The organism is Kushneria konosiri (assembly GCF_002155145.1).
Taxonomy (GTDB): Bacteria; Pseudomonadota; Gammaproteobacteria; order Pseudomonadales; family Halomonadaceae; genus Kushneria; species Kushneria konosiri.
Map to the genome: position 1 here is coordinate 3,507,820 of NZ_CP021323.1, position 56,374 is coordinate 3,564,193.

General features: G+C 60.0%; 56 protein-coding genes (2 of these 56 running past the window's edge). 23 read left to right on the forward strand and 33 right to left on the reverse strand.

Annotated elements, in window-relative coordinates:
- Window positions 1-660 carry the 5' portion of a cell division protein ZapE gene (zapE, locus tag B9G99_RS16270; RefSeq protein WP_086623533.1) on the reverse strand. 492 nt of this gene lie to the left of the window's left edge, so the window shows 660 of its 1,152 coding nt (coding positions 1-660); it begins with the start codon at window positions 658-660; the stop codon falls past the left edge of the window.
- Between the two features lie 210 nt (window positions 661-870).
- On the opposite strand from zapE, the gene B9G99_RS16275 reads away from it, so the two are divergent.
- Window positions 871-1,320, forward strand: a complete 450-nt coding sequence (locus B9G99_RS16275) for a Z-ring associated ZapG family protein (RefSeq protein ID WP_158521530.1) — start codon at window positions 871-873, stop codon at window positions 1,318-1,320.
- A 36-nt stretch (window positions 1,321-1,356) separates the two neighbouring features.
- On the opposite strand, the gene B9G99_RS16280 is transcribed toward B9G99_RS16275, so the two are convergent.
- Window positions 1,357-2,112: a Nif3-like dinuclear metal center hexameric protein gene (locus B9G99_RS16280; protein ID WP_086623119.1), complete on the reverse strand. Its 756-nt coding sequence runs from the start codon at window positions 2,110-2,112 to the stop codon at window positions 1,357-1,359.
- Window positions 2,113-2,309: 197 nt separating this feature from the next.
- On the opposite strand from B9G99_RS16280, the gene B9G99_RS16285 reads away from it, so the two are divergent.
- Entirely contained in the window at window positions 2,310-3,548 is a 1,239-nt protein-coding gene (locus tag B9G99_RS16285) for a Do family serine endopeptidase (RefSeq protein WP_086623120.1), read from the forward strand.
- A 26-nt stretch (window positions 3,549-3,574) separates the two neighbouring features.
- Here B9G99_RS16285 and hisD read toward each other — a convergent pair whose 3' ends face one another.
- The 9 genes from hisD to B9G99_RS16330 form a co-directional block, all read right to left on the reverse strand.
- Window positions 3,575-4,891, reverse strand: coding sequence for a histidinol dehydrogenase (gene hisD, locus B9G99_RS16290; RefSeq protein ID WP_086623121.1), 1,317 nt, complete (start codon window positions 4,889-4,891; stop codon window positions 3,575-3,577).
- Between the two features lie 112 nt (window positions 4,892-5,003).
- Window positions 5,004-5,660 carry an ATP phosphoribosyltransferase gene (gene hisG, locus B9G99_RS16295; RefSeq protein WP_086623122.1) on the reverse strand — a complete coding sequence of 219 codons (657 nt, stop codon included), beginning with the start codon at window positions 5,658-5,660 and terminating at the stop codon, window positions 5,004-5,006.
- 54 nt (window positions 5,661-5,714) lie between these two features.
- Window positions 5,715-6,974, reverse strand: coding sequence for a UDP-N-acetylglucosamine 1-carboxyvinyltransferase (gene murA / locus B9G99_RS16300; protein ID WP_086623123.1), 1,260 nt, complete (start codon window positions 6,972-6,974; stop codon window positions 5,715-5,717).
- A 20-nt stretch (window positions 6,975-6,994) separates the two neighbouring features.
- Entirely contained in the window at window positions 6,995-7,252 is a 258-nt protein-coding gene (locus B9G99_RS16305; RefSeq protein ID WP_086623124.1) for a BolA family protein, read from the reverse strand.
- 128 nt (window positions 7,253-7,380) lie between these two features.
- Window positions 7,381-7,734, reverse strand: a complete 354-nt coding sequence (locus tag B9G99_RS16310; RefSeq protein WP_086623125.1) for an STAS domain-containing protein — start codon at window positions 7,732-7,734, stop codon at window positions 7,381-7,383.
- On the reverse strand, window positions 7,734-8,387 hold the full coding sequence (locus B9G99_RS16315) for an MlaC/ttg2D family ABC transporter substrate-binding protein (RefSeq protein WP_086623126.1): 654 nt from the start codon (window positions 8,385-8,387) through the stop codon (window positions 7,734-7,736). Before B9G99_RS16315 ends, B9G99_RS16310 begins: the two co-directional genes overlap by 1 nt.
- 72 nt (window positions 8,388-8,459) lie before the next feature.
- Window positions 8,460-8,921, reverse strand: coding sequence for an outer membrane lipid asymmetry maintenance protein MlaD (gene mlaD / locus B9G99_RS16320; protein ID WP_086623127.1), 462 nt, complete (start codon window positions 8,919-8,921; stop codon window positions 8,460-8,462).
- On the reverse strand, window positions 8,921-9,697 hold the full coding sequence (gene mlaE / locus B9G99_RS16325; RefSeq protein ID WP_086623128.1) for a lipid asymmetry maintenance ABC transporter permease subunit MlaE: 777 nt from the start codon (window positions 9,695-9,697) through the stop codon (window positions 8,921-8,923). The genes mlaD and mlaE overlap by 1 nt, the downstream gene beginning before the upstream one ends.
- Complete coding sequence (locus B9G99_RS16330; RefSeq protein WP_086623129.1) at window positions 9,697-10,509, reverse strand: ABC transporter ATP-binding protein; 813 nt, start codon at window positions 10,507-10,509, stop codon at window positions 9,697-9,699. The genes mlaE and B9G99_RS16330 overlap by 1 nt, the downstream gene beginning before the upstream one ends.
- A 218-nt stretch (window positions 10,510-10,727) precedes the next feature.
- Between B9G99_RS16330 and B9G99_RS16335 the strand changes: the two genes are divergently transcribed.
- From B9G99_RS16335 to mgtE, 11 genes are all read left to right on the forward strand, one after another.
- Window positions 10,728-11,711 carry a KpsF/GutQ family sugar-phosphate isomerase gene (locus B9G99_RS16335; RefSeq protein WP_086623130.1) on the forward strand — a complete coding sequence of 328 codons (984 nt, stop codon included), beginning with the start codon at window positions 10,728-10,730 and terminating at the stop codon, window positions 11,709-11,711.
- Window positions 11,712-11,814: 103 nt separating this feature from the next.
- On the forward strand, window positions 11,815-12,369 hold the full coding sequence (locus tag B9G99_RS16340) for a KdsC family phosphatase (RefSeq protein WP_086623131.1): 555 nt from the start codon (window positions 11,815-11,817) through the stop codon (window positions 12,367-12,369).
- A gap of 32 nt (window positions 12,370-12,401) precedes the next feature.
- Window positions 12,402-12,992, forward strand: a complete 591-nt coding sequence (gene lptC / locus B9G99_RS16345; RefSeq protein ID WP_086623132.1) for an LPS export ABC transporter periplasmic protein LptC — start codon at window positions 12,402-12,404, stop codon at window positions 12,990-12,992.
- A 41-nt stretch (window positions 12,993-13,033) separates the two neighbouring features.
- Entirely contained in the window at window positions 13,034-13,588 is a 555-nt protein-coding gene (gene lptA / locus B9G99_RS16350) for a lipopolysaccharide transport periplasmic protein LptA (RefSeq protein ID WP_086623133.1), read from the forward strand.
- Window positions 13,585-14,310: an LPS export ABC transporter ATP-binding protein gene (gene lptB, locus B9G99_RS16355; protein ID WP_086623134.1), complete on the forward strand. Its 726-nt coding sequence runs from the start codon at window positions 13,585-13,587 to the stop codon at window positions 14,308-14,310. The genes lptA and lptB overlap by 4 nt, the downstream gene beginning before the upstream one ends.
- 119 nt (window positions 14,311-14,429) lie before the next feature.
- A complete protein-coding gene (locus B9G99_RS16360) occupies window positions 14,430-15,851 on the forward strand; it encodes an RNA polymerase factor sigma-54 (RefSeq protein WP_086623135.1) in 1,422 nt (473 codons plus the stop codon).
- Between the two features lie 143 nt (window positions 15,852-15,994).
- Window positions 15,995-16,306 (forward strand): ribosome hibernation-promoting factor, HPF/YfiA family, encoded by a 312-nt coding sequence (gene hpf / locus B9G99_RS16365; RefSeq protein WP_086623136.1) that lies wholly within the window; start codon window positions 15,995-15,997, stop codon window positions 16,304-16,306.
- Window positions 16,307-16,309: 3 nt separating this feature from the next.
- A complete protein-coding gene (gene ptsN / locus B9G99_RS16370) occupies window positions 16,310-16,783 on the forward strand; it encodes a PTS IIA-like nitrogen regulatory protein PtsN (protein WP_086623137.1) in 474 nt (157 codons plus the stop codon).
- A gap of 11 nt (window positions 16,784-16,794) precedes the next feature.
- Window positions 16,795-17,691: an RNase adapter RapZ gene (gene rapZ, locus B9G99_RS16375; protein ID WP_086623534.1), complete on the forward strand. Its 897-nt coding sequence runs from the start codon at window positions 16,795-16,797 to the stop codon at window positions 17,689-17,691.
- Entirely contained in the window at window positions 17,678-17,947 is a 270-nt protein-coding gene (locus B9G99_RS16380; protein WP_086623138.1) for an HPr family phosphocarrier protein, read from the forward strand. The genes rapZ and B9G99_RS16380 overlap by 14 nt, the downstream gene beginning before the upstream one ends.
- 102 nt (window positions 17,948-18,049) lie before the next feature.
- On the forward strand, window positions 18,050-19,402 hold the full coding sequence (gene mgtE, locus B9G99_RS16385) for a magnesium transporter (protein ID WP_086623139.1): 1,353 nt from the start codon (window positions 18,050-18,052) through the stop codon (window positions 19,400-19,402).
- Between the two features lie 50 nt (window positions 19,403-19,452).
- Here the strand turns inward: mgtE and pmbA are convergent, their stop codons facing one another.
- Complete coding sequence (pmbA, locus tag B9G99_RS16390) at window positions 19,453-20,790, reverse strand: metalloprotease PmbA (RefSeq protein ID WP_086623140.1); 1,338 nt, start codon at window positions 20,788-20,790, stop codon at window positions 19,453-19,455.
- 87 nt (window positions 20,791-20,877) lie between these two features.
- Between pmbA and yjgA the strand changes: the two genes are divergently transcribed.
- Window positions 20,878-21,444: a ribosome biogenesis factor YjgA gene (gene yjgA, locus B9G99_RS16395; protein ID WP_086623141.1), complete on the forward strand. Its 567-nt coding sequence runs from the start codon at window positions 20,878-20,880 to the stop codon at window positions 21,442-21,444.
- A gap of 21 nt (window positions 21,445-21,465) precedes the next feature.
- On the opposite strand, the gene tldD is transcribed toward yjgA, so the two are convergent.
- The 7 genes from tldD to B9G99_RS16430 form a co-directional block, all read right to left on the reverse strand.
- Window positions 21,466-22,929, reverse strand: a complete 1,464-nt coding sequence (gene tldD / locus B9G99_RS16400) for a metalloprotease TldD (protein WP_086623142.1) — start codon at window positions 22,927-22,929, stop codon at window positions 21,466-21,468.
- Window positions 22,929-26,810 (reverse strand): YhdP family phospholipid transporter, encoded by a 3,882-nt coding sequence (locus B9G99_RS16405; protein ID WP_086623143.1) that lies wholly within the window; start codon window positions 26,808-26,810, stop codon window positions 22,929-22,931. Before B9G99_RS16405 ends, tldD begins: the two co-directional genes overlap by 1 nt.
- A 2-nt stretch (window positions 26,811-26,812) precedes the next feature.
- Window positions 26,813-28,273: a ribonuclease G gene (gene rng, locus B9G99_RS16410; RefSeq protein WP_086623144.1), complete on the reverse strand. Its 1,461-nt coding sequence runs from the start codon at window positions 28,271-28,273 to the stop codon at window positions 26,813-26,815.
- A complete protein-coding gene (locus B9G99_RS16415) occupies window positions 28,263-28,883 on the reverse strand; it encodes a Maf family protein (RefSeq protein ID WP_086623145.1) in 621 nt (206 codons plus the stop codon). Before B9G99_RS16415 ends, rng begins: the two co-directional genes overlap by 11 nt.
- 84 nt (window positions 28,884-28,967) lie before the next feature.
- On the reverse strand, window positions 28,968-29,444 hold the full coding sequence (gene mreD / locus B9G99_RS16420; protein ID WP_086623146.1) for a rod shape-determining protein MreD: 477 nt from the start codon (window positions 29,442-29,444) through the stop codon (window positions 28,968-28,970).
- Complete coding sequence (gene mreC / locus B9G99_RS16425) at window positions 29,441-30,412, reverse strand: rod shape-determining protein MreC (RefSeq protein WP_086623147.1); 972 nt, start codon at window positions 30,410-30,412, stop codon at window positions 29,441-29,443. Before mreC ends, mreD begins: the two co-directional genes overlap by 4 nt.
- Window positions 30,412-31,449, reverse strand: a complete 1,038-nt coding sequence (locus tag B9G99_RS16430) for a rod shape-determining protein (protein ID WP_086623148.1) — start codon at window positions 31,447-31,449, stop codon at window positions 30,412-30,414. The genes mreC and B9G99_RS16430 overlap by 1 nt, the downstream gene beginning before the upstream one ends.
- 223 nt (window positions 31,450-31,672) lie before the next feature.
- Here B9G99_RS16430 and gatC point away from each other — a divergent pair, with 223 nt between their 5' ends.
- From gatC to gatB, 3 genes are all read left to right on the forward strand, one after another.
- Window positions 31,673-31,960 carry an Asp-tRNA(Asn)/Glu-tRNA(Gln) amidotransferase subunit GatC gene (gatC, locus tag B9G99_RS16435; protein ID WP_086623149.1) on the forward strand — a complete coding sequence of 96 codons (288 nt, stop codon included), beginning with the start codon at window positions 31,673-31,675 and terminating at the stop codon, window positions 31,958-31,960.
- An 84-nt stretch (window positions 31,961-32,044) separates the two neighbouring features.
- A complete protein-coding gene (gene gatA / locus B9G99_RS16440) occupies window positions 32,045-33,496 on the forward strand; it encodes an Asp-tRNA(Asn)/Glu-tRNA(Gln) amidotransferase subunit GatA (RefSeq protein WP_086623150.1) in 1,452 nt (483 codons plus the stop codon).
- A gap of 4 nt (window positions 33,497-33,500) precedes the next feature.
- Entirely contained in the window at window positions 33,501-34,955 is a 1,455-nt protein-coding gene (gene gatB / locus B9G99_RS16445; protein ID WP_086623151.1) for an Asp-tRNA(Asn)/Glu-tRNA(Gln) amidotransferase subunit GatB, read from the forward strand.
- Window positions 34,956-35,092: 137 nt separating this feature from the next.
- On the opposite strand, the gene B9G99_RS16450 is transcribed toward gatB, so the two are convergent.
- Complete coding sequence (locus B9G99_RS16450) at window positions 35,093-35,791, reverse strand: SDR family oxidoreductase (protein ID WP_086623152.1); 699 nt, start codon at window positions 35,789-35,791, stop codon at window positions 35,093-35,095.
- 294 nt (window positions 35,792-36,085) lie between these two features.
- Between B9G99_RS16450 and B9G99_RS16455 the strand changes: the two genes are divergently transcribed.
- The 6 genes from B9G99_RS16455 to B9G99_RS16480 all read left to right on the forward strand — a co-directional run bounded on the left by B9G99_RS16455 (window position 36,086) and on the right by B9G99_RS16480 (window position 42,456).
- Entirely contained in the window at window positions 36,086-37,006 is a 921-nt protein-coding gene (locus B9G99_RS16455; protein ID WP_158521531.1) for a polyprenyl synthetase family protein, read from the forward strand.
- Window positions 37,003-38,472: a phytoene desaturase family protein gene (gene crtI / locus B9G99_RS16460; RefSeq protein ID WP_086623154.1), complete on the forward strand. Its 1,470-nt coding sequence runs from the start codon at window positions 37,003-37,005 to the stop codon at window positions 38,470-38,472. Before B9G99_RS16455 ends, crtI begins: the two co-directional genes overlap by 4 nt.
- Complete coding sequence (locus B9G99_RS16465; protein WP_086623155.1) at window positions 38,469-39,407, forward strand: phytoene/squalene synthase family protein; 939 nt, start codon at window positions 38,469-38,471, stop codon at window positions 39,405-39,407. The genes crtI and B9G99_RS16465 overlap by 4 nt, the downstream gene beginning before the upstream one ends.
- Window positions 39,404-40,540, forward strand: coding sequence for a lycopene cyclase family protein (locus B9G99_RS16470; RefSeq protein ID WP_086623156.1), 1,137 nt, complete (start codon window positions 39,404-39,406; stop codon window positions 40,538-40,540). Before B9G99_RS16465 ends, B9G99_RS16470 begins: the two co-directional genes overlap by 4 nt.
- Before the next feature lie 94 nt (window positions 40,541-40,634).
- The gene (locus B9G99_RS16475) at window positions 40,635-42,020 is read left to right on the forward strand and encodes a glutamine synthetase family protein (protein ID WP_086623157.1); all 1,386 of its coding nucleotides are present in this window, start codon (window positions 40,635-40,637) and stop codon (window positions 42,018-42,020) included.
- Between the two features lie 76 nt (window positions 42,021-42,096).
- Entirely contained in the window at window positions 42,097-42,456 is a 360-nt protein-coding gene (locus B9G99_RS16480) for a hypothetical protein (protein ID WP_086623535.1), read from the forward strand.
- Here B9G99_RS16480 and B9G99_RS16485 read toward each other — a convergent pair.
- The 13 genes from B9G99_RS16485 to hemA form a co-directional block, all read right to left on the reverse strand.
- Complete coding sequence (locus tag B9G99_RS16485) at window positions 42,453-43,295, reverse strand: EamA family transporter (RefSeq protein WP_086623536.1); 843 nt, start codon at window positions 43,293-43,295, stop codon at window positions 42,453-42,455. The two genes, B9G99_RS16480 and B9G99_RS16485, sit on opposite strands and share 4 nt — an antisense overlap.
- A 34-nt stretch (window positions 43,296-43,329) precedes the next feature.
- Window positions 43,330-44,637, reverse strand: a complete 1,308-nt coding sequence (locus B9G99_RS16490; RefSeq protein ID WP_086623158.1) for an NAD(P)/FAD-dependent oxidoreductase — start codon at window positions 44,635-44,637, stop codon at window positions 43,330-43,332.
- A 46-nt stretch (window positions 44,638-44,683) separates the two neighbouring features.
- Window positions 44,684-45,760: an ABC transporter substrate-binding protein gene (locus B9G99_RS16495; RefSeq protein WP_086623159.1), complete on the reverse strand. Its 1,077-nt coding sequence runs from the start codon at window positions 45,758-45,760 to the stop codon at window positions 44,684-44,686.
- A 79-nt stretch (window positions 45,761-45,839) separates the two neighbouring features.
- Complete coding sequence (locus B9G99_RS16500) at window positions 45,840-47,207, reverse strand: glutamine synthetase family protein (RefSeq protein ID WP_086623160.1); 1,368 nt, start codon at window positions 47,205-47,207, stop codon at window positions 45,840-45,842.
- 77 nt (window positions 47,208-47,284) lie between these two features.
- Window positions 47,285-48,355 carry an ABC transporter substrate-binding protein gene (locus tag B9G99_RS16505; RefSeq protein ID WP_086623161.1) on the reverse strand — a complete coding sequence of 357 codons (1,071 nt, stop codon included), beginning with the start codon at window positions 48,353-48,355 and terminating at the stop codon, window positions 47,285-47,287.
- 56 nt (window positions 48,356-48,411) lie between these two features.
- Complete coding sequence (locus tag B9G99_RS16510; RefSeq protein ID WP_086623162.1) at window positions 48,412-49,206, reverse strand: ABC transporter permease; 795 nt, start codon at window positions 49,204-49,206, stop codon at window positions 48,412-48,414.
- Between the two features lie 9 nt (window positions 49,207-49,215).
- Complete coding sequence (locus tag B9G99_RS16515; RefSeq protein ID WP_086623163.1) at window positions 49,216-50,130, reverse strand: ABC transporter permease; 915 nt, start codon at window positions 50,128-50,130, stop codon at window positions 49,216-49,218.
- Window positions 50,127-51,299 (reverse strand): ABC transporter ATP-binding protein, encoded by a 1,173-nt coding sequence (locus B9G99_RS16520; protein WP_086623164.1) that lies wholly within the window; start codon window positions 51,297-51,299, stop codon window positions 50,127-50,129. The genes B9G99_RS16515 and B9G99_RS16520 overlap by 4 nt, the downstream gene beginning before the upstream one ends.
- 68 nt (window positions 51,300-51,367) lie before the next feature.
- Window positions 51,368-52,639, reverse strand: coding sequence for an NAD(P)/FAD-dependent oxidoreductase (locus B9G99_RS16525; protein WP_086623165.1), 1,272 nt, complete (start codon window positions 52,637-52,639; stop codon window positions 51,368-51,370).
- Between the two features lie 145 nt (window positions 52,640-52,784).
- A complete protein-coding gene (locus B9G99_RS16530) occupies window positions 52,785-53,534 on the reverse strand; it encodes a HesA/MoeB/ThiF family protein (protein ID WP_086623166.1) in 750 nt (249 codons plus the stop codon).
- A complete protein-coding gene (gene prmC, locus B9G99_RS16535; protein WP_086623167.1) occupies window positions 53,531-54,418 on the reverse strand; it encodes a peptide chain release factor N(5)-glutamine methyltransferase in 888 nt (295 codons plus the stop codon). Before prmC ends, B9G99_RS16530 begins: the two co-directional genes overlap by 4 nt.
- Before the next feature lie 10 nt (window positions 54,419-54,428).
- Window positions 54,429-55,520 carry a peptide chain release factor 1 gene (gene prfA, locus B9G99_RS16540; protein ID WP_086623168.1) on the reverse strand — a complete coding sequence of 364 codons (1,092 nt, stop codon included), beginning with the start codon at window positions 55,518-55,520 and terminating at the stop codon, window positions 54,429-54,431.
- Window positions 55,517-56,374, reverse strand: partial view of a glutamyl-tRNA reductase gene (gene hemA, locus B9G99_RS16545; protein ID WP_086623169.1) — the 3' portion only. 414 nt of this gene lie beyond the right edge of the window; only the last 858 of its 1,272 coding nucleotides appear in the window; the start codon falls outside the window, past its right edge; it ends in the stop codon at window positions 55,517-55,519. Before hemA ends, prfA begins: the two co-directional genes overlap by 4 nt.

A 56,374-nucleotide genomic window follows, 5' to 3' on the forward strand; every position in this document is an offset into this window, starting at 1 on the left:
GCCCGCATCGACATTGACCACTTCGCAGTGGCGGTTGAGCAGATCAATGGCGGGCAGGAAACGATCCCGCTGCAGACCATTTTTATACAGCTCATCCGGTACAATGTTGGAAGTCGTTACCAGCACCACCCCCTGAGCAAAAAGGGCATCGAGCAGATTGCCCAGGATCATGGCATCGGTAATGTCCTTGACGAAAAACTCATCAAGGCAGATGACTCTGGCCTCGCCGGCCAGTTTTGCCGCCACCTGGGTCAGCGGGTTCTTTTGGCCCTTGTGAACCTCAAGTTCCTTGTGCACACGCTGCATGAAACGATGAAAGTGCGTACGCATCTTGTCATCAAAGGGCAGACTGTCATGAAAGGTGTCCACCAGCCAGGTCTTTCCCCGTCCCACACCGCCCCAGAAATAGAGTCCCTTGACATCAGGCTCGGCAGGCGCCGCCGGGGTAGAAGGAGCACTTTTCCTGCCAAAAAACCCTGACATTTTTGACTTGATCCCGCTATCAGCTGCGACCGTGGCAGGTTTGGGACGTGGCCGACTGGTCAGTGCTTCATAAAGGCGCTGGAGATGTTCAACGGCCTTTTCCTGAGAGCTGTCATGCTGAAAGCCTTCACGCTCAAGATCCTGACGGTACTGTTCTCGCGGGGAAAGTCTGGACATGTTATCTGGTGCCTTGCCAAAGATCGGATGTTCGTGATTGTACAGTGTGATGCGGCCTGAATCGCCCCTGTCGGTGGCGAGATGTCCGCGCTGATGGGAACGATTATGTCGTGAGTGAATTGACCCGGACAACACGACGCCTTCTATAATGGACTATCTCATGGTCACGCCTGTCGTGCGTGCAATCAGCTTTAAAAGAGGGGAATAGCGTTGAACGAAGGCAACATTGATTGGGTAGTCGCCGCTGTGGCACTGCTGGCAGGCATCGTGATCGGCGTACTGATTCGACATTTTTCGGGCAGTCAGAGAGCCACCAGCCAGAAGCTCAAGCAGCGTCTGGCCGAAACCGAACTTGAACTCAAGGGGTTGCGCGAGAACGTGAATACGCATTTTACCGATGTCACGACACTGGCGCGCAACCTTGCCCGCCAGAGCGAAGCGCTCCAGTCACGACTCGACGCCGACGCCAGTGCTCTGGCCAGTGACCCGGCCCTGAAGCGCCGCCCGAAGGTTGATGCAACCGAAGAGAGTGAAGAAGACACAACTTCTCTTCACATTCCTCGTGACTATGCCGACGGCAATGGGACCCTCGATGAAAGTTACGGGCTGCGTCAGAAGCAGGAAAGTCACGGCACCGACCCGCAACCCCCCCGCTACTGATCACAACATCACTGTCGCCGGCCTCCCCGGCGACAGTTACACCGGATTATCGATATCGACAAAGCGATGCTCGATGTCGTGACGCTGCGCCAGCCATTCGCCCAGAGCTCTTATACCATCACGCTCGGTGGCATGATGGCCGGCGGCATAATAGGTAATTCCCATTTCTCGAGCCAGATGTGTGGTGCGTTCCGAGACTTCACCGGAAACGAAGGCATCCATGCCGGCCTCCGCCGCATCAATGATCATGTCCTGTGCGCCGCCCGTGCACCACGCAATCCGCCGGACAGGACGATCATGACCGGAAATCATCAAAGGCTTGTGCGCCAGTTGCCGATGAAGCTGTTCGGCCAGCGCCTGCTGTGAACATTCAGGCATGTCACCGTGGTACAAAAGCCCCTGCCCCACCTCACCGTCAAGGACACCCCGTACCGTCCACCCCATTCGATCAGCCAGCAAAACGTTATTGCCAAGCGTTGCGTGCGCGTCCAATGGTAGATGCCAGGCTACCAGATTGATGCCATGGGCCAGAAGCGTGGCGATGCGCCGCTGCTTCATGCCGGTAATCGCTACAGGTTCGTTTTTCCAGAAGTAGCCATGGTGAACCAGCACCATGTCGGCCTGCCATGCCACCGCCTCATCGAGCAGATCCTGGCTGGCCGTCACACCACTCATGACACGCCCAACCTGCTCCCCACCCCCGACCTGAAGACCGTTGACGGTAAAGTCCTTGAAGCGCTGCGGCGCGAGCAGTGTCTTCATGTCTTCCAGCAGCACCCTGCGCTCGATCATGTTTTGTCTCCCGACCCTCGATTTTTGAAAGTGTCACGCCTGTATCAGGCATTGACGACGCCTGAATGATAAACTCGCCCAATCTCTATATGACATTGCGACCGGCATGAAAGACGGCAGCGCCCTTGCCACGAATGCCGGTTAGAATACTCTGCAAGTCTGCAGCTCCAGGCTGCCTGTTTCAAAAGGATGTTGTCATGCGCCGATTTCTGGTGCCCCTGATCTGGCCTGTTGTCTGTGGTGTATTGCTGGCGCTGGTCATGCTGGATCACATGCCACAGATCATCGACTCTGGCGATCACTCTGCAAGCGATGGCCGACAGGCTCAGGCTGTTGCGCCATCATCCATTACACCGACGATTACACCCCCCGTACAGCGCACGCCGCCCGTCACCCGAAATGCGGCGCCACTGCAGCGTGGCCCGGGCACGGCAAGCTACTCTGACGCCGTACAACATGCAGCTCCCGCCGTGGTCAATGTCTATTCGTCAAGACTGGTGGAGCGTGACCATCATCCGCTGATGTCCGACCCTTTCTTCGAACAGTTTTTTGGCAACAGCCAATCCGGCCGCCGTCGCATGCTGTCGAGTCTTGGCTCTGGCGTCATCGTCAGTGATGAGGGCTACATTCTTACCAACAATCACGTTATCAGCGGCGCTGATGAAGTACAGGTGGCTCTGCAGGATGGTCGGGAAACGCTGGCTACCGTGATCGGCACCGACCCGGAAACGGATCTTGCCGTGCTCAAGATTGATCTGGACAACCTCCCGGTCATCGATCTGGCCGATGCGACCAACACTCGCGTCGGCGACATTGCCCTGGCCATTGGCAACCCCTTTGGCGTAGGTCAGACCGTCACCATGGGCATCATCAGCGCCACCGGTCGAAACCACCTGGGCCTGAATGCCTATGAGGATTTCATCCAGACGGACGCGGCGATCAATCCGGGCAACTCAGGGGGCGCGCTGGTCAATTCCGAAGGCGCGCTGGTGGGCATCAATACAGCCATCTTCTCACGCACCGGTGGGTCACAGGGCATCGGTTTTGCCATTCCTACCAATCTGGCACACGGCATTCTCAACGATCTTGTGACCCGCGGGCGCGTGGTCAGGGGCTGGCTGGGAATCGAGGCGAGAGAAGTCAGCTCAAGCCTGGCCTCGTCGCTGGACATCAACGCCCCGCGCGGCGTTGTGGTCTCGGATGTCGTGGATGGTGGTCCGGCAGCCCAGGCCGGTATCAAGGTAGGGGATCTGATTCTGTCGATAGACGGCAAACCGTTGCTGGATGCTCAGACGGCCATGGTGGATATCGCAGAGATTGAACCCGGCAGGCAGCTACCGATAGAGCTTTATCGTAACGGCAAACGCTTCAAGGTGACGGTCAGTGTGGGAGAGCGCCCAAGCCGACCGGTAACGCCGGTTCAGTCCGAGAACTGACCGGCGTTTGACGACAGAAAATTCAATCAGTCCTTGTGACTGCCGATACGGTTTTCTGCCGAACGGGCGTGTGCCGTCAACGACTCGCCTCTTGCCAGCACGGAGGCCGTCTGCCCCAGCGTTGACGCCCCCTGCGGCGAGCACTGAATCAGCGACGAGCGCTTCTGGAAGTCATAAACCCCCAGAGGCGAGGAAAAACGCGCCGTGCCGGACGTCGGCAGGACATGGTTGGGGCCGGCACAGTAATCACCCAGAGCCTCGGCAGTGTAGCGTCCCATGAAGATGGCACCGGCATGGCGAACGTGTTCGACCAGCCGCTGCGGCTCTTCTACCGAAAGCTCCAGATGCTCAGGGGCGATACGATTGATCAGCGACAGTGCCTGCGCTTCGTCTTCCACCAGAATCAGGGCACCGCGACGCGACAGCGATTCACGCACGATCTCGGCACGCTCAAGGGTCGGCAGCAGACGCTCGATGCTTTCTGCGACCGCCTCCAGGTGCTCGGCATCCCAGCTGATCAAAATGGCCTGGGCATCTTCGTCGTGCTCGGCCTGCGAAAAAAGATCCATCGCCAGCCAATCCGGATCGGTGCCGCCATCGGATACCACCAGGATCTCGGAAGGCCCGGCAATCATGTCGATACCGACCTGCCCGAACACGGCACGCTTGGCCGTTGCAACAAAAATGTTGCCAGGCCCCACGATCTTGTCGACCTTCGGGATCGTTTCGGTGCCATAAGCCAGCGCTGCCACGGCCTGGGCACCGCCAATGGTGAACACCCGTGCCACACCGGCCACGTGAGCCGCAGCCAGCACCAGCTCATTAAGCACGCCATCCGGTGTCGGCACGACCATGACAATGTCTTCCACACCAGCGACATGCGCCGGAATGACATTCATCAGAACAGATGAGGGATAGGCTGCCTTACCGCCGGGAACATAGACCCCCGCCCTGTCGAGCGGCGTTACCTTTTGACCCAGCATGGTGCCATCGGCCTCCTGGTAGGACCAGGGTTCGGGCTTTTGCCGCTCGTGGTAGGCGCGAATGCGATCCCCCGCCACGGCCAGCGCCTGACGCTGCGCTTCCGGCAGCCCCTGCCACGCCTGTTCGAGCCGCTCAGCTGTGAGCGTGAGTGCCGACATGTCCTGAACGTCAAGACGATCGAACTGACGGGTCAGATCGATCACGGCCGCATCGCCGCGACTGCGAACATCAGCAATGATGCGATCAACACTTTGCTGGATCTCGGCGCTTGACACGCTTTCCCAGTCCAGCAACGTATCCAGCCGGGTTTCAAAATCCGGCTGGCGTGTAGAAAGTCGATGTATGCTTTGCTTGTCCATTACGACTGAATCACTCCTTGCCTTCCGGCACGTGCCGGAGAGTATCGTGCTGCATCGATGGCGTGATGCCCTGTCGAAACATGGCTACTGACAGCTGACCGGATTGCGGCCGTCAGGAGGTCACATCGCTCTGGCGACGTTCGGCCACCGCCTGACCCAGACGCTCGATCAGCGGCCCCAGTCGAGCATGCTCCACCGTCATGGATGCCTTGTTGACCACCAGCCGCGTACTGATATCGGCAATCAACTCACGCGGCGCCATGCCGTTGGCCCGCAGGGTATTGCCGGTGTCCACGATATCGACAATCTCATCGGCGAGGTTCATCAGCGGTGCCAGCTCCATCGCTCCATAAAGCTTGATGACCTCGGCCTGAATACCCAGATCCGAGTAATAGCGCCGGGCAATATTGACGAACTTGGTCGCCACGCGACGTCGAGCACGACCGGGCGTAACGCCCTCGATGCCCGCCGTCATCAGACGGCAGCGTGAAATATCCAGATCCAGCGGTTCATAAAGCCCCTGAGCACCATGCTCGAGCAGGACATCCTTGCCGGCCACGCCCACGTCCGCGGCACCCATCTGCACATAGGTCGGCACATCGACGGCACGCAAAATGACCAGCTTGACGTTGTCGAGCGTGGTATCGAACAACAGCTTTCGGCTCTTGTCGAGCGGCTCCAGCGGCTCAATGCCGGCAGCCGCCAGCAGCGGCAGCGTCTCCTTGAGAATCCGCCCCTTGGAGAGCGCCAGTATCAACGGTTTACTCATGTGATCTTCAATGGCTGCAAAAATGAATCGGCATGGCGTGCACCCGACGGCCCCTTAGCGCGGCACGCGGCGAATACGCGCCCCCATCAGCTGAAGCTTTTCCTCGATGCACTCATAGCCACGATCGATGTGATAGATACGATCCACCACGGTCTCGCCTTCGGCCACCAGAGCCGCAATCACAAGACTGGCCGAAGCACGAAGGTCGGTCGCCATGACCGGCGCACCGCTCAGATGCTCGACACCATTGACCAGGGCGGTGTTGCCTTCCAGTGAAATGTCCGCGCCCATGCGATTGATTTCCTGCACATGCATGAACCGGTTTTCAAAAATGGTTTCCACCACGCGACCGCTGCCTTCAGCGACGGCGTTGAGCGCCACGAACTGAGCCTGCATGTCGGTTGGGAAGGCAGGATAGGGTGCCGTGCGAATGTTGACCGCCTTCGGTCTGCGACCATGCATGTCCAGCGAGATCCAGCCATCACCGGTTTCGATCTCGGCGCCGGCTTCCTCAAGCTTGAGCAGCACGGCTTCCATGGTATCGGCACGGGCGTTGCGAACCCGCACCCTGCCGCGCGTCGCAGCAGCGGCCACCAGAAAGGTACCGGTTTCGATGCGATCGGGCATGACGTCATAACGACAGCCATGCAGGCGCTCAACGCCCTCAATGGTGATGGTGCTGCTGCCATGACCGCTGATGTTGGCCCCCATCGCGATCAGGCACTCGGCCAGATCCACGATTTCAGGCTCACGCGCGGCGTTTTCCAGCACGGTACGCCCCTTTGCGAGCGTGGCGGCCATCAGAAGGTTTTCAGTACCCGTCACCGTGACCGTATCCAGCACGATATGCGCGCCTTTCAGTCCACCCGGTGCTCTGGCACGGATATAACCGCCCTCCACCCGGATATCGGCGCCCATTGCCTGCAAGCCCCGAATGTGAAGGTCGACCGGACGCGAACCGATGGCACAGCCACCGGGCAGCGAGACATCGGCGGTACCGAAATGTGCCAGCAACGGCCCGAGCACCAGAATCGAGGCCCGCATCTTTTTGACCAGATCATAGGGCGCGTGACAGTCCCTGACGCGACCATCGAGCTGAATGCTCATCTTCTCGCCCATGATGGGCTCAACCCCCATGCGCCCGAGCAACTCAAGCGTGGTGGTAATGTCCTGCAGATGAGGCAGGTTGCCAATGATGACCGGTTCATCGGCCAGCAAGGTGGCCGCAAGAATAGGCAGGGCCGAATTCTTGGCACCCGAGGTCCAGACTTCGCCGGACAGCGGCCGGCCACCGCTGATAATCAGTTTATCCATTCACCAGACTTCCAAGGCAATCAGGCACGATCTGAATCAGGCGACTTTTCGGCCCGCTGAGCCGGTGTCATGGTCCTGATACTAATGGCATGCAGCGCACCGCTGGCAATCTCTTCGGAAAGCGCGGCGTAAATGAGCTGCTGACGCTTGACGGGTGTCAGGCCTTCAAAGACATCGCCGATAGCGGTGACCTGGAAGTTGCACCCTTCTCCCTGAACCTGAAACTCACACGATTCAACGCGCGCCTCAAGCAGGCGCTTGACCTCATCAGGCTGCATGATGACTCCTTTACTGGTTTGTTGGTCGCCAATGGTAAATGAAAAGCATGACCCCGCGCGAATGGACATAAAAAAAAGCGGCGTCAATGACGCCGCTTTCCGATTCATGAGCCAAAGAACTCAGGGGATCATGCCTCCTCGGCGGAAGCAAACGAGGTTTCGTGCGCCGGAAAAACATCACCAAGTTCGGCCATTTCGATCAACTCACGCATGCTGTCAGACAGCGTGATGCGATCGACCTCCAGCTTTTTGAACTGTGCAGCGCGCAGCCACTCGAGCAGTACCGAGATGGTCGCACTGCTGGTACGGCTGACGCCACAAAGATTGAAGGAGACCTGTGACCCATCAAACCCCTGCAACCACTGGATGCCGGACGTTGCCAGATCCGACGCGTTGTGAAAACCCGGCGCCCCTTTCAGATAAAGAGCACCTTCTCGGGCTTCAAGGCTAACCACGTCATCACTGTAGAGCGCCTTGCTCATCAGCCCTGAGCCTTCTGGTTATCCCCATCACCGTCTTTCAGATCAACATCGGGTGCCCAGCCGTTGATCACGGCATCAAAGTCACGATGGTTGGCGCGCATGGCCTGATCAAACTGATTGCGGAAGGTCAGCCCAAGATTGATGCCGTTGACCACGACGTTGATGACCTTCCAGCTACCATCACGATTACGCAGCGTGTAGGACACCGGATAGCGCTCACCGCTGGAAGCAATCACTTCCATGTCGACGCTGGCCTGATCGTCATAACGCTGGTTATTGTCATCCATTACCCGCACGTCCTTGTAGTCAAACGTCACCAGCCCCTGGGCATAGGTATCGATCAACGTCTGCTTGAAGACGCGCGCAAACTTGCTGCGCTGTTCGGGCGAGGCGGCCTGAAAATATTTGCCCATAACGCTTGCCGAGGCGTAGCGCCAGTCAACAATGGGATCGATATTTTGTTCGACCACGCTTTTCAGCTCGTCAGGATGGTTGCGATAGCGGTCCTGATTGTTGTCGAGCTTTGACATCAGTTGTTCGACGCTTTGACTGACCACTTCGTGCGGAGACTGGCTGGCTGCCTGAGCAGACAGGATGCCCATGCCGAGCACGACGGCGACCAGTACGCCAACATAACGGGAGACCCTTTTCATCTACTGCACCTCCTGAGTATACAAATTGCACAGGTGCCGACGGGTAACACCGGCACCTGTCTTTCATTCGAACTACTTGGACATGTTCGAGACAAACTGCTGAATCAACTCTTCAAGCACCAGCGCAGACTGCGTATCGCGGATGGTGCCACCATCCTTGATCATTTCAGGCGCACCACCGGTCGACAGACCGATGTATTTCTCGCCCAGAAGCCCTGCAGTCAGAATAGACGCCGTGGAGTCTTCCGACAGTTTTTCACCTACATCACTGTCGATTTCCATCGTCACACGCCCTTCAAGCCACTTCGGGTCCAGCTCGATGTTGGTGATGCGCCCGACGGTCACGCCTGCCATGGTGACCCTTGAGCGCTCCTTCAAACCACCAATATTGCTGAAGTTCGCATAGACGGTGAAATTCTGTTCAGCCTGCCCGGGAGCAAAACCACTTACCTGCAGACCCAGAAAGACGAGTCCCAGAAATCCGGCCAGCACAAAGGCACCGACACCGGCTTCAAGCCACTTAGAGCGCTTCATTAGAATTCTCCAAACATCAGCGCGGTCAAAATGAAATCCAGCCCCAGTACGGCCAGCGAGCCAAAGACAACGGTTCGAGTCGTGGCCCGCGAAATCCCCTCGGAGGTGGGTACAAGATCGTAACCCTGAAAGACAGCGATCCACGTCACGACGACACCAAAGACCACGCTTTTCAACATGCCATTCAAGACATCATCCATGAAGATCACGCTGCCCTGCATGTTGCCCCAGAACGAGCCCTGATCAACGCCCAGCCAGTCCACACCGACCAGGTAACCGCCCATGATACCGATCACGCTGAAAAATACGGTCAGTATCGGCATGGACAAAAAGCCGGCCCAAAGCCGCGGCGAAATCACCCGTCGCAACGGGTCGACGCCGATCATCTCCATGCTGGAAAGCTGCTCGGTCGCCTTCATCAGGCCGATTTCAGCCGTCAGGGCCGAGCCGGCACGCCCGGCAAACAAAAGTGCGGTCACGACAGGCGCCAGTTCCCGCAGCAGCGACAGCGCTACCATCTGCCCCAGCGCCTCGTCGGCCCCGAAACCGGACAGCACCAGATAGCCCTGCAGCGCAATGACCATACCGATAAAAAGCCCCGATACGGCAACAATGGGCAGTGACATGACACCAACAAAGTACATCTGCCGAAGCCATAGCTTGGCGCCTTCCAGCCGAGGCAGATGACACAGTGCCTGAGCCAGAAAGATGGCACTGCGCCCGAGCGATTCGAGCGTATTCAGCGTCTTGCGTCCCAGAAAGATCAACGGTGACATCAAGACACCTCCGATGGCGCAAGAATATCCTCGTAGAAGTTCTTCGAAGGATAGTGAAAGGGCACCGGGCCATCGGGCTTGCCCTGAATGAACTGACTGACCCGTGGATCCTGTGCCTCGCGCAGTGAGGCCGGCGATCCGCTGGCCATGACGCGACCATCGGCAATGACATAGACATGGTCGGCAATCGACAGCGTCTCCTTGATATCGTGAGACACCACAATGGCCGTCATGTTGAAGGCGCTGTTGAGCCGGCGGATCAGCGTGACCAGTACCCCCATGGAAATGGGGTCCTGACCGACAAAGGGCTCGTCATACATGATCAGATCCGGGTCCAGCGCAATGGCACGCGCCAGCGCCACACGCCGGGTCATGCCACCGGAAAGCTCGGCGGGCATGAGGTCACGGGCGCCACGAAGGCCAACGGCCTGCAGCTTGATCAATACCAGGTCCCGGATCATGTGCTCCGGCAGGTCGGTGTGAACCCGTATCGGAAAGGCCACGTTTTCAAACACGCTCAGATCCGAGAACAGTGCCCCGCTCTGAAACAGCATGCCCATGCGACGGCGCATGCGAAACAGTGCCTGCCGCGACAGTCGATGCACGTTGTCGTCGCCAACATGCACACTGCCCGAATCAGGCGTGAGCTGTCCGGCAATCAGTTTGAGCAGGGTTGTCTTGCCTGTACCACTGGGTCCCATGATGGCCGTAATGCGCCCTTTTGGAATCTCCAGATCAACGCCCGAAAAGATGGGTCTGCCAGCTCGCGAGAAATGCAGGTTCTCGACGCTGACCAGTGTTGAGTCGGACATATAACTCCTGAATGAACACAAAAGGATATGGAGTTAGCGAACATCGTATCCGAATTATGCCCGCCCCCACCAGCCTCAGTTGGCGCCAACTGCCACAAAGGCATAAAAATCGGCAATTAACGTCATTTTCGATCTGAAAGGCCTGGCATCGATACTCTCGATGATGCCTGCCAGGTTACGCTTGTGCCCTGAACCATCCGACGTCAGAATTCACGGCCATGACCACACCAGACATCGACCACGACTTTTTGGCCAGCGCACGACGCACCCTCTCACTTGAGCAAAACGCCTTGAGAGATCTGTCCGAGCGTCTTGATACCCCCTTCACCCATGCCTGTCAGCATATGCTCGAGTGTCGCGGGCGAGTGGTGGTCACAGGCGTTGGCAAGTCAGGGCACGTGGGCCGCAAGATCGCGGCCACACTTGCCAGCACCGGCACGCCTTCATTTTTCGTGCATGCCGGGGAAGCCAGTCATGGCGATCTGGGCATGCTGGTACGCGATGATCTCGTTCTGGCGCTCTCCAACTCGGGAGAAACGGCCGAACTGACGGCTCTTTTACCCCTGTTCAAGCGTCTGGGAACCACCATGATTGCCATGACCGGCAATGTGTCGTCGAGTCTTGCAAGACACGCTGACGTGCATCTTGATGTCAGTGTCGCTCAGGAGGCCTGCCCGTTGAACCTGGCCCCGACCTCCTCCACGACAGCAACGCTCGCTCTGGGAGATGCGCTGGCAATCGCCCTGCTGGAAGCGCGCCGCTTCAGCCCCGAGGATTTTGCCCTGTCCCACCCGGGCGGCACGCTGGGCAAACGCTTGCTGCTGCGGGTGGAAGATTTGATGCATACCGGTGATGAACTGCCTGTCGTTCGTAACGACGCGCTGCTCAGCGAAGCGCTGATTGAAATGACACGCAAGGGCCACGGGTTTACCTGTGTAACCGACGAACGCGACCGTCTTGTGGGCATCTATACCGATGGCGATCTGCGCCGCACGATCGATCGCCATGGTGACGTCCGACAGCTGACAATCAATGACGTCATGACGCCCGGGGGCCGCACCATCGAGGCAGAAACCCTTGCCGCAGAAGCGGTCAGGGTCATGGAGGATCATCGCATTACGGCGCTGGTCGTGGTCGATACCCTGCTCCGGCCGATCGGGCTACTCAAGATGCACGACCTGCTTAGAAGTGGCATCGTTTAACCCTGGCTCAGGCCACCCCCATTTTCCAGAACAAGCTGGTTTCAGCCGCTCAAAGCGAGTCAAAACCATCGATTGCCACGCCGGAGAGCTGAACCCGAACGCCATGACACACTCCAATGACATCACTGCCGCACTGAACAAGCGCGCCCTCCCGATACGCCTGCTGGCACTCGACGTTGATGGCATTCTGACCGACGGTCGTCTGCGCTATGCCGCTCGGCCGGAACAGGATGGCGACAAGGTATTTCACGTGCGTGACGGCCTCGGCCTGAAGCTGGTCATGCAGGCCGGCATTGATGTGGCCCTGATCACCGGCAGGATCTCTCCTGCCGTCGACCGCCGCGCACAGGAGCTGGGTATTCGCCACGTCATTCAGGGCCGTGATGACAAGCAGGTCGCCCTGAAAACCCTGATGGCAGAACTGGAACTTCAGGCTGACGAGGTCTGTTACTGCGGCGATGACCTGCCTGATCTGGGGGCCATCGTGTATGCAGGTCTGGGGGTAACGGTATCAGATGCCCCGGACTATATTCGTCAGCGAGCCGATCTGGTGACCCAAACGCCGGGAGGACATGGTGCAGTGCGTGAGCTCTGTGAATGGCTCCTTAACGCGCGGGGCGTCTGGCAGGATATCATTGATGCTCATGAGCGGCTCTGAGGCTGCATCGCTTATTCCGACAGGACGTGCATATGGCTTTTAGAGACAGACTTCCTTCCAAACGCACACGGGCACGCCTTGGCATTCTGGTGCTGGTACTGGCACTTGGAGGCGTACTGACACTGATCGACCAGCGAAATACCCTGATGTCTCCCGGCCCGGCACCGGAAAGCGAACAGGGGGTTCCGGATTATTATCTCGAAGGGGTCACCTACACCCGTTTCGATGACCAGGGCCGCATCTCACAGACCATGGAAAGCCCGCGCGTATCCCATACGCCTGCCGACGATGTGACCCGGGCGGTTACTCCGCACTTCACCCTGCTGGGCGATGATGGCCATCGCTGGACAGCGGATGGTGAGCGCGCCACGCTCGGCCCCAATGCCAACACGTTCGAACTGAGCGGAGATGCCGTACTGCGTCAGCCGGCAGACAATTGGCAACTTGAAACGGATGTGCTGCATTATGATGTACCATCTCGGCATGCCTGGAGCGACAGCGGCGCCGTATTCACTCAAAACGAACAGCGTACCCGGGGCGACCGTTTCAATGGCTGGGTCAACGAGGATCGCATGACGCTTGAGGGCAATGTGCAGGGTTTTCACCCCCCCATTCGCCGGTAATCGTCTTCTTTTTTACACATGAATGATGACAAGGATCTCCCATGACGCGCCCTCTGCTGCTGTGTACTTCTGCCCTGCTACTGGCAATGCTCGGCCAGCAGGCCATGGCTCTGGAAAGCGATCGCCAGAAACCCATCAATATCGGCGCTGATGCCCTCAACATCGATAACCGTGCCGGCACGGCCGTCTACACCGGGACAGTCGAAGTCGATCAGGGCACCATGAAGCTGCGCTCCAATCGCGTCGAGCTCAAGCGCGCCCAGAGCGGCGGCCTTTCGAGCCTGACCGCCAAAGGCGGTGATGGTGGGCGTGCCTATATCGAACAGCAGCCGGCACCCAATGATCCATTGGCCAAGGGATGGGGTAACACCATCATCTATCACGCCGGAGAGCGGCGTGTCGAACTGATCGGCAACGCCGAGCTGCATCAAAATGGTGACACCTTTAACGGCGGCTACGTGGAGTATTTCCTCGACTCCCGCCAGGTCAACGCTCGTGGCAACCAGAGCGCGAAGAGCAACAGCTCTGAAGGCAGCTCGGGCGGACGCGTTCGCATGCAACTGACGCCTGAAGACCAACAGGGCAGCAGCCAATGAAAACCCTTCACGCAGCCCATCTGGCCAAAAGCTTCAAGGGGCGCCGTGTCGTTCAGGACATCAGCCTGTCAATTCGGCAGGGAGAGATCGTGGGGCTTTTGGGCCCCAATGGTGCCGGCAAGACCACTTCGTTTTACATGATCGTTGGCCTGATCCAGGCCGACGCCGGTCATGTCGCCATCGATGATCTCGATCTCAGCCGCCAGCCGATGCACAAGCGTGCCCACGCCGGCATCAGCTACCTGCCTCAGGAAGCCTCGATCTTTCGCAAGCTGTCCGTAGCCGACAACATCATGGCCATCCTTGAAACACGCAAGGATCTGGATCGCTCACAGCGGCGCGAACGACTCAACCAGCTGCTTGAAGAATTCAGCATCAGCCATATCAGGGACAACATGGGCATGAGCCTGTCCGGTGGCGAGCGACGGCGTGTCGAGATTGCTCGTGCACTGGCCATCGAACCGGCCTTCATCCTGCTTGATGAGCCCTTTGCCGGCGTTGATCCCATTTCGGTTGGCGAAATCAAGGGCATCATCCGCCAGCTTCGCACCCGTGGCATTGGTGTTCTGATCACCGACCATAACGTTCGTGAAACGCTGGATATCTGTGATAACGCCTACATCGTCGGCAGCGGCCTGATCATTGCCGAAGGCGATGCCAATGCCGTGCTGAACAACCAGCACGTACGCGACGTTTATCTGGGTCACGAGTTTCGTCTTTAACCCCGAAGACTTGCCAATCGGTGGCATGATAATTGCAGCTTTAAACGCCTTGAGCACTTGCAAGGGGGCCGCGGACTGGATAGCGTGACATCACACGTTGGCGACCGGGCTTTACGAACATGATGAAACCCGCCTTACAGCTGCGCACGGGCACTCATCTCACCATGACGCCCCAGCTGCAGCAGGCCATCCATCTGCTGCAGCTCTCTACGCTGGATCTGCAGCAGGAACTCCAGATGGCGCTGGAAAGCAACCCGCTACTGGATATTGAAGAGGACCAGCCCCTCGACCTCGAGTTGCCGGAAACACCGCCCTCTCAGGAGGAATGGTCCAGTGACATTCCGGAAGAGTTGCCCCTGGATGCCCGCTGGGACGATGTCTATACCAACGGCAGCGCTTCCTCGAGCGCTGCAGATGACAGCTGGAGCATCGAACACAACGCCGTAGCCATCGATCTGACCTCGCATCTTCGTGAGCAGATTCTGCTGATGGACATGACCCCGCGGGAACAATTGATCACCGATACCCTGCTGGATGCCCTCGAACCCAGTGGCTATCTCGGTGTAGATCTTGAAGATCTTGGCAAGGGGCTTCGCCAGCAGGGGCTCGGTAATCTAAAACAGTCCGAACTGGAGCACATGCTTGCGCGGCTTCAACAGTGCGAACCGACCGGTGTATTTGCACGAGATCTGCGTGAATGCCTTTTGCTACAACTTGACCAACTCCCGGGCGACACCCCCTGGCTTGCCCAGACCCGACGCATGGTGCGCCAGTTTCTCGAACCGCTGGGACAAAATGATCGTCGTTTGCTCAAGCGCCGCCTGAGTCTTGATGATGACGCACTCGATGAAGTGATTCACACCATCCGGTCACTTAATCCAAGACCGGGTCGCGAGTTTGAATCCGTGGATCAACACCTCGTCATCCCGGATCTGGTGCTGCGCTACCACGCACGTCATGGCTGGCAGGTCGAGCTCAACCAGGAGGCCCTGCCAAAGCTTCGTATTCAGCCCGACTACGCAGCCCTTGTGCGGCGCGCCGACAAAAGTGAAGACAACACCTTTCTCAAACAACATCTTCAGGAAGCACGCTGGCTGCTCAAGAGCCTGTCGAGTCGCAATGAGACCCTCTTGCGGGTAGGACAGGAAATCATGACCCGACAGGCAGGGTTCATCGAACATGGCGATGAAGCCCTGAAACCCATGATTCTCGCTGATATTGCTCAGGCCGTGGACATGCACGAGTCAACCATCTCCAGGGTGACCACTCGCAAATATATCCACACGCCGCGCGGCATCATGGAGCTCAAGTATTTCTTCTCAAGCCATGTCGGTCAGGAAGGCGATGCCCATGCCAGCACGGCCATTCGCGCCCGAATCCGCAAGTTCATAGAAGAAGAGGCACCACGACGCCCGCTGTCTGATGCTCGTCTGGTGCAACTTCTGGCTGATAACGGCATCGTTGTTGCCCGGCGTACTGTCGCAAAATACCGTGAGGCCATGGGCATTCCCTCTTCCAGCGATCGCAAGCGTCTGGCCTGAATGGCATGAAAAGAGACAACAACATCATTCAGGGTTTGCGCTGACGGGAAAAGCGTTACAATCTGAGAGTAGCCGGAAGAGGCTTGCAGGTCCGGCGGTCCATGTGGACAACCGGTTATCCGTTTCGATTCAGGGAGCATGCCATGCAGGTAAACATTACCGGGCACCACGTCGAATTGACCGATGCACTGCGCGAGCACGTCAATCAGAAGCTTGCCAAGCTGGAACGTCACTATGACAACATCACCAATGTTCAGGTGACACTGTCTATTGAAAAGGAGCGCCAGCAGGCCGCGGCCACGTTGCATGCCGCAGGTGCCGAACTTCATGCTCAGGCCGAGCAGGAAGATCTCTATGTTGCCATTGATGCCTTGACAGAGAAGCTTGATCGCCAGCTGCTCAAGCACAAGGAGAAAACACAGGCCCGCTCCCAGGGCAACGGCAAATACCTGTAACCCATGACACTTGACCAGATACTCCCCTCCGACCGAATCCTGTTTGATGTGGAAGGGGGCAGCAAGAAGCGCGTGCTGGAATTTTTCAGCGGGTTCATCTCACAAAACATTCCCAGTCTCGACAGCCAGGAAGTCTTTTCCCGTCTGATCAGCAGGGAGCGTCTGGGGAGTACCGGTGTGGGGAATGGCGTGGCCATTCCCCATGCACGCAATTCACACTGCCGCCAGCCGCTGGCCGGATTCATGCGCCTACAGCAGGCGGTGGATTTTGATGCCATCGACGGTGAGCCCGTCGATCTGCTTTTCGTGCTGCTGGTCCCTGAAGCAGCCGAAGACACGCATCTTTCCCTGCTGGCGCAGATTGCTGAAGTCATGAACGCCGCCGAAACCCGGCATGCCCTGCGCAATGCCCATGATGAGCAGGAACTTCATGACATTCTGATGCAGGCCATCAGTCAACTTTCAACGAGAGTATAAGCAGCATGGCCATGGAACTTGTTATCGTCAGTGGACGCTCCGGTTCCGGCAAGTCCATCGCGCTTCAGGCGCTGGAAGATCAGGGCTTTTATGCCATCGACAATCTACCTGCGATGCTTCTGTCTTCCCTGATCGATGAACTCGAAGCCGGCAGCCCGCACAGAAACCGCGTTGCTGTCAGCATTGATGCCCGCAACCTGCCCAGCGAACTGGAGCGCTTTCCGGAACATCTGGAGGCCCTTTCCACGCGCGGCATTCATTGCCGGGTGGTCTACCTTACGGCAGATTCCCGTGTGCTTCTGGAGCGCTATGCGGCCACACGACGTCGTCACCCTCTGACGCGCGAAACACAGATGACGCTGGCCGAGGCGATCGAAGCCGAACATCAGTTTCTCTCCCCGCTTCGCCATACGGCAGATCTGGTCATCGACACCTCGAGTCAGTCAGTGCATGACCTGAGACGCCGCGTGGCCGAACAGGTGGCACATCATGACATCAATGATCTGACGCTGACCTTTGAATCCTTTGGCTTCAAGCGTGGTGTGCCACTTGATGCCGATATGGTGTTTGATGTGCGCTGCCTGCCCAATCCTTACTGGGACCCACGCTATCGCACCCAGACAGGCCAGGACGATGATGTTATCGCCTTTCTTGAAGCCCATGACGAGGTCAGGGCAATGTTTGGCGACATTTGCCAGTGGCTCGAGCGCTGGTTGCCCTCCTACCTGGCCAGCCATCGCAGCTATCTGACCGTCGCCATCGGCTGCACCGGTGGCCAGCATCGTTCGGTGTATCTGGCAGAACAACTCGGCGAGCATTTTGCCGATCAGTTTCCGGCCGTACGAATCCGCCATCGTGAACTGACCATCCAGCGCGCTGTCAGCGAGGCGGGTGATGCTTCAGCGTGAACTGACCCTGACCAATCGTCGCGGCCTGCATGCGAGAGCCGCGACGCGGCTTGTACAGTGCTGCCAGCCCTTTTCGTCTCGCGTGACGATTTATCATGGTGAAAGAAGCGCCGACGCGGCCAACATCATGTCGCTTCTGATGCTGGCTGCCCCCTGTACCAGCGTGGTTCATGTTCATGTGGAAGGTGACGATGCCGAAGAAGCGCTCACGGCCATCGTGGCCCTTTTCGAGGCGCGCTTCGACGAGGATCAATAGATCTCGAACCGCAGATAAACCGGCATCCGGCGTTCACGAACATTGTTCGACTCTCTGCTAGAATACGGCTCTTCGATGGGCTGACACAGGGATGTCACAACAATGAGCAATGATCAGAAAGGACGTCAGCCCCGTCTGGAGCGACTTGAAAACGCCCTGGCACAGCGGGAGATGGACCAGGTGCGTCGTCTGCTTCGCCGCGGTCTTCCGCCTGCCGATGTTGCCCAGCTGCTGGAGTCTATCCCGCCGCGCGAGCGTGACATCCTCTGGGAGCAGGTCGACAGCCAGGCCAAGGGCGAGATTCTTCAGTACCTGAATGATGACATCCAGACCGAGTTTTTAAACCGGATGGATGCCCCTGAGCTGTTGCTGGCGACCCAGCAGCTCGACAACGATGATGCAGCCGATCTGCTGCAGCGTCTGCCTCACACCACGCTTGAAGACATCCTGTCCAGGATGGCGCCCAGCCGCCGGGCGAGCATCGAGATGGTGCTGTCCTATCCCGAGGACACGGCCGGCGGGTTGATGGATACCAACACCATCACCATTCGCCCGGAGGTCACACTCGATGTGGTTCTGCGCTATCTGCGCCGGCACAGGCGCCTGCCTGAATCCACGGACAACCTGCTGGTCGTGACGCGACACAATGAGCTGATCGGCGTTTTGCCCATCAACCGTATTCTGGTCAGTGCACCCGGCATCAGCGTGCGCGAAATCATGGACACCGACGTGGTAACCCTCACGGCGCTGATGCATGAGGATGAAGTGGCCAGCATCTTCGAACGCAGGGATTTGATCTCGGCACCGGTCATCAGTGCCGACAATCGGCTGCTGGGGCGAATCACCATTGATGACGTGGTCGATGTCATTCGCGAAAACTCGGCGCGCACCATGATGAGCATGGCCGGCCTCGAGGATGAAGAAGATACCTTTGCGCCGGTGCTGCGCACCAGCCGCCGACGCGCCGTCTGGCTGGGCATCAACCTGATCGCCGCCACCATTGTCTCGATTGCGATCGGATTTTTCGAAGACACCATCCAGCAGATTGCCGCACTGGCCGTGTTGATGCCAATCGTTTCCAGCATGGGCGGCATTGCCGGCTCTCAGACCCTGACCGTATTGATCCGGGGGCTTGCACTGGGACATGTTTCGGGGGCCAACGTGCGCTGGCTGGTGGTGCGCGAACTCCTGTCCGGCTCGATCAACGGTGTTCTGTGGGCGGCCATCGTGGCCGTCATGGCCGTGGTGCGCTTTCATGACATGACGCTGGGCGCCATCATCGCCATGGCCATGGTCATTAACCTGCTGGTAGCCGCACTGGCGGGCACCCTGATTCCGGTCATCCTGAAAAAACTCTCGATCGACCCGGCACTGTCAGGCGGCGTGCTGTTGACCACCATTACCGATGTCGTGGGCTTTGTAGCCTTTCTGGGGCTGGCCACCGCCATGTATTGACACAATGCCGGAGCCTTCAGGGAGTCATCATGCCCTGAAGGCATTCATGTCTAGCCGGCCACCATAATGTCGTCGATCAGCCAGCTGCCGGTATGCACGCTGCTGCGTCGATCGATGTCATCTCCCAGCCCCACGAGATTGCCAAACATGTCGCGCAGATTGCCGGCAATGGTGAACTCTTCCACCGGCGCCACAATGCGACCCTTCTCGATGAGAAAACCGGCCGCCCCACGAGAGTAGTCTCCAGTGACCGTATTGACGCCCTGCCCCATCAGCTCGGTGACCATGACGCCGCGCTCGATATTGCCCAGCAGCGCCTCGTGAGACGTCAACGGCGCCTGCAGGCGTACATTGCGTGCCCCGCCCGAGTTGCCGGTGGTGACAAGCCCGAGTCGTCGCGCGCTGTAGCTCGAGAGCATCCAGCTGGCCAGACGCCCGTCCACGATGAACTCATTGTCTCGCGTATAAACCCCCTCATCGTCATAGGCACTGCTGGCAATGGCGCCATATTCGCGCGGGCGCTCACCAAGACTCAGCCATTCGGGAAACAGTGACTCCCCCATCGCATCGCATAGAAAGGAGGACTCGCGAAAAATGGCGCCTCCGGCAATGGCGTTGAGCAGGTGCCCGATCAATGACCGCGCCATGTTGGGCGTAAACAGTACCGGCATTCTGCCGGTATCCATCGGCCTTGACCCCAGACGCGCCATGGCCTGCTCGGCCGCCACACGCCCGACGGATTCGGGCGCCCTGAGACGCGAGGGATCACAGCTGACGGTATAATCGTGGTCACGCTGCATCCCGGCATCATCGCGGGCAATCATCATGCACGAAAGCGCATGATGGCTGACGCGCGTCGCCCCCATAAAGCCATGGCTGTTGCCATAGACGCTGACGCCCTCACTGGTCGTGAGCGAGGCGCCATCGCTGCTGTCGATGCCTGCAACGGCAAGGCCGCCCTGTTCACAGCGTCTGGCCAGCTCGACACCCTCATCGGGCGCCAGTGCCCATGGATGATGAACGCCCATATCAGGCATTTCACGGGTCAGAAGCGCCGGATCGGCCAGCCCGGCCGCCGGGTCCTCTGCCGTATAGCGGGCAATATCGAGTGCCCGTTTGACAGCCTCCATCAGCGAGTTCCGGGACGCGTCACTGCTGGAGACGCTGGCGCGGCGCTGCCCGAGATAAAGCGTGACGCCAATACCCTGATCCCGCGCCATTTCCAGTGTCTCGACGCTGCCCTTGCGGACGTTGATTTCCATGCCCTGCTGGACGCTGGCACCAATCTCGCAGGCATCGGCCCCTGCGCGACGGGCGTGCTCCAGTGCCTGCGTCACGGCCGTTTCCAGCGCTGCCTGCTGACCATCTATATCGAGTGTGCTCGCCATGGCGCTCTCCTGTCTGCCCTGGAGGGGGAACGAGCCTGATATACTCTCCCCCCTATTCATTTGTCCTTCGCTTGCCGGAGCTCTTGCATGTCGCCACGAAAAAAATCACGCGCGTCCTCGATCGAGGAGACGTCGTCTGATACCGATAGCCAGCATGATGAGTTTCATCATGACAATGGCCGCCCCAACAAGACCCGCCTGAAACAGGAAGCGCAGGACCTCAAGGAGCTGGGTGAACAGATCATCGCCATGTCCGAGGCAGAGCGTGCGCGCCTGCCCCTGTCCGATGATCTGCTGGCTGCCATCGACGAAACCCGCCGCATTACCTCACGCGAAGCCAGACGCCGCCACATGCAGTATGTGGGCAAGGTCATGCGTCACGAGCATCTTGACGAGATTCGCACCGAGCTCGATAACATGTCCCGCGAGAAGCGTCAGCGCGAGCTGGGCTTTCATCACCTTGAGCAGTGGCGTGACCGCCTGATCGACGGCGATAACGATACCGTCACGGCCTTTGTCAACGAATATCCGGACGTGGACCGTCAGGCGCTGGGCCAGCTGGTACGCAACGCCCGGACAGAACGCGCGGCGCAAAAGCCCCCCGCCAGTGCCCGCAAGCTCTTTCGCCTGATTCGTGATACCGCCGGGCTCTAGGCGCCCCCGTGGTCGGCCGCCTTAAGTGGAGGTACCGCCGACCGTCATGACATCGAGCTTCAGGGTGGGCTGACCAACGCCCACCGGTAGAGATTGCCCATCCTTGCCACAGACGCCCACCCCGGTATCCAGTGCCAGATCATTGCCAATCATCGAGATGCGCCCCATCGACTCGGGGCCATTACCGATCAATGTCGCGCCGCGTACCGGGATGGTAATCCTGCCGTTCTCGATCAGATAGGCCTCGCTTGCCGAAAAGACAAAGCGACCCGAGGTGATATCGACCTGCCCACCGCCAAAGCTTGAGGCATAAATGCCGTGATCCACCGAGGCGATAATCTCGTCGGGATCATGCTTACCGGCGAGCATATAGGTATTGGTCATGCGCGGCATGGGCAAATGTGCATAGGATTCACGCCGTCCATTGCCGGTCGGCGCCATCCCCATCAGGCGCGCATTGAGACGATCCTGCATGTAGCCGGTCAGAATGCCGTCCTCGATAAGCGGCGTATACTGGCCGGGCGTGCCTTCGTCATCAACGCTCAGTGATCCTCGACCGCCGCTGCAGGTAGCATCATCCACCACGGTCACGCCACGCGCGGCAACCTGCTCACCAAGACGCCCGCTGAATGCCGAACTGCCCCGACGATTGAAGTCACCTTCAAGACCATGTCCTACCGCCTCATGCAGCAATACGCCAGGCCAGCCATTGCCCAGCACCACCGGCAGTTGACCGGCCGGTGCATCGATGGCTTCCAGATTGACCAGCGCCTGACGAACGGCCTCTCTGGCATACTGCTCGGCCACATCCTGATTGACGAACTGCGTCAGCGAGAATCGACCGCCGCCACCAGCGCTGCCGCGCTCACGGCGCCCACCGCGAGCGGCGATGACCGACACGTTGAAGCGGACCAGCGGGCGCAGATCCATCGCTTGGGTGCCATCACTGTTTTGCACCATCACCGCGTCATAGGAAGCACTCAGGGAAACGCTGACCCGCGTCACGGCTGGGTCCGCCGCTCGTGCAATCCGATCGGCACGCTGGAGCATGGCGACCTTGTCGTCGGCGCCCAGCGAATCAAGCGGATTACCGCTGTCATAACGCGGCACAACCGTCACCGGCGCCTCGACTGCGACCGGCGCTGTGCGCTGACCGGCCCGCACGATCAGCGAGGCGGTATGCGCCGTGCTGGCAATGGCTTCACGACTCAACTGATTGGAGTAGGCAAAGCCGGTCTGCTCGCAGTGCTGAGCCCGAATACCCAGACCGCTGTCGATGCTGTAACCGGCCTCCTTGACCTCGCCGTCTTCCAGCGCCCAGGACTCGCGCCAGCTGCGCTGTAAAAAGATATCGGCAAAATCGATGCCTGGCCCCATGGCGCTTTCAAGCCCTTCATGGAGCGCGGCATCATCTAGCCCGTGAGCCTCGAGCAGCAGAGCCCGGGCCTCATTCGATCGAGTGTTCGAAGGGGATGGCGTTGTCATCAGCGCGTATGCTCCAGCTTGACCTGTGGCGTCTCCCAGGGACCCGCCACGTGATAATGAACCTGCGACACCCGGTCCAGCCAGGGCTCGAACAGCTTGTGTAATAGATAAAGCACACCACCCACCTGAGGAGCCCCTACCAGCACGGCGGCCAGCGGTAGATTCTGGGTCACCGGCACGGTCACGCCCAGATGGGCATCCAGCGTACGTTCGGGTATATCCACCTGTCCAGCCACTGAAAAATGAGTGGCAGCCCCATCAAAGAGTACAGGATCCACCGTGCGTATGACGCCCTCATGCAGCGTCGCGCGGGCCTTGACCGATTTAAAGGCAATCCCCGAGCGGGTGACATCCGAAAAATTGAACTGCAGTCGTCGTATCAGGTTATCCAGATTCAGCAGTGACACCAGATTGGCCCAGCGTGACTGAACAAAGGTCAGCCGCCCACTGCCGAGCTCTGCGTTGATACTGCCATCAGCGCTTGTCACATCAAATTGCCAGGGCGCCCCCGGCCAGGCCAGCTTCGTATGGATGCTGGCCTGATCGGTCTGCAATACGTTCTCGATGCCAAGAGATGCCATGGTTTTGCCCAGATCTCCTGCACTGGCCTCAAGACGAAGGCGCGTCAGACTGGGCAAACCACCGGCCTCTTCCCACACCAGCTCTCCATCGGCATCAAGATCGCTCATGCGAATGCGCAGCGGCGAAATATCGATGCGCTGATCATCGGAGTGCCAGCGGCCGGAAAGACTGCCCAGTGTGCGCCCATCGAGTCGCACCTGATCAACATCAAACTCGCCATCTCCCAAGCTCGCCAGCCCTTCCGGATAGGCCGTCAACGCCTTGTCAACGGCCTTTCCTGAACCACCGGACGTCTCGCTGGTGCGTTTGGCCTCGGTGATCAAGGGCGTCAGATCCAGCCAGTCGATATGAACGGCCACCGGTAGCGCCGGATTGTCACGCCAGTCCGCCGTACCGCTTAGAAAGGAGCTCTCTACACTGGCGTGCCAGTCATTGCCCCGTACGACCCCCAGCCCACGGGCACTGCCCAGACAGGTCACCCCGAACAGGACACAGTCGGTATCGACCGAAATGCGTTCGATGGGCGAAATCTTCTGTGATGGCGCATCCGGACGCCGACGGCGACTGTTGTCATCGGCGGTATCGGAAAGCTGTGAGATGGCCAGCTGCCAGGCCACCAGATCCAGTCGATCGGCATGCCAGTTGACCTGCCAGTGCTCCTGATCGGGCCAGTCGATCCCCTCGGGCGGCATCCGCTCCAGCCAGACCTGGCCCTGATGGCTGTTGTGACGCCAGCGCGCGCGCACAAGATCACCCACTTTCAGCTCGCCGGCACCACTACCCACATCAACATCAAGCGTCAGCGGCAGTGTAGTATCGGGGGATTTTTGAAAGGGCTGGGGCAGCTGCAGTGACAGCCCTTTCAGCGGCGTCTGCACATGGATTTGCGCGCCGCCGTCGCCCAGCGTGATCTGCGCGGTATAGTCGATCGGGCCGTGAACGATGGGAATGATATTCTCAAGCCCCAGCCAGCCGGCCACCCCTTCTGCGTAGCCGTGTCCCGAAATATCGATTCCGCCGTCCATCAAATGCAGGCGCGCCCTGACCGGCCCGTCAAAGACGCGAGCATCCAGCGTCCCGGTAATGGTGCTTTGCTGATGACGATAGCCGTAATGGGCGTGGCCTTCGACATCGGTTACGGTCAGATCCGACTCCCTCGAGTACAGCGTACCGCCGTTTAACAGGGCATCACCATCAATGGTGACCGCCTCGGGGTTTGTGGTCGGGAGAGACACATTGACCGAGCCGATCAAACTGCCGCTGGTACGCCAGGTGTTGAGCGTCTCGCTCAGGGACTGATCTTCAAGCGGGGCCTTCTGTAGCAGCGACAGCAGATTCCCGGCATCGCCGGTGACCAGCGCAGAGAGCGTAAACTGCTGATCATGCAGTGCAGCCTTCGCCCCGCGCGATACCATGCCCATCAGATTGGCATGGGTAATGTCGGCATCGAAATTGTTGCCCGACATCGTGAAACGACCATCAAGGGCAGTGACCGGCGGCCAGCCCTCCTGCCAGGTCATGCTGACATTGCGCGCCTCAACCGACAGTTTGACCTTGTCTTCCTCGGGCGCATCGGGTCGGTCATCATTGAACACCAGTCGCAGCGCCACATTTCCCTTCGGAATGTCGGCGCGGTGAATGCGCTTGTCCAGCCAGACCCGTACCTCGGGGTCATCAATGGCGCGCACGGGCAGCCACTCTCTTGGCTTGTCGGCAGACACATCTTCAAAGGCAACATTCATGTCAAAATGCTCGGGCTTACCCGGCGGTGCCGTCAGGGCGAAGTCTCCCTGTGCCTGGGCACCACGATGCTCCAGCTTGATGTCGCGACCGCCAAAGCGAATCTCGCCATCATCGCCGACATTGAAGAAAAGCCGTCCGCTGACGTTTTCAAGCGTCCATGGCGTCAGAAAGACCTCCGGCAGATTCAAAACGGTCTCTTGCGCACCGAACTGCACCTGCGTATCAAGCCCCTCGGCCGTCAACCAGCCGTCGACCGGCCCAAAACCGGGAATCTGCTGTACGGGCTGCCCCGAAACGTTCTTGAGCGCCGCGCGCGTTTCGATGGGGCCTCCTTCACGACGGCGAAGGGAGACACCTTCTACACGCCCCTTGAGCGCCATGCCTGCCAGCATCCGGCGGCTTTCTCCGTCCGGCAGTGGCAAAAGATCCGAAATGGCCGAGATATCGTCGAGCGCCAGAGGCGTGGTAGTGACGCTGAAATCGGCAAAATCACCTGCAGCGTCAAGCTCGATTTCCTTGGGCAGCAGCGACAGCGCCTGCCCGTCACGCGCAAGCCCAAGTTGTTCGACACCACCGTGCCAGCGCCCCTCCGGAGTGCGTTTGACGCCGGCTTCCAGCATCATGTCATTGAGAGTAAAGGCCGAGCCACGGTGAGTACCGGAGAGCTCGGGCACGTTGAGCGATAGCCGAGCAGACGTCATGTCGCCCTTTTGCCAGCCTGCCCAGAGGGATGCCTGACCGCGGGCATTTTCGACGTCATAATTCGGCCAGAGCCCATCCCAGAGGCTTGCCAGACGACGGGCCTGGTCAGCCTCGACCTTGATCTGAAGCTGTCCATCAAGCGGGGAGAGATGATCGAAGCGACCCGCCAGCCTGAAGCCGGCATCATTGGCATCCTCCCAGCGCGCCGAAACCAGCACCGTTTTCGAACCGCTTCCAGCCTCGCCAACGGCCACCCGGTCGAGCAACAGCGAAGGATGCCTGGCCGGCGCCTCATCCGAGGCCTGATCATCTGAAGCCCCCTTTGGCGGGCGGGGATGAAAGTTGATACGGCCATTTTCAAGATCGGCCGATTGCTGCATCAGTGCCTCGACCCACGTCGTTACGCGCTCGGGCGTAAACTCGAAGGGCTGATCGTTATTATCCTTTCGGGAAGGCCCCCATCCCCACTGCCCTGGCGCAGTCTCGTAGAGATCGAGCGTGGCATCGCGCGCGCGAAGCGAAGACAGTTTCAGGCTCTGCCCGGCCAGCAGGTCGAAGACATCAAGGTGCGCATCGAGTGCCCCCAGCGATACCAGCGAGCGTGTCCCCTCGTCGCCATTCAGGGCGAGGTTGTTCAGCGACACTACCAGGTCGCGCCCCTCAAGCTCGACACGCAGGTCCTGCCAGCGCACATGGTATTGCGCCGGTAGATCCAGCAGTTCGAGGACCTGCTGCTGCAGGCCAGGCTGGTTGAGCACACCAAGGCGCAGCGACGTGGTCAACACCGCCAGCAGCAGTAAAATGATCGCCAGCAGGGTCAGCAGCCAGCGCGTCAGGATTCGAAGCGAAGACATGATCACATCAGTACGATGTCGTACTGCTCCTGACAATAATGCTGTTCCACCTGAAAGCGGATGGTCTTGCCAATAAAACTTTCCAGATCAGCCACCGCCGTCGACTCCTCTTCATGCAGTCTGTCTACCACGCTCTGGGCGGCCATGACCAGATAGGTATCCGGCGAATAGGCCCGCTCCTCTCGCATGATTTCGCGGAAGATCTCATAGCAGACGGTCTCCGGGGTCTTGAGCGTGCCACGTCCCTTGCAGACAGGACACGGCTGGCAGAGCACATGCTCCAGGCTCTCTCGGGTCCGCTTGCGCGTCATCTGCACCAGCCCCAGCTCGGTGACGCCGGACAGTCGGGTCCGCGCATAATCGCGTTCAAGCGCCTTTTCCAGCACCCGTAGAACCTGGCGCTGATGGTCGCTGTCGAGCATATCGATGAAATCGATAATGATGATGCCGCCAAGGTTGCGCAGTCGAAGCTGTCGAGCGATCGCCGTGGCCGCTTCCAGATTGGTCTTGAAAATGGTCTCTTCAAGATTGCGATGTCCCACAAAGGCGCCGGTATTGACGTCAATGGTGGTCATCGCCTCGGTCTGGTCGATGATCAGATAGCCGCCGGACTTGAGATCGGCACGGCGCTCCAGCGCGCGCTGCAGCTCATCCTCGACCGAAAAGAGGTCAAAGATGGGTCGCTCGCCCGGATAATATTCGATGCAGGACTCCAGCGCCGGCATCAGCTCTCGAGCAAACTCTCGCAGTCGATCATGATTTTCCCGCGAATCAATCCGGATGCGCTCGATTCCTTCACGCATGACATCGCGAAGCGTGCGGGTCGGTAATGCCAGATCTTCGTAAAGCACGGCCGGTGCCTTTGTGGCCCGACGTGCCACATCGATCTTGCGCCACAACCTGAGCAGAAACTGCATGTCAGCGGCCAGCGACTGCTCATCGACCCCTTCGGCCGCCGTACGAATGATGAAGCCACCGACAAGCCCATCCCGCGCCCCGGCCTGAGCATTGACCATCTCGCGAAGACGTTCGCGTTCCGCGTCGTCCTCGATACGCTGGGAAACACCGGTATATGCTGCTCCCGGCATATACACCAGATAGCGCGAGGGAATGGAGAGCTGCGTCGTCAGACGCGCCCCCTTGGTCCCCATGGGATCCTTGATGACCTGCACCACCAGCGCCTGCCCTTCATGCACCAGCGTTCGAATCGGCGCGGCCTCCTGGCCGGGGTGGCCGGCAGGCATCAGTTCATGGGCGTGAATAAAGGCCGTTCGGCTCTGACCAATGTCGACAAAGGCTGCCTGCATTCCCGGCAGTACCCGGACGACCTTGCCCATATAGATATTGCTGACAATGCCCCGGCACTGGTCTCGCTCGATCCAGGCCTCCTGCAGCACGCCATTTTCGACCACGGCCACCCGGGTTTCCATGGGCGTCATGTTGATCAGGATTTCACCGCTCACAACGCCCCTCCTGTTCGCCATTCTCGCTGACAAGCCAGGGCGTCACGCCCTGTCGGGCAAGCAGTTGCGCCGTTTCGCATAGCGGCAGACCGACAATACCCGACCAGCTGCCCTCAATACGCGAGACAAACATCGCTGCCCCGCCCTGAAGTGCGTAACCGCCAGCCTTGTCGCGGCCCTCACCACTGCCAACATACGCGCTGATTTCGTGCTCATGCATCAGGCGAAAATGAACGTCGCTGGTCACGCAGGCCTCGAAAAGCCCGGCAGGCCCGATCACGGCCACGGCGCTGATCACCTGATGCGAGCGGCCGGACAGTTGTCCAAGCCATGACCGGGCCTGCTCATCATCGACCGGCTTGCCCAGGATCTGTCCATCCAGCGACAGCGCGGTATCGCCCCCGAGCACAGGCAGTGACGTGCCCGTCAAATGCTGACCCGCCAGTGCCTTGGCACGGGCCAGGCGCACCACATAATCGACGACAGGCTCACCGGGTTGCGGCGTTTCATCCAGATCCACCGGGCAGGCGCGCGCGGACACCCCAATGGTCGAGAGCAGTTCAAGGCGCCTTGGGGACGCCGAAGCAAGAATCAGATCAGGCGATGACATGCGTATGGGATATCCGAAAAAAGGGCTGCAAGGGGCGCCCCGATTCACCGAACGGCATCAGGTCTGGCAAAAGCGAACGGAAAATCAAAAGGAGGCAAAGCGTCGTCGTACGATCTGCATCAGGGTAAACAGCCAGGGCCATAGTATGCCACCCAGAAGCGCGGCATAAACAAACTCGAGATGAAGCGGCGCCCCCAGTAAAATAGCCCGCAGCCACTGCTCGAAAAGCTGCATCAATGCCAGCACGACCGTGACCAGCATGGCCTGTCGCCATAGCGCATAAATACGCATGCGCTGGTACAAAAGCAGCGTCAGAAAGGCAATGGCGGCATACAGCAGCGCGTTCTCACCCAGCGGCGTGCCCTGTAGTAGATCAATCAGCATCCCGACCAGAAAGCCGTGAAAGACCCCCACCCGATATGGCGTGATGATGCACCAGTAAATCAGGATCAGTCCCACCCAGTTGGGTCGCCATAAAAGCCACTCTTCAGGCAAAGGCATGACCTGAAGAATCAAACCACACAGAAAGGACAGTGGGATAACCGCCGAATAGCCTCTCATTGACGCGTCTCCTGACGATCGGGGCGAACCACTTGAAGGGCCGCATCGACGGCTTCAGGACTCAGCCGCTCACGGGTGGGCTTGAGCTGATCGTGGGTAAACAGCAACAGGAAATTGCGGCTGCGATCAAGCTGCGCGACGGGTCTGACATCCACTGTTGCAAAGGGTGTGCCGGCATTGCGCACAATCCGGCTGACGCGCGCCACCGGATAACCTTCCGGAAAACGTCCGGTCAGACCCGAAGTCACCAGCAGGTCACCCTCGCGAATATCGGTGTTGTTGGGCACGTTATCCAGCGTCAGATGATCGGGCTGGCCGGCACCGCGCGCGATAAAGCGCAGGCCATTGCGATTGACCTGGACAGGCACCGAATGACTGGCATCGGTGATCAGAAGCACTCGACTCGAGTAGCGCGAGACCGAAATGATCTGGCCGACCAGCCCCGCCGAATCCACCACCGGCTGGCCGCTATACACGCCGCTTTGCTGGCCGCGGTCAAGAATCATCTGCTGCAGAAAGGGATCATTGTCGAGCGTCAAGAGTCCCGCCGTCAGCCAGGGAATTTCCTGACGCGGCGCGGCCTTCAAAAGCTCACGCAGGCGAATGTTTTCCTCGGAAAGACTGGCCATGCGCTGAACGCGCTGTGAGAGAGTCAGAAGACGCTCGCGAAGTCGGCGATTGTCATTGACCAGCCGGGTCTGATCACTCAGTGCCAGAGAGGCCAGACTCAACCCTCGTGCCGGCAGGCTGACCACCCACTGTACCGGGGCGACCACGGTGGAAATCTGGGCACGCACGTCATCCATCCAGCTCATGCGCTGGTCGGCAAACATGAGAAAAGACGCCAGAATGACGCACAGAATCATTCGGTAACCGGGAATGGGACCGTGCGAAAAAAGCGGTTTGATAGGCCTTCCTCCCGCGAACCGTATGCAGCCGGCGCAAGGCGCGCCGGCTGCCGCTGACATCAGTCGGTAGACAGCAGTTCGAAGGTGTGCTGATCGATCATTTCAAGCGCCTTGCCACCACCACGGGCCACACAGGTCAGCGGGTCCTCGGCGATAATGACCGGCAGACCGGTCTCTTCGGCAATCAGCTTGTCGATATCACGCAAAAGACCGCCACCGCCGGTAATCACCAGACCACGATCGGCAATGTCGGAGGCAAGCTCCGGGGGCGACTGCTCCAGTGCGCTCTTGACCACGGCCACGATCGAAGCCAGCGGCTCCTGCAGGGCATCCAGAATCTCGTTGGAGTTCAGGGTGAAGCTGCGTGGCACGCCTTCGGCAAGATTGCGCCCACGAACATCGATTTCACGAAGCTCGCCACCGGGCCAGGCACAGCCGATCTCTTCCTTGATGCGCTCGGCCGTGGCCTCGCCGATCAGGCTGCCGTAATGGCGGCGCACGTAGGCCGTGATGGCTTCATCGAAGCGGTCACCGCCCACCCGCACGGATTCGGAATAGACCACACCGGACAGCGAAATGATGGCAATTTCGGTGGTGCCGCCACCGATGTCGACCACCATGGAACCGGTGGCTTCCTCGACCGGAAGGCCGGCGCCGATAGCGGCCGCCATGGGCTCTTCGATCAAAAAGACTTCGCGGGCACCCGCCCCTTCGGCGGATTCCTTGATCGCGCGGCGCTCAACCTGCGTCGACATGCAGGGAACGCAGACCAGAACACGAGGGCTGGGCGTCAAAAAGGTGCTTTGATGCACCTTTCGAATAAAATACTGGAGCATCTGCTCGGTGACGGTGAAGTCGGCAATGACGCCGTCCTTCATCGGACGAATGGCCGTGATGTTACCGGGTGTACGTCCCAGCATCCGTTTGGCATCAAGGCCAACAGCGGCCACGCTTCTCATGCTGCCGGACTGGCGGATGGCCACGACCGAGGGTTCATCAAGCACGATACCGCGACCACGTACATAAATCAGAGTATTGGCCGTTCCCAGATCGATCGACAGATCACTGGAAAACAACCCCCGTAAACGTTTAAACATGAAAGTCTTTCACCTGGGCCAGACCGGAACTTGTGCGGATGCAAACGGTATCATCGCCGTCATGATGCGGCAAGCAGCCCGCCTGCCATGCTGTCGCTGCTTATGATACCTTCTTCCTACCACGTGGCCTCCCTTCTTTTTGTTGGTTTTATGCAGCCCGACGAGAAGTTGGACGGTCACACTTTTGCCATTCAACCCTGCATTGTTCAAAGGTAGAACCGCCATGGCTATTGAACACGCCAATGTTCTGCGCGCAGCGCATCTGGCCCGTCTGGGCGTGAGTGATGCCCAGGCGGAACGCTATGTCGACGATCTGTCTCGCATTCTCGAGATGGTCGACCGGCTTTCCGAGATCGACACCGAAGGCGTCGCCCCGCTGTCCCACCCGCTGGATGCCACCCAGCCGCTGCGCGCTGACGAGGCGATCGAAGCCAACCGCCGCGACAGCTTTCAGAAGATCGCCCCGGCCACGGCAGACGGCCTTTATCTGGTGCCGCGTGTGGTTGAGTGATCGACTGACACCCTGACCGGCCTGACATGCGACAGATCAGAGACACTGCCCCGACCCCGGGCAGCCAAGGAGTTAAAAGCCCCCATGCATGACAAGACACTTGCCGAACTGGCCCGCGGCCTGGCTGCCGGTGACTTTTCCAGTCGTGAACTGACGAGTTCGCTGCTTGAGCGCATCAAGCGCCATGACGGCGCGCTCAACAGCTTTATCACGGTCACCGGCGAGCAGGCGCTCAAGGAAGCCGATGCAGCCGATGCCCTGCGCCAAAAGGGCGAGGCCGGCATCCTCAGCGGCCTGCCGCTGGCCTACAAGGACATTTTCTGCACCGAGGGCGTGCGCACCAGTGCCGGCTCGAAGATGCTGGACAACTTTATCGCCCCCTATAACGCCACCGTGGTGGAAAAGCTTCGCCACGCCGGCACGGTCAGCCTTGGCAAGACCAACATGGACGAGTTCGCCATGGGCTCTTCCAACGAAAACAGCTATTACGGCCCGGTCAAGAACCCCTGGAACCCGACACTGGTTCCCGGCGGCTCCTCGGGCGGCAGTGCCGCTGCCGTGGCGGCTGGTCTCGTTCCGGCCGCGCTGGGCACCGATACCGGGGGGTCGATCCGCCAGCCGGCAGCCTTTTGTGGCATTACCGGTCTCAAGCCGACCTACGGGCGGGTTTCACGCTACGGCATGATCGCCTATGCCTCGAGCCTTGATCAGGCCGGCCCCATGGCCCGCACGGCCGAAGACTGCGCCATGCTGATGAACGCCATGGCCGGCCATGACGCACGCGACTCCACAAGCGTGTCGCGCCATGTGCCCGACTACACCCAGGGGCTGGACAAGCCGCTCAACGGTCTCAAGATCGGTCTGCCGGTGGAGTATTTCGGTGAAGGCCTGTCCCCCGAGGTCGAGACAGCGGTACGTGAGGCGGTCCGGGTCTACGAGTCCCTCGGCGCTCAGGTCATTGATGTCAGCCTGCCGCATACCAGCATGGCGATTCCGGCCTATTACGTCATTGCCCCGGCCGAGGCCTCTTCCAACCTGTCCCGCTTTGACGGCGTACGTTTTGGTCACCGCTGCGATGACCCGGCAGATCTTGAAGACCTCTACAAGCGCACTCGCGCCGAAGGCTTTGGGGACGAAGTCAAGCGCCGCATCCTGATCGGCACGCATACCCTCTCGGAAGGCTTTTTCGATGCCTACTATCGCAAGGCACAGCAGATTCGCCGCCTGATCCGCCAGGATTTTCTTGATGCCTTTACCCGCGTGGATGTCCTCATGGGGCCGGCTGCGCCGACCACGGCCTTCGAGCTGGGGGCCAAGGCCGATCCGGTGCAGATGTATCTGCAGGACATCTACACCATCGCCATCAACCTGGCCGGCATTCCCGGCATCAGCGTGCCGGCCGGTCTGGTCGACAATCGTCCGGTAGGCCTTCAGATTCTGGGACCGCATTTCGGCGAGGCCCATCTTCTCAACGTGGCGCATGTCTATCAGCAGGCCACGGACTGGCATCAGCGCCGGCCCGAGATCAAGGAGTAACAACATGCAGTGGGAAGTCGTGATCGGGCTTGAAGTCCACGTGCAGCTTTCGACCTGCTCGAAAATCTTTTCCGGCGCCTCGACCGCTTTTGGCGCCGAGCCCAATACCCAGGCCTGCGGCATCGACCTCGGACTGCCGGGCACGCTGCCGGTGCTCAACGAAAACGCCGTGGCCATGGCAGTGCGCTTTGGCCTGGCCATCAATGCCGAGATCCCTGAATACTCGGTGTTCGAGCGCAAGAACTATTTTTACCCGGACCTTCCCAAGGGCTACCAGACCAGTCAGATGGCCCATCCGGTGGTCGGCCGCGGCGAAGTCGACATCACCCTGGGCGATGGTACGGTCAAGACGGTGCGCATCCATCATGCCCACCTTGAGGAAGATGCCGGCAAGTCGCTGCATGAAGACTACAGCGGCATGACCGGCATTGATCTTAACCGGGCCGGCACGCCGCTTCTGGAAATTGTCTCCGAGCCCGACATGCACAGTGCCGAAGAGGCTTCTGCCTATATTCGCGCCATTCACGCCATCGTGACTTATCTGGGCATTTCGGATGGCAACATGGCAGAGGGCTCGATGCGCTGCGACGTCAACGTCTCGCTGCGCCCGAAGGGTCAGGAAAAGCTGGGCACCCGTGCCGAGATCAAAAACGTCAACTCCTTCCGCTTCGTGGAGCGCGCCATCGCGTTTGAGATCGAGCGCCAGAGCGAAATACTCGAGGAAGGGGGCGTCGTCATTCAGGAAACCCGTCTCTACAATCCGGATCTGGACGAAACCCGTTCGATGCGGACCAAGGAAGAAGCCAACGACTATCGTTACTTCCCCTGCCCCGATCTGTTGCCTCTGATGCTGGATGAAGCCTATGTCGAGCATCAGCGTTCACTGCTGCCGGAACTGCCGAGCGAGAAGCGTCAGCGCTTTGTCGAATCGCTTGGTCTGTCCACCTACGACGCCGACGTGTTGACCGGCTCGCGAGCGCTGGCCGAATATTTCGAAGCCGTACAACAGCATTGCGGCGATGCCAAGCTCGCAGCCAACTGGGTTCAGGGTGACCTGCTGGGTCGACTCAATCGTGACGGGCTCGACATCACCGAAAGCCCGGTCAGCGCCGAGCAGCTTGGTGGGCTGCTCATGCGTCTGGCCGATGACACCATCAACGGCAAGGCCGCCAAGCAGGTCTTTGCCGATTTGTGGGAATGCAAGGGCGAGACGGCCGATGAGATCATCGACGCCCGTGGCCTCAAGCAGGTCACCGACACCGGTGCGATTGAATCCCTGTGCGATCAGGTGATTGCCGATAACCCGGTGCAGGTGACCCAATACCGTGAAGCCACCGAGGACAAGCGCGGCAAGATGATCGGCTTTTTCGTCGGCCAGGTCATGAAGGCCTCGCGCGGTACGGCCAACCCACCTCAGGTCAATGCCATGCTCAAGGAAAAGCTCGACGCCCTGCTGTAAGCGCCAGCCATCACCATGAAGGCATGATGTGGGTAAATATGACTCGGGTAAAAATCCGAGCACAAAAAGGGGCGCCATCAGGCGCCCCTTTTTCATGTCTTTCCTGCCCCGTCCTCTCCCCTTGGAAGAAAAGAGGATCACTCCTCGATCGGCGGGGTCGGAAGAATACACATGTCGTGCACTTCCACGTGTTTTGGCTGGGTCAGTGCAAAGACTACTGAACGGGCAATATCGTCCGGCGTCAGGGCATTTTCCTGGGGTTCATCGAAAAAGGGCGTATCCACCATGCCCGGCTCAATCAGTGTGACTCGCATGCCGCTGCCCTTTAGCTCTTCGCGAAGATTGTAGGCCATGCTCTGCACAGCGCTTTTGGTGGCGCCGTAAAAGGAACCCGGCATGACACGGCGCCCGGCAACGGACCCCGTGATCAGCACATGCCCCCGGCTTTTTTTAAGCTCGGCCATGGCGGCACGGACCGTCAGTGCCGGGCCCAGCACATTGGTCAAGAGTACCTCTCGCCACTCTTCCGGGTCGCTGCCGCCGTAGCCGCGCCCCTCGAGGCCTCGCCCGGCATTGGCAAACACGGCATCCAGACTGCCGAAGCGTTCAACCACCGCGGCCACCAGCTGCGCCTGCGCCTCCCAGGACTGCACGTTGCAGGTGAAGGCCGCGGCCTTTACGCCGTAGTCCTGCTCAAGCGATTCGGCCAGCGTTTCAAGACGTTTGGTACTGCGCGCCGCCAGGGCCACATTGTAGCCAGCCTGCGCAGCATGGCGAGCACTGGCCTCACCGATGCCGGTAGACGCACCTGTAATCAAAAGCGTGGGGTTGGCCATCCTTGCCTCCTGTGCGATCGGGCCCATCAGACCCTGTCATCAAAGATGTGTCTGAGCCTGGCAAGCCACCTCGAACCGCGCCACCATCCCTTGCAGGATTATTGTGGCCTGCAAACCGAAGGTAGTCCGTCTACCCTTTTCAGCGGCCATGACAGGCGCATTGCTTTTCAGCTATTTTGAAGTAACCCTTTTTATTGCCCTGTATCAATGAATGACCTGGCGTTTACACGCAAGTGCCAGGTGACCACAACCATGGATGTCGGTCGCAATCGCGCGTCAGACAAGGAGAAATTCATGACCGGCCTGACGTCTCCGATCGTCGAACGCCACTCCGTAGAGGACGCCCCATACGCTTCTCTCAATCATGACATTCACACCACCCTGACGCAGGCGCTCAAGGATGACGACCGCCAGGGCATGATTCGTGATGCCATCAATCACCACCTGACTGCCGCCGGTGGCTATCTGCGTGCCCGGCTGGGTTATCACACCGGTCGGGCATTGGGGATTGCCCATGAGCAGGCGCTGATCTGTGCCTGCATCAGCGAGCTTTTACACAACGCATCCCTCATCCACGACGACGTGCTCGACCATGACAGCATGCGGCGCGGCCAGAGAAGCGTCTGGCGCGTCTGGAATGAAGGGGTCGCGATCTGTCTGGGCGATCTGTTCATTTCCGCCGCCTACGGACTGATGAGCGGGCTGAGCCCTCATGCCGAACGTCTGCCAGTGCTGCTGTCCTGCGTGCATCATCACGTCCAGACCACCATTCACGGCCAGGCCGAATGCTTCAGCCTGGCGATGGGCCCCGAGCCCGACTTCGAGCAGTGCAGCCAGGCTGCCTGCGGCAAATCCGGCCCGCTGTTTGCGCTCTCGCTTGAGGCGCCGCTGTTGCTGACCGGCCATGACAGCGCCATTCCAAACGCTCGGGAAGCGGCGCTGACCTTTGCCACGATCTACCAGCTTATCGATGACATCGAGGATTTTGACAGCGACATGACCGATCAACAGCAAGGGGCCTGCAACATGCTGCACGCACTGGGCAACCGTGGCGATACCACCCCCATGGCGTCGGCGCTGGATTACGGCCGTCACCAACTGGGTCGCACCCGCCAGCTGGCAGACACCCTGCCAGACGGCTGCGGACAGGCCCTGATCGAGGAAGCCTATCGGCTCGAGGATAAGCTGATCAGCCTCACGGGTGGCCGCTCATGAGTCGTGCTCTGGTCATTGGCGGAGGCTTTGGCGGCATGGCCGCTGCCCTGCGCGCGCGCAAGAAGGGATATGACGTCACCCTCATCGAGCGCTGTGAATCGCTCGGCGGCCGGGCTCAGGTCTTTACCGATCAGGGCTTTCGCTTTGATGCCGGCCCCACCGTCATCACGGCACCCTTTCTGTTCGAGGAGCTCTTTGAGCTTTTCGGCAAGCGTTTGGAGGACTATGTCGAGATGGTCGCACTCGATATCTGGTATCAGTTTTATTTCCAGGATGGGCGCACCTTCGATTACGGCACTGACATGTCGGCGACGCTGGCCAGCATTCGACGTTTCAATGAACGCGATGTTCAGGGCTATCAAAACCTTTTGAAAACCTCGAAGGAGATCTTCGAGATCGGCTTTGAACAGCTTGCCGATCGCCCCTTTCACCAGTTCTCGACCATGGCCGCGCAGATTCCGGCGCTTTTGAAGCTGAAAAGCTATCGCTCGGTATGGCAGATGGTCTGTGCCCATATCGAGGATGACCGCCTGCGTCAGGCCTTTTCGATTCCGCCACTGCTCGTTGGCGGCAATCCGTTTCGAACCACCAGCATCTATGGACTGATCCCCTGGCTCGAGCGCAAGTGGGGAGTGCACTTTCCCATCGGCGGCACCGGCGCGCTGGTGGCAGCACTCGAGAAGCTGATGCGCGATGTCGGCATCACCATCGAGACCGGCACCACGGTCAAGCGCATTCTGAGCGAGCACGGCCGTGCCAACGGCGTCGAGCTTGAAAGCGGCGAAAAGCTGCCGGCGGAGGCCGTCATCAGCAACGCCGACGCCGCGCATCTCTATACCCACATGGTCGATCAGGTCTCGACCAGCGCGAAACTCAAGCTGGCCGGCGCCAAATATTCGATGGGCCTTTTTGTGCTTTATGTCGGCACCAATCGACAGTTTCCCGAAGCCGAGCATCACACCATCTGGATGGGCCAGCGCTATCGTGAGCTTTTGGAAGACATCTTCGAGCACCGCGTGCTGGCCAATGATTTCTCGCTGTATGCGCATCGTCCGACCGCGACCGACCCCTCCTTTGCACCGCCTGGCTGCGATTCATTTTATATTCTTGCCCCGGTGCCAAACCTGCAGGGCGACGTGGACTGGTCACGCGAAGGCGACAGACTCGGCGATGCCATTATCGATGCGCTCGACCGCACCACGATGCCGGGCTTTCGCGAATCGATCGTCACCCGCTTTCACATGACCCCGCAGGATTTCAGCGACCGCTACCTGTCCATGCACGGCACCGGCTTTTCGATCGCGCCCATCTTCCGCCAGTCGGCCTGGTTTCGCTTTCACAACAAGAGTGAAGTGCTGGAAAACCTCTATCTCACCGGTGCCGGAACCCACCCGGGCGCAGGACTGCCGGGTGTGCTCTCCAGCGCCAAAGTGGTCGATCACCTGCTGCCGGACGCCGACGCATGACGCAGTCCGCCCAGCACGCCAGTGCCGAGGCCATTCTGGCCAGACACGGCAAGTCGTTTCGCTTCGCCAGCTATTTCATGGAGCGAGACGATGCCCACGACGCGGCGCTTTTATATATGGTCTGTCGGGAGCTGGATGACCTGGCCGATCAGGACATGCCGACCGATGCCGAGAATGCCAACGCCCATGCGCGTCTGATGAGCGTTCGCCGCGAGCTTCTGGCCGGCAGCGGCCGTGATCCGCTCACTCATGTGCTGATCGATCTACAGACGCGGCGCGGGCTGGATACGCGCGCTGCCGTGGCGCTGATCGATGCGCTGATCGAGGACGTTCGCACCCCGGCGCTGATCCGCGATGAACGTGAACTGATGCGCTACTGCTACGGTGTCGCCGGGGCCGTGGGGGTACTGATGTGTCCGGTGGTGGGCGCCGATGACAGCGCCATCCCGCACGGCATCGATCTGGGGCTGGCCATGCAGATGACCAACATTGCCCGCGATGTGCGAGAAGATGCCGACATGGGCCGCCGTTACCTGCCGGCCGACTGGGTGGATCATCTATCGCCTGAAGAGATTATTCATGCCGACCATCACCAGCGCGAAACGGTGGCTCGCGCCATCGATCGTCTGCTGACGCGGGCCGAGGCCTATTACGCCAGCGCCGCCGACGGCTTTGACCGCATCCCGGGCAAAAACCGACGGGCCATCGCTGTGGCCGCAGACGTCTATCGTGCCATCGGCCTGCGCCTGCGCCACGAACGTCTGGCTTGGTGGCAGGGGCGCGTCCACGTCTCGCTGCCGGGCAAGGCATGGATCGCCGCCCGCCGCCTCGGTGGCCGCGGTGCCATCAGCGCCAGCCACCGCGACAGCCACGATGCGTCGCTGCATCGCCACATTGCCGACCTGCCTGGCGCCCACGCGTCCAGTGATTCATGAGTGCTGATGCCGTTGATCTCATCATTCTCGGCGGCGGCTGCGCCGGGCTGAGCCTTGCCTATCGACTCGCACAGCATGATGATGCGCCGCGTACCCTGATCATCGATCCGCGCAGTGATTACACCAATGATCGCACCTGGTGCGGCTGGCCGGTCAACTCGCATCCCTTTCAGGAGGATGTTCGCGCCCGCTGGCATGAGCTGACCCTTCATACCGATCAGGCCCGCACCACGGTTGAAAGCCGGCGCTATCCCTATGAAATGCTCGAGGCCGAACGCTTCTATGGCCGAACGCTGGCCGCCGTTGAGGCACACCCATCCATTAAAAGGTTTCAGGCCCATGCAGTCGATGTCGAGGACCGCAGGGATGGTGTGACGGTAACGCTGGAAAGTGGCAAAAAGGTTCAGGCCCGCTTCGGGGTGGACTCGCGTCCACATCCGAAACCGCTCGCCGCGCCGTGGCTTTGGCAGGATTTCGCCGGCATCAACGTACAGGCCGATAATCTCCCCCAGCGCGCTGAACTGATGGATTTTCGTGTCAATGATGATCCGCAGACCGGCATCGATTTTCTCTATGTGCTGCCCTATGCACCGGATCAGGCCCTTTTCGAGTGGACCCGCTTTGGCCGGCCACCCACCAGCCCGACCATCCTTGAGCGAAAGCTGGAAGAGCATCTGCACACCCGCCTTGGGGCCGGGCGCTGGCAGGCGCTTCGTCGCGAGACCGGCACCCTGCCCATGGCACCACCGACGCGTACCCATGGTCGCTCAATGGTCGTGACCGGCGCCTACGGCGGTGCCATGCGCGCGGCCACCGGCTACGCCTTTCACGCCATTCAGCGCTGGGCCGATGAGTGCGCCGCGGCATTGATCAGGGGCGAGCCACCGATGGGTGCCCAACCCGGGCGGATACTGCCACACCTGGATCGCATCTTCATGAGCACGCTGGCACGCCATCCCGAGCGTGCCCCCGAGTTCTATCGGCTGCTGTTCGAAAACGCCCCTACCGATCGGCTGATCCGCTTTCTAAGCGGCGTGCCCGGCGTGCGCGATACCCTGTCGGTGATGAACGCCCTCCCCTGGGCGCCGTTGATCGGAAGTACGCTGCGCCAGGCGCTGCCCGGTCGGACATGATTCATGCTGGCATCCGATCGAGATAGCGCTGCAATTCACGCACCGCTTGCGTAGTATCCATGGACATATCCTGTTTCGCTTGAGCCGCTTGATCATGACCGACATCCCTGCCGTTGATACCCTTGAGGCACGCCAGTTTCTGGAAGATCATCCTGATATTACCCAGATCGATGTATTGATCAGTGATCTCAACGGCGTATTGCGTGGCAAGCGCATTCCGCGCGCCAGCCTTGAAGAGGCCTATACCAGCGGCATCAACCTGCCTGCCTCCATTTTCGCTCTCGACATCACCGGCAATACGGTCGAAGAGACAGGGCTGGGGCTCGACAGCGGCGATGGCGACCGCGCCTGCATGCCGATTACCGGTACGCTGGTGCCTGTCTCCTGGCACCAGCGTACGCCGACAGCGCAGCTTCTGATGACGATGGTCGAACCGGATGGCAGCGGCTGGCATGCTGACCCGCGTCAGGTGCTGGCGCGGGTGCTGGCAGGGTTTACCCGCCAGGGGCTGACCCCGGTGATCGCCATCGAGCAGGAATTCTACCTGCTCGATGCCGAGCGCAATGACCGTGGCCAGCCCCAGCCACCGCGCTCGCCGCTGACCGGTGAGCGCGCACGCTCCAGCCAGCTCTATTCAATCAGCGAACTGGATGAATACGCCGATTTCATCGACGCCATTCACGAAGCCTGTACCCAGCAGGGCCTGCCGCTGGATACGGCATTAAAGGAGTGCGCGCCGGGGCAGTTCGAGATCAACCTGCGCCACCGCAGCGACGCCCTGCGTGCCTGCGATGATGCTGTCATGCTCAAGCGCGCCATCAAGGGAGTGGCCCAGCAGCAGGGGTTCGAAGCCACCTTCATGGCCAAACCCTGGGGCAATGAAGCCGGCAGCGGCACCCATGTTCATATCAGCCTGCTCGATGAACAGGGCCGCAACGTTTTTGCCGCCGAGGACAAGAACCCCATGGGGAGCGCACTGCTGCATCAGGCCATCGCAGGGGTACTGGAGCTGATGCCGGCCTCGATGGCAGTCTGTGCGCCCAACCTCAACGCCTTTCGCCGTTTTCAGCCCGGGCTTTACGTGCCGATGACACCCTCCTGGGGGCTGGATAACCGCTCGGTGGCCGTCCGTATTCCCTCGGGCCCGGTAGCCGCCACGCGGCTTGAACATCGTGTCGCCGGAGCCGACGTCAACGTCTATCTATTGTGTGCCGTGCTGCTGGCCTCCATGGCCCATGGACTTGATGAAGCACTGACACCGCCGGCACCGATCGAGGGCAACGCCTACACCCAGCTTGAGGCCACCCTGCCCGATTCCTGGGGTGTGGCGCTGGAGCTGTGGATGGAAAGCGATGTGCTGGGCGAGCGACTCGGACGAGCCTTTCAGCATATCTACTATGCCAACCGTCAGGCCGAGCGCGCACTGGCGCAGCGCACCGTCAGCGCGCTGGAATATGACTGGTATCTGCGACTGGTGTAAGTGCTGAACAACCACGAATCACCCCTGCCTGACGCATGTACAGAGGCGATAAAATGCTTATGAGGTGTCAATGCACATGCGTCACTCGAGCTTGCTGACCTTCTCGGTAGCCATGGCGACAGGGGCTGCCATCTGGGCGCTGTCCCCTTTGACAAATGGCCACACGGAGCCCTGGGATAGCGGCCTGTATTACAGCGTGGCCCTGGTACTGGCCGGCATCGCGTCAGCACTTGTGACGTCCGGTCCCCTATCGGCTCTCCATGCAGGCTGTCTCACCGGGCAGATCCTTTTTGCAATGACGTTGCTGCCGATCGAGCCGCTGTTTATCGTGGGTATCGGATTTCTGCTGGCATGGTCGCTGCTGTTTCTCGCCAGTGCCTGGCTTTGTCTTGTCGTCTCCCCCATGCTTATCCGCGCCTTCAGGCAACGCTTTTAGCCCAGCCGCAGCAATGCCACTCCGCACAGAATAATCACCCCGACCACCAGCCGCTGACGGCTCAGGCGCTCGCCCAGAAAGAGCGACGAAATCGCGAGCGCAAACAGCACGCTGGATTCACGCAGCGCCGCCACCAGTGCGATCGGCGCCTGACTCATCGCCCAGATGGTCGCTCCGTAGGCGGCCATCGACATTGCCCCACCCAACAGCCCGACACGGTAATGCCCCGCAATGGCCGCCAGCGTCTGACGCCCGCGCATGGCCCATAGCAAAAGCCCCATGCACAGCCCATTGAGCGCAAAAAGCCAGAACACATAGCCAATGGCATCGTGATTGGCACGGGCACCCAGCCCATCACTGAGCGTATAGGAGGCGATGAAGGCAGACGTCACAAGGGCACTGGTCAGTCCGGCGCGCGGCAGATTTTTGCTGCCGGCACCGCGCACGGCCATCCACCAGATCCCGCCTGTCAGCAGCATTACTCCAACATAGCCGGTCAGTGAGGGCTGATCCCACAGTGCCATCAGCCCGACCAGCGCCACAATCAAGGGTGCTGACCCTCGCGCGATGGGATATACCTGCCCGAAATCGCCGCTGGCATAGGCCCGCGCCAGAAACACGTTATAGCCCACATGCAAAACGGCCGAGAGCAGAAGCCAGGGCCAGGCCGCTGCAACAGGAACGCTGACGGTGGGCAGCATGACCAGCGCCAGAATGCCTGCACCTACCTGGATCAGCGTGACCGCCAGCAGCCGATCAAGCCCCACGCGCACCAGCGCATTCCAGCCGGCGTGCAGTGCGGCAGCGCACAGGACAATGGCAAAAACGTGTGCGCTCACCGGCCTGAACCGCCGGTGTGACATGGCGCCGCCATCACACGCCCAACCGGTCGCGCAGCGCGTAGTACCAGGCGCCCATGGCGGAAAACGGCACGGCAAAGCGTCGCCCTCCGGGGAACGGCAGGTGACGGATATTGACAAAGGCGTCAAAGCGCGCACTGTCGCCCTTGATGATTTCTCCCACCAGCCGTCCGGCCAGATGCGAAGCCGTCACCCCGTGCCCGGAGTAGCCCTGAGCGTAATAGACGTTATGGTTGAGTCGCCCGAACTGCGGCAGTCGATTCAGCGTCAGTAGAAAATTGCCACTCCAGGCGTAATCGATTCTGACGTTTTCAAGCTCGGGAAAGGTCTTCAAAAGCTTGGGGCGAATGGCCCCTTCAATGCTTTCCGGGTCGCCACCGCCGTAGGTCACGCCGCCACCGTAAATCAGCCGGCGTTCGCCAGAGAGACGGTAGTAGTCGAGCAGATAGTTGCTGTCCTCGACGGCACGATCGGTGGGCAAAAGCCGCTGCGCGGTCGCTTCATCAAGCACTTCAGTGGCGATGACCTGGGTGCCGCAGGGCATGGAGCGATCCGCCAGTTCAGGCACAACATCGCCCAGGTAGGCATTGCCGGCGATGACCGCGCGCTCGGCCTCGATCACACCCCCGGCGGTATGCACCTTCACTCGCTCGCCGTGCTCGAGGCGCGTCATGGGCGAGTGCTCGAAAATCACACCGCCAAGGGACTCAAACGCCGCGGCCTGTCCCAGCACAAGATTGAGCGGATGCAGATGGCCACCGGAGTGATCAAGCAGCGCGCCCTTATACCGCGCGCTGCCGATCTCGCGGCGATAGGCATCGCCCTCCAGCAGTTCCAGCGTCTTGTGGCCGTATTTTTCCCACAGTGTCTTGTGGTGTCTGAGCGCATCCAGCTGTTTGTCATTGCAGGCGGCAAAGAGATTGCCGTTTTTGAGATCGCACTGAATGGCGTACTGCTCGATACGCTCGTGGATGATGCGATTGCCCTCGAAGGCCATGTCACCGAGCGCCCGGGCAGAGGCTTCCCCAAAGCGCGCCTCGATCATGTCCATGTCGCGGCTATAGCTGTTAACAATCTGCCCACCATTGCGACCGCTCGCCCCAAAACCGACGTGCTGCGCCTCAAGCACCGCGACGCGAAAGCCCTGCTCGGCCAGATGCAGGGCGCTTGAGAGACCGGTGAAGCCGGCGCCGACCACACAGACATCCACGCTTTGATGACCGACAAGCGCCGGCCGCTCGGGTGCCGGATTCATGGTGGCGGCATAGAGCGAGCGGGTGTGGCCGTCGCGGTGATTTGATGCAGATTCAGACTGGGTCATGACGTTTTACCGTACATCACGGCCCGAGGTGTCGGGCCGTTGTGGTTTAGCGACTGCGCATTTCATTGTTGAGCTGCGAAAGCGTCCCGAGCTGCGCCTTGTCGATCAGGGGGACAAACACCAGTCGTGAGCGCTCTTTCTCACTGAGCGCCGAAGGCGGTTGTTTCAAGGCGTCGTCAAGCTGATCGAGTGCCGCCGCATTGGGGGTCGCATAAAAGGTGTAATTACTGATGCGCGCAGCCACATCCGGGCGCAGGGTATAGGCAATGAACGCCTGCGCAAGCTCTGGATGCGGCGCCCGCTTCGGGATCACCAGCGTATCGATACCGCGCTGACTGCCCTCCTCGGGCACGAAAAAGCGCAGGTGACCGTAGGTCTCCGGGTCCTCGGCCTGACGCCAGGCAAGATCGCCGTTATAGGTCATGCCCATGGCGCTGACACCGCGCACGATCTGATCGATGGTCGCGGTGCTATCGATAAAGCCGATGAAGTTCGAGCGGCTTTTGGTCTCCATCAGTTGCCGCGCGCTGGCGATCCACTGATCCCTTTGCGTGCAGTCAAAGCCGTAGCCCAGTGAGGCACAGGCAGCGCCGAACAGCACCTGCGGATCACCGCCCAGCAGGGTAAAGGGCGCCTGCGCATTCACCTCGGGATCAAACAGCGCCGACCAGCTGCGCGGTACGTCATCCAGTACCCGCGAATCAAAGACAATACCGGTCACGCCCCATTGATAGGGCACGCTGTAACGATTGCCCGGATCATAGGCAGGGTCCTGAAACTCCGGCAAAAGGTTCTCAAGGCCCGGCAGCCTGTCATGGTCCAGCGTCTGGATGAGATCGGCAGCGATCAGGCGTGGGACAAAATAGTCGGTGGGGACAACAACATCGTACTGGGCATCACCGCCACTGCGCAGCTTGGTGAACATCTCGGCGTTGGAGGTAAAAAAGTTCTGCACGACACGCACGTCATATTCGCGCTCGAAATCCTCCACCACCTGCGGTGGCATGTACTCCGTCCAGTTAAAGAGATAAAGCGTATCGCCCCGCTCTTCGCCGGCACTGGCGGCCAGACTTACACCGGCCAGCATCAGGGCGCTGGTTCGCCACCACCATGATCGCGTCATTATATCGTTCCCTGCCTTCATCGTTTGTTGTTGTGCCCGGATCGCGAGGCATCAGGGCCTGATGCCCGTTTAACAGGGCCTAGACCCGCAGCAGCAGATGCTCGCGCTCCCACGAGCTGATCACCCGGTAATAGGCCAGATGCTCGGCACGCTTGACCGCCAGATAGCTCTTGACGAAGCGCTCGCCGAGCACATCTGCCAGCGCCTCACAGGCATCGAGGGCATCCAGTGCCGGACCGACATCATTGGGCAGCGCCACACCACCGGTCCAGGCGGTGCCGGTCAGCGGCGGGCGCGCCTGAAGCCGGCTCATCATGCCCAGATAGCCGCAGGCCAGCGAGGCGGCCATCACCAGGTACGGGTTGGCATCGGCGCCGGGCAGACGATTTTCCACTCGCGTCGCCTCGGCGTTGCCGACCGGTACCCGCAGCCCCACGGTGCGATTGTCATACCCCCACTCGACATTGGTGGGCGCAGAGCCGCCGTATTCATTGGGCATCAACCGCCGCCAGGAATTGACGTTGGGAGCAAAGAACGGCATGGCAGCCGGCATCCAGGTCTGCAGCCCGCCGATATAGTTCATGAAAAGCTCACTGGGCTGGCCGTTGTCACCGGCAAACAGGTTTTCCCCGGTTTCGGCATCCACCAGACTCTGATGCAGGTGCATGGCACTGCCCGGCTCATTGGCCATGGGCTTGGCCATGAAGGTGGCATACATGCCGTGACGCAGCGCGGTCTCGCGCAGGGTACGCTTGAAGATCACCACCTGATCGGCCAGATAAAGCGGATCGCCGTGCTGGAAGTTGACCTCCATCTGTCCGGCGCCCTCTTCGTGGATGAGGGTATCAATGTCGAGCTGCTGCGCCTCGCAGTAGTCGTACATCTCCTCAAACAGCGGGTCAAATTCGTTGACGGCATCGATGGAAAACGACTGGCGCCCGCTCTCCTGTCGTCCGGAACGCCCGATCGGCGGCTCCAGCGGATAGTCGGGATCGGTATTGGTCTTGACCAGATAGAACTCGACTTCGGGGGCGATGACCGGCTTCCAGCCGCGGGCCTCATAAAGGGCCAGCACCCGCTTCAGAACATGGCGCGGCGCGATTTCAACCGGCTCGCCGTTCATGTAATAACAGTCGTGAATGATCTGGGCAGTGGGGTCTTCCGCCCAGGGCACGAGGTAGGCCGCCGCCGGGTCGGCTATCAGCTGCATGTCGAGCTCGGCGGCGTTCCAGAAGCGCAGGGCCTCATCATCGGGATAGCCACCGGTGACCGACTGGATAAAGATCGAGTCCGGCAGGCGCGGCCGCCCGCCGTTGAGATACTTGCCGGCCGGCATGATCTTGCCCTTCAAAATGCCGGTCAGATCGCTGACCAGACACTCCACCTCGGTGATGCGATGCTCTTCAAACCAGTCCGTCAGTACTACCGGATGATGCTTTAGCGTCATGTCGGCCTCCCCAGCCGAGCCTGATCACAGGCATGAAAGGGACTGCCCGCCTGATGACAGACAGCCCGTCACGCGCCTTAACGTGACTGCACTTCATTCCACAGCTGCTGATAGCGCTGCAGGTCCTTGCCCGACAGCGTCGGCGTGAACTTCAGCCGTGCCATGTCTTCATCGCTGGGCAATGACGGCGGCTGCTTGAGCACTTCCTCAAGGTTCGCCACCGCTGCTTCGTTGGGCGTGGAGTAGAACGTGTAATTCGACAGCTGCGCACCGACCTCGGCGTCCAGAATGAAGTTGATGAACTTGTGCGCCAGCTCGGGATGCGGGGCGCGTGCCGGAATCACCATGTTATCCACCCAGAGCTCCGAGCCCTCCTTCGGGATCACGAATTCGGTGTTGGCGTAGCCTTCCGGGTCATCTTCCCGGTACTGCAGATAGTCGCCGTTGTAGGTCACCCCGAGTGTATTCACACCGCGTGATACCTGTCCCAGCACCGGGGTGGAATCGGTAAAGCCGGTAAAATTGGTGCGATGCTTGGTCTTGAGCATCAGTTTGGCTGCCTCGACCATGTCCTGCTGATCGGTGCAGTTGTAGGGCTTGCCCAGAAACGCGCACGCTGCGCCAAACATGACCTGACCATCCTTGAGCATTGAAAACGGCTGATCAGGGTTGGCCGACTCATCAAAGACCATTGACCAGCTCGGCGCTGCCTCCGGGAAGGTTTTGGTATTGATGATCAACCCGGTAGACCCCCACAGATAGGGCGCGCTGTACTGATTATCCGGGTCGTAGGGCGGGTTGACGAAGCGCGACATCAGATTGGACATGTTGGGCAGCTGCGACTTGTCCAGCGGCTGCAAAAGCCCTGCCTCGATCATGCGAGGTACGAAATAGTTCGTGGGCACCACGATGTCATACTGTGATACGCCACCGGCCTGCAGCTTGGAATACATCTCCCCCAGCGAGCCGTAGTAGTTCTGCACCACTTCCACGTCGTATTGCTTCTCGAACGCCTCGATGATCTCCGGATCCATGTAATCGGTCCAGTTGAACACGTAGAGACGCTCGGCCGCGCCGGCGGTACTTGAGAACATGGCGGCGGCAATGGCACCGGCCAGCAGTGCCGGGCGGGATGAAAATAGAGTCATTGGCGGGTCCCCTGAATGATCATGGTATGGCGTTTTTTATAAGACCGACGCCACGCTTACACGCGGCGACGGTTGAACAGCAGACTCAGTACGGCCACCAGTGCTACCGAGGCAATCATCAGCGTAGCAATGGCATTGATCTCCGGCGAAATACCGCGACGTATGGCGCCCCAGATATAGATCGGCAGCGTCGCGCTTTCCGGCCCCGCCGTAAAGAAGCTGATGACGAAATCATCCACCGACAGCGTAAACGACAGGAAAAAGGCCGATAGCAGTGCCGGCTTGAGCGTCGGCAAAATGAAATGCAGCATCCGCTGCCAGGGGCTGGCGTAGAGATCCTTTGCGGCATCAAAAAGCGTCGCATCCAGCCCCACAAAGCGGGAGTAGACAATCAACGCCACGAACGGAATCTGAAAGGTCACATGGGCAATCACCATGGTCCCAAGCCCTGGCGACAGCAGTCCGGTCAGGCGATGAATCTGCACGAAAAACGCCATGTCGGCGATACCGAAGACGATGTCGGGCATCACGATCGGCAGGTAAATCAGTACGATCAAAAGCCCGAGCCGGCGTGCCCGATGCTTGTAAAGCCCGTAACCGATCATCGCACCCAGAATGACGGCAATGATCGAGGAAATAACCGCCAGCAGCAGCGTATGGCTGATGGCGTTGATCACCACATCATTGTGCATCAAGCGGTCATACCAGCGCAGCGAAAAGCCACCCCAGCGCGCCGAGGTATTGATGCTGTTGAACGAAAACACCATCACCACCAAAAGCGGCGCGTAAAGAAAAATCAGCGTCAGCCACCAGAAAACGGCAAGGCCCTTCCTGAAACTCCGGTTTTGCATGCCGTTCTCCTAGATCACCATCTCGGTACCACCGCCCAGGCGGCGGCCCATGCGGCGCAGTATCACAAGCCCCAGAAGCGTTGCCAAAAGCATCAGAAGGGCACCGGCTGCGCCCAGTGGCCAGTTGGCAGCCTCACCGAACTGGCTCGCGACCAGATTGCCCAGCATCTGCGAGCGCCCGCCGCCCAGAAGCTCAGGAATGACGTACATGCCAAAGGCCGGGATGGCGACCAGCACGGACCCTGCCAGCAGCCCCGGCAGGGTCTGGGGGAGCACGGCGACAAAAAAGGTCCGCAGCGGTGAGGCATAGAGATCGCGCGCCGCCTCGATCTGGGCATGATCGAGCTTTTCGAACGCGGCATACAGCGGCAGCACCATAAAGGGCAAAAAGTTGTAGACCAGCCCCAGCGTCACGGCAAAATCGGACGGAAAAAGGCCCATATTGGGCGCAATCAGCCCCATGTTTTCCGCCAGCGTTGACAGCGGCGTGCCCGGCGAGAGCAGATTCATCCAGCCAAAGGCTCGAATGACCTGATTGGTCCAGGACGGCACCACCACCGCCAGCAGCATGATCGCGCGCAGCCGCGGCCGGCACATGGAGATGTACCAGGCGATTGGATAGGCCACCATCACCACCAGCGCCAGCGAGATGACGGACTGAAAGATCGAGCGCCAGAGCGTATAGAGATTGCCCGGGCTCCAGCCCAGAAAACCAAAGCCGGCCAGATTACGAAAGGCATCCAGCGTCAACGGCATCTGCGGCTGGCCGAAACCGCCGTTGGTCATGAAGGCCACCGACATCAAATAGGCACTGGGCAGCACCAGAAAGATAAAAATCCACAGGGCCCCCGGCAGGACGCTCACCAGAAGATGACGGGTCTCCCGACGGCGTCGACGGCGCCAGACCGCATCCACCCGGCTCATGCGCCCTCCTCGTCGGCCAGCATGACCACATCCTCGGGATAGATTTCGACCTTGACCTCATCACCGACGCGAAAGAGGCGCTCGCCGGTATTGGAAATTTCGGCAATCAATTCGTTGTGCTGCGCGCCATTTTGATGAGACAGACGATATTCGACGTTGCTGCCACGATAAAAACGCTCAACGACGCGACACATGAGAGTATTGAGCTTTTTGCCCGGCTCGACGCTCGGCGCACCGGGCGAGGTCAGCTCCAGCGTTTCCGGGCGAATCAGGGCCACCTTCCCTTCGCTTTTGTCTTCGGTCTCCAGTGCCCCGATCGGCGTGGTGACCGTCATTCCCTCTCTTGCCGAGATCGGAAACAGATTGTCATGGCCCATGAAGCGCGCCACGAACAGATTGACCGGGCGCTCATAGACTTCCTGCGGCGTGCCGATCTGCTGAATGACCCCATCGTTTAACACCGCGATGCGATCACTCATGACCATGGCCTCTTCCTGGTCATGGGTAACAAACACAAACGTCATGCCCAGTCGCTTTTGCGTGCGCAACAGTTCGACCTGCAGCTGACTGCGAAGCCCGGCATCCAGCGCCGAGAGCGGCTCATCAAGCAGCAACACGTCCGGTTCACAGATCAGCGCGCGAGCCAGCGCGATACGCTGTCGCTGACCACCGGAGAGCTGATCGACCCGGCGATCCACCAGCGAGCCGAGCTTGATGAACTCGGCGATCTCCGCCACCTTTTGTTCCCGCTCGGCACGCGCCACGCCCCGCATTTTCAGACCAAAAGCGATGTTGTCGCGCACTGACAGATGTGGAAAGAGCGCATAGGACTGAAAGACCGTATTGACGCTGCGCTTGTGAGGCGGCGTGTCGGTGACATCCACCCCGCCAATGGCAAGCGTGCCACCGCTGGGTTCATCCAGACCTGCCAGCATGCGCAAAAGCGTGGTCTTGCCACAGCCGGAGGGGCCCAGCAGCGTAAAGAATTCTCCGGCGCGAATGTCGAGATCCACGCTTTCCAGCGCCACCACCCCACCCGGATACTCCTTGCGAATGCCTTTCAGGCTAATGGAGGACGCGTCGCGCGCCGCACTGGCCTCGCTACCCGGGGTGCTCTCGGCTGATGAAAAAGGCCCGCCGGGTGAGGCGGTCGGTGAGCGTTCTGCCATCGAGCAGTGTCCCCCTGATCATTGTCTGTTCGTGTGATTCGGGCATCGAATGTCGGCGCAATGGCGCCCTACAGTCGATCCCTTAACCGATAAAAGGTGGTGGCCAATACCAGCAGCGGCGTGCGAAGCCGGGAGCCACCGGGAAAGTCGAGATGCGTCATGCCGGCAAATAGATCAAAGCGCTCGGACTGGCCGGCCACGGTCTCTGCCATCAACTGTCCGGCAAGCCCGGCCAGCGCCATGCCATGGCCCGAATAGCCCTGCACAAAATGAATATTATGATCCAGCCGACCAAAATGGGGCGCCCGGCTGCGCGTGATCGCAACCCGACCGCCCCAGCGGTAGTCAATCGACACGCCTTCAAGTGCCGGAAAAAGTTCACGCATCTTGCGCTGCATGAGATCCACCAGCCCCCGCGGCTCGCGTCCGCTGTAGCTGACCTGGCCGCCGTAGAGTAAACGACGATCACGGGAAAGCCGATAGTAGTCCAGCACAAAATTGGCATCCGAAACAGCGTCGCGTCGCGGCAGGGTCTGAGCCATCTGCGCCTCCGACAGACACTCGGTGGCAATGATGTAGTTCACTACCGGCATGATCTTGCGCTCAAGCACCGGCAGCAGTCCGCCCAGATAGGCGTTACCGGCGACCAGCAGATGATCGCACTCGATCTGCCCCTGGTCGGTATCGACCCGAACGGTTTTACCCTTCGTCACGGCCTTCACGCGACTGTGCTCAAAAATCGCTGCGCCGGCATTTTGTGCGGCCCGGGCCAGCCCCAGCGTATAGTTGAGCGGGTGCAGATGCCCGGCCTCGCGCTCATACAGCCCGCCGAGATAGGCATCGGTGACCACATGGTGGCGCAGCGCGTCGCCCTCCAGCCACTCAAGGCCCTCATAATCAAAACGCCCGGCCATTTCATCACGCCAGGCCTTCATGGCCCGCTCGTGACGCGGCTTGATGGCGGCATGTACATAACCGCGCGAATACTCGCAGTCGATGTCGTGACGCTCGATCAGCGCCTCCGTCAACCGCACGGCCTCGCGACTCATCGTCCAGATTTCGCGGGCCGCCTGATGTCCGAGCGATTTTTCAATGACCGACAGCTCCGTGCCCAGCCCCGGCAAAATCTGTCCACCGCTGCGACCTGATGCGCCCGCCCCGATCTCACCCGCCTCCAGCAGCGCGACCCGGTAGCCCCGCTCGGCCAGATGCAGCGCCGCGCTGCACCCGGTCACGCCACCGCCGATAATCGCCACGTCGAAACGCTGCGCGCCTGCCAGCGGCGCGGTGTTGTCCAGCGTGAGATTGCGAGAATGGGCATACCAGGAGTGCTCGGTCATCGGGACAGCTCGTCGGGATGTTTAGAAAAGTATTATGGTGGGAAAACGCGGCAGGGGCCATGAGGCGGCACAATTCACGCCTTTATGGTTTCGAACCGTCAAAAAAGCCGCGCTCAGGGCGCGGCTTTTGCCATACAGATTGCGATCAACCCCGCGACTGACACACCGGACAGTGCGGGTCGCGCCCCAGGCCGAAATGTCGCCACTGGCCGCTAAGCCCGTCGAAAGTGGAGAGGCCCTTTTGAGAGGTACCGCAACCGCTCAGGAGCTTTAACGCTTCAAGTGCCTGATAGCTGCCGACCATGCCGACCAGCGGCGCAATCACGCCGCTTTCGGCGCAGGTCAGCTGGCCTTCATCGCCACTGTCGCCATAAAGACAGGCATAGCAGGGAGCGGTCGCATCACGAACATCAAAAACAGCGAGCTGTCCTGAAAAACGAATGGCAGCACCAGAGACCAGTGGCGTACCGGCTGCGACGCAGGCCCGGTTGATCGCATCGCGACTCTCGAAGCGGTCCGTGCAGTCAAGCACAACATCGGCATGTTCTACCGCATGCTGAAGCACTTTCCCCTGCAGCCGCTCGGTGATGACCTTCGTGCGGCAGTGACTGTTGATCGCTGCAATACTCTCGGCCGCCGACTGCGCCTTGTAATGGTCGATATCCGCTTCACCATGGGCGATCTGGCGCTGAAGGTTGGACAGATCGACAAGATCATCATCGGCCAGCGTCAGCGTTCCCACGCCTGCAGCGGCCAGATATAGCGCCGCGGGCGAACCCAGTCCGCCCAGCCCGATGATCAGTGCATGGCTTTCCATAAGCCGGACCTGACCGTCGTAATCCAGCTCACTCAGCATGATCTGGCGGCTGTAGCGCATGAGCTGCTCGTCGTTCATGAGCCTGCCCCTTTTAACAATTCTGATGAAGCCATGGGCCACTGCCCCAGACTGATGCGTTCACGCCCGCCCAGATCAAGACAGGTACCAACGCGTTGATAGCCGGCGTCGACCAGTGCGGCCCTGACCGGCTCACCCTGCTGGAAACCGTGCTCCAGCAACAGCCAGCCTTCAGGCGTCAGAAAGGCGCGAGCGGTGTCGATCAGATGCAGCAGATCAGCCATGCCGTGATCCTTCGCGACCAGCGCCGAGCGGGGTTCAAAGCGCACATCGCCCTGCCCCAGATGCTCATCCAGCTTATCGATATAAGGGGGATTGCTGACGATCAGTTCAAAGCGCGCTGAAGGATCCAGCGCAGAGAAGAAATCACTTTCTTCAAAGCAGACATTGGTGATGTCGAGCGTCTCGGCATTGCGTCGCGCCAGCATAATCGCCTCCGGCACGATATCGATGCCGGTGACGTGCCAGTCGGGACGCTCGAAGGCCAGTGCCAGGGCGATGGCACCGCTGCCGGTGCCCAGATCCAGCGCCCGACCGCCGCCGGTCGCCGACATGCGCTGTAGCGCCTGCTCGACCAGCGTTTCAGTATCCGGACGTGGAATCAGGGTGTGAGGAGAGACCGCCAGACGCAGGCCAAAGAATTCTCGATAGCCCAGCAACCAGGCCACCGGTTCGCCCTTTTCACGCCGTTCAACCAGATCATTGAAGCGTTCAAGCTCGGCACCCTCAATCTCTCGATCCCCCCAGGTATAGAGCCAGGTGCGCGAGCGCCCCAGTGCATGCGCCATCAGCAGCTGGGCATCAAGATGGGGCGTGGCCGCCTCACCCGAGGCGTGACGGGCAAGGCGAGCCACAGCCTCCGACAGGACCTGATCAATGCGCATAAAGGTTTTATCAGCCGTTTTCACCGGTCATGGCCGCCAGCTGATCGGCCTGATATTCATGGACCAGCGGGTCGATGATGTCATCCAGCGCCCCGGTCATGACTTCACCCAGCTTGTAGAGCGTCAGATTGATTCGATGATCGGTTACTCGGCCCTGCGGGAAGTTATAGGTGCGAATGCGTTCGCTGCGATCGCCCGAGCCCACCAGCGAGCGGCGCGTGTCGGACTGCTGCTGCTGTCGGGCGCTTTCGGCACTCTGCTTGAGGCGCGCCGCGAGCAGTGACATGGCACGGGCACGGTTCTTGTGCTGGCTGCGCTCGTCCTGGCACTCCACCACGGTGCCGGTCGGCAGGTGGGTAATACGGATGGCTGAATCGGTGGTGTTGACGTGCTGGCCGCCGGCGCCGCTGGCGCGAAAGGTATCGATGCGCAGATCTGCCGGGTTGAGCTCGACTTCGGCCACCTCGTCGGCCTCGGCCATTACGGCGACCGTACAGGCCGAGGTATGAATACGCCCCTGGGACTCGGTCGCCGGTACTCGCTGCACCCGGTGAGCGCCGGATTCAAACTTGAGCCGGGCATAGATATCACCGCCGGCCACGCGCGCGATGATCTCCTTGAAACCGCCCTGCTCGCCGTGGCTGGCGCTGATGGTTTCCATCTTCCAGCCGCGGCTTTCGGCGTAGCGCGAATACATGCGAAAGAGATCGCCGGCAAAGAGTGCCGCTTCATCGCCGCCGGTGCCGGCGCGCACCTCGAGGTAGACACTGCGCTGATCGTCCGGGTCCTTCGGGATCAGAAGCTGCAGCAGCTGCGGCTCCAGCGCTTCAAGACTGGCATCAATATCGGCGACCTCGTCATGGGCCATGGCACGCATGTCGGGGTCGCTGTCTTCGAGCATCTGCTGGGCGCTATCGCGGTCGGCTTCGAACGCGCGATAGCGTGCCCACTGGGCGACCAGTTCTTCCAGATCCGCATACTCGCGCGAGTAGTTGCGAAAACGGGTCTGGTCACCAATGACGCCCGGGTCGGAAAGCAGTCTGGAGAGTTCTTCAAAACGTTCGGCAAAGCCGTCGAGACGGTCTCTGAGCGAGGCCTTCATGGCGATTCCTGGTGCAACGCGCTGTCGTCGATCAAGAGTTCCTCCGCAGCCTGTATCAGATCCACCCGCTCGGCACCGGAAGCCGCGCGAATGCGTGAAGTCGTACCATGCAGCAGCCGATTGGTCAGCTGCTGCGTCAGTTTCTGGATCACCCGTTCGGGGTCCTGTCCTCGGGACAGGGCCGCCAGCGCTTCGGCTTCGGCCTCGGCACGCAGCCGCTCGGCCTGATGACGGTGTCGCCGGATCAGATCGCCGGCACTGCGCACTCGCCGCTCATGCTGCCAGGCCGAGACGTTGGCCAGAATCATCTCTTCCGCCTGATCGGCAGCGGCCTGTCGCGAGCGACGATTCTCGCTGATGACGTCGTTGAGGTCATCAATGCTGTACAAAAAGATATCGTCAAGCTCGCCCACCTGCGGTTCGATGTCCCGCGGTATGGCGATGTCCACCATGAAGATGGGACGGTGCTTGCGCGTTTTCAGCGCCGATTCGACGATGCCCTTGCCCAGCAGCGGTGTCGGGCTGCCGGTCGAGGAAATCACGATGTCGGCACACACCAGCGCATTTTCCAGCTCGTCAAGACCAATGGCCACACCGCCGACTTCATCGGCCAGCGTCTGCGCGCGCTCACGCGTGCGATTGGCCACGATAATGCCCTGAATGCCGGCTTCGCGCAGATGACGTGCGACCAGCTCAATGGTTTCACCGGCACCGATCAACAGCGCCCGGGACTGGCGAATATCGTCGAAAATGCGTCCGGCAAGATTGACCGCCGCGTACGCCACGGACACCGGGTTCTCGCCGATCCCGGTTTCAGTACGCACCTGCTTGGCCACGGCAAAGGTATGCTGAAA

What these genes read in the sequence shown, in the direction of transcription:
- B9G99_RS16280 (WP_086623119.1), bottom strand. Translation starts at nt 2,112, where the DNA reads ATGATCGAGCGCAGGGTGCTGCTGGAAGACATGAAGACACTGCTCGCG.
- B9G99_RS16285 (WP_086623120.1), top strand. Translation starts at nt 2,310, where the DNA reads ATGCGCCGATTTCTGGTGCCCCTGATCTGGCCTGTTGTCTGTGGTGTA.
- hisD (WP_086623121.1), bottom strand. Translation starts at nt 4,891, where the DNA reads ATGGACAAGCAAAGCATACATCGACTTTCTACACGCCAGCCGGATTTT.
- hisG (WP_086623122.1), bottom strand. Translation starts at nt 5,660, where the DNA reads ATGAGTAAACCGTTGATACTGGCGCTCTCCAAGGGGCGGATTCTCAAG.
- murA (WP_086623123.1), bottom strand. Translation starts at nt 6,974, where the DNA reads ATGGATAAACTGATTATCAGCGGTGGCCGGCCGCTGTCCGGCGAAGTC.
- B9G99_RS16305 (WP_086623124.1), bottom strand. Translation starts at nt 7,252, where the DNA reads ATGCAGCCTGATGAGGTCAAGCGCCTGCTTGAGGCGCGCGTTGAATCG.
- B9G99_RS16310 (WP_086623125.1), bottom strand. Translation starts at nt 7,734, where the DNA reads ATGAGCAAGGCGCTCTACAGTGATGACGTGGTTAGCCTTGAAGCCCGA.
- B9G99_RS16315 (WP_086623126.1), bottom strand. Translation starts at nt 8,387, where the DNA reads ATGAAAAGGGTCTCCCGTTATGTTGGCGTACTGGTCGCCGTCGTGCTC.
- mlaD (WP_086623127.1), bottom strand. Translation starts at nt 8,921, where the DNA reads ATGAAGCGCTCTAAGTGGCTTGAAGCCGGTGTCGGTGCCTTTGTGCTG.
- mlaE (WP_086623128.1), bottom strand. Translation starts at nt 9,697, where the DNA reads ATGTCACCGTTGATCTTTCTGGGACGCAAGACGCTGAATACGCTCGAA.
- B9G99_RS16330 (WP_086623129.1), bottom strand. Translation starts at nt 10,509, where the DNA reads ATGTCCGACTCAACACTGGTCAGCGTCGAGAACCTGCATTTCTCGCGA.
- B9G99_RS16335 (WP_086623130.1), top strand. Translation starts at nt 10,728, where the DNA reads ATGACCACACCAGACATCGACCACGACTTTTTGGCCAGCGCACGACGC.
- B9G99_RS16340 (WP_086623131.1), top strand. Translation starts at nt 11,815, where the DNA reads ATGACACACTCCAATGACATCACTGCCGCACTGAACAAGCGCGCCCTC.
- lptC (WP_086623132.1), top strand. Translation starts at nt 12,402, where the DNA reads ATGGCTTTTAGAGACAGACTTCCTTCCAAACGCACACGGGCACGCCTT.
- lptA (WP_086623133.1), top strand. Translation starts at nt 13,034, where the DNA reads ATGACGCGCCCTCTGCTGCTGTGTACTTCTGCCCTGCTACTGGCAATG.
- lptB (WP_086623134.1), top strand. Translation starts at nt 13,585, where the DNA reads ATGAAAACCCTTCACGCAGCCCATCTGGCCAAAAGCTTCAAGGGGCGC.
- B9G99_RS16360 (WP_086623135.1), top strand. Translation starts at nt 14,430, where the DNA reads ATGATGAAACCCGCCTTACAGCTGCGCACGGGCACTCATCTCACCATG.
- hpf (WP_086623136.1), top strand. Translation starts at nt 15,995, where the DNA reads ATGCAGGTAAACATTACCGGGCACCACGTCGAATTGACCGATGCACTG.
- ptsN (WP_086623137.1), top strand. Translation starts at nt 16,310, where the DNA reads ATGACACTTGACCAGATACTCCCCTCCGACCGAATCCTGTTTGATGTG.
- rapZ (WP_086623534.1), top strand. Translation starts at nt 16,795, where the DNA reads ATGGAACTTGTTATCGTCAGTGGACGCTCCGGTTCCGGCAAGTCCATC.
- B9G99_RS16380 (WP_086623138.1), top strand. Translation starts at nt 17,678, where the DNA reads ATGCTTCAGCGTGAACTGACCCTGACCAATCGTCGCGGCCTGCATGCG.
- mgtE (WP_086623139.1), top strand. Translation starts at nt 18,050, where the DNA reads ATGAGCAATGATCAGAAAGGACGTCAGCCCCGTCTGGAGCGACTTGAA.
- pmbA (WP_086623140.1), bottom strand. Translation starts at nt 20,790, where the DNA reads ATGGCGAGCACACTCGATATAGATGGTCAGCAGGCAGCGCTGGAAACG.
- yjgA (WP_086623141.1), top strand. Translation starts at nt 20,878, where the DNA reads ATGTCGCCACGAAAAAAATCACGCGCGTCCTCGATCGAGGAGACGTCG.
- tldD (WP_086623142.1), bottom strand. Translation starts at nt 22,929, where the DNA reads ATGACAACGCCATCCCCTTCGAACACTCGATCGAATGAGGCCCGGGCT.
- B9G99_RS16405 (WP_086623143.1), bottom strand. Translation starts at nt 26,810, where the DNA reads ATGTCTTCGCTTCGAATCCTGACGCGCTGGCTGCTGACCCTGCTGGCG.
- B9G99_RS16415 (WP_086623145.1), bottom strand. Translation starts at nt 28,883, where the DNA reads ATGTCATCGCCTGATCTGATTCTTGCTTCGGCGTCCCCAAGGCGCCTT.
- mreD (WP_086623146.1), bottom strand. Translation starts at nt 29,444, where the DNA reads ATGAGAGGCTATTCGGCGGTTATCCCACTGTCCTTTCTGTGTGGTTTG.
- mreC (WP_086623147.1), bottom strand. Translation starts at nt 30,412, where the DNA reads ATGTCAGCGGCAGCCGGCGCGCCTTGCGCCGGCTGCATACGGTTCGCG.
- B9G99_RS16430 (WP_086623148.1), bottom strand. Translation starts at nt 31,449, where the DNA reads ATGTTTAAACGTTTACGGGGGTTGTTTTCCAGTGATCTGTCGATCGAT.
- gatC (WP_086623149.1), top strand. Translation starts at nt 31,673, where the DNA reads ATGGCTATTGAACACGCCAATGTTCTGCGCGCAGCGCATCTGGCCCGT.
- gatA (WP_086623150.1), top strand. Translation starts at nt 32,045, where the DNA reads ATGCATGACAAGACACTTGCCGAACTGGCCCGCGGCCTGGCTGCCGGT.
- gatB (WP_086623151.1), top strand. Translation starts at nt 33,501, where the DNA reads ATGCAGTGGGAAGTCGTGATCGGGCTTGAAGTCCACGTGCAGCTTTCG.
- B9G99_RS16450 (WP_086623152.1), bottom strand. Translation starts at nt 35,791, where the DNA reads ATGGCCAACCCCACGCTTTTGATTACAGGTGCGTCTACCGGCATCGGT.
- B9G99_RS16455 (WP_158521531.1), top strand. Translation starts at nt 36,086, where the DNA reads ATGACCGGCCTGACGTCTCCGATCGTCGAACGCCACTCCGTAGAGGAC.
- crtI (WP_086623154.1), top strand. Translation starts at nt 37,003, where the DNA reads ATGAGTCGTGCTCTGGTCATTGGCGGAGGCTTTGGCGGCATGGCCGCT.
- B9G99_RS16465 (WP_086623155.1), top strand. Translation starts at nt 38,469, where the DNA reads ATGACGCAGTCCGCCCAGCACGCCAGTGCCGAGGCCATTCTGGCCAGA.
- B9G99_RS16470 (WP_086623156.1), top strand. Translation starts at nt 39,404, where the DNA reads ATGAGTGCTGATGCCGTTGATCTCATCATTCTCGGCGGCGGCTGCGCC.
- B9G99_RS16475 (WP_086623157.1), top strand. Translation starts at nt 40,635, where the DNA reads ATGACCGACATCCCTGCCGTTGATACCCTTGAGGCACGCCAGTTTCTG.
- B9G99_RS16480 (WP_086623535.1), top strand. Translation starts at nt 42,097, where the DNA reads ATGCGTCACTCGAGCTTGCTGACCTTCTCGGTAGCCATGGCGACAGGG.
- B9G99_RS16490 (WP_086623158.1), bottom strand. Translation starts at nt 44,637, where the DNA reads ATGACCCAGTCTGAATCTGCATCAAATCACCGCGACGGCCACACCCGC.
- B9G99_RS16495 (WP_086623159.1), bottom strand. Translation starts at nt 45,760, where the DNA reads ATGACGCGATCATGGTGGTGGCGAACCAGCGCCCTGATGCTGGCCGGT.
- B9G99_RS16500 (WP_086623160.1), bottom strand. Translation starts at nt 47,207, where the DNA reads ATGACGCTAAAGCATCATCCGGTAGTACTGACGGACTGGTTTGAAGAG.
- B9G99_RS16505 (WP_086623161.1), bottom strand. Translation starts at nt 48,355, where the DNA reads ATGACTCTATTTTCATCCCGCCCGGCACTGCTGGCCGGTGCCATTGCC.
- B9G99_RS16510 (WP_086623162.1), bottom strand. Translation starts at nt 49,206, where the DNA reads ATGCAAAACCGGAGTTTCAGGAAGGGCCTTGCCGTTTTCTGGTGGCTG.
- B9G99_RS16515 (WP_086623163.1), bottom strand. Translation starts at nt 50,130, where the DNA reads ATGAGCCGGGTGGATGCGGTCTGGCGCCGTCGACGCCGTCGGGAGACC.
- B9G99_RS16520 (WP_086623164.1), bottom strand. Translation starts at nt 51,299, where the DNA reads ATGGCAGAACGCTCACCGACCGCCTCACCCGGCGGGCCTTTTTCATCA.
- B9G99_RS16525 (WP_086623165.1), bottom strand. Translation starts at nt 52,639, where the DNA reads ATGACCGAGCACTCCTGGTATGCCCATTCTCGCAATCTCACGCTGGAC.
- B9G99_RS16530 (WP_086623166.1), bottom strand. Translation starts at nt 53,534, where the DNA reads ATGAACGACGAGCAGCTCATGCGCTACAGCCGCCAGATCATGCTGAGT.
- prmC (WP_086623167.1), bottom strand. Translation starts at nt 54,418, where the DNA reads ATGCGCATTGATCAGGTCCTGTCGGAGGCTGTGGCTCGCCTTGCCCGT.
- prfA (WP_086623168.1), bottom strand. Translation starts at nt 55,520, where the DNA reads ATGAAGGCCTCGCTCAGAGACCGTCTCGACGGCTTTGCCGAACGTTTT.